This is a genomic window from Actinacidiphila sp. bgisy167, from assembly GCF_057707665.1.
The window spans coordinates 1-56,158 of record NZ_JBYIQP010000022.1; the positions used below are offsets into that span (position 1 = coordinate 1).

Below are 56,158 nucleotides of genomic sequence, written 5' to 3' on the forward strand. Positions count from 1 at the left end.
CGCCACCCTCTGGAGGGGGTTTCGCCTTCGGCGTTTCGGCCTCGGCGACATTCACTACGTTAGCGGATTCCTTCGCGTCCTGCGAATTCGTCCCCACTCGCCGTGCGATTCCACGCCAATGAATTCGAGGCACACAAGTGCGCCCGAAGCTCCGGGTGGTGTCGTTGTGGTGAGTGACCGCCGATCGAAGGACCCGGACGAACCGGGCGTTCCGTCTCAAGCGGCTTGGGCTACGTTACGCAAGTGCGGCGGCGGAGTCAAGCTCCGCCGCCGCTCAAACGTGGAGAACCGGTCGACGTCAGTCGCCGGCCACCTCGACCGCCGCCAAGCTCTTCTTGCCGCGCCGCAGTACGAGCCAGCGGCCGTGCAGGAGGTCGGCAGCCTCAGGGGTCGCGTCCTCGTCTTCGATCTTGACGTTGTTCACGTACGCGCCGCCCTCCTTGATGGTGCGGCGGGCCGCGGACTTGCTGGCCACGAGCCCCGCTTCGGCGAACAGGTCGGCGACGCCGGCCAGCTCGGCGACCCGTGCGTGCGGAAGCTCGCCAAGGGCCGCTTCGAGGGTCCGCTCGTCGAGTCCGGCGAGTTCGCCCTGGCCGAAAAGCGCCTTGGAAGCGGCAACGACCGCGGCACACTGCTCGGCGCCGTGGACGAGCGTGGTGAGCTCCTCGGCCAGGGCGCGCTGGGCCGCGCGTGCCTGCGGACGTTCCTCTGTGAGCCGCTCCAGTTCCTCGATCTCCTCCCGCGACCTGAAGCTGAAGATCCGCAGGAACTTCGACACGTCACGGTCGTCGGCGTTCAGCCAGAACTGGTAGAAGGCGTACGGCGTCGTCATCTCGGGGTCGAGCCAGACCGTGCCGGTCTCCGTCTTGCCGAACTTCGTGCCGTCCGCCTTGGTGATGAGCGGGGTGGCCAGGGCGTGCACGGAGGCGCCCTCGACGCGCCCGATCAGGTCGATGCCGGCGGTCAGGTTCCCCCACTGGTCGCTGCCGCCGGTCTGCATGGTGCAGCCGTAGCGGCGGTAGAGCTCCAGGAAGTCCATGCCCTGGAGGATCTGGTAGCTGAACTCGGTGTAGCTGATGCCGGCCTCGGAGTTGAGTCGACGGGCCACGGCCTCCTTGGCGATCATCTTGTTGACCCGGAAGTACTTGCCCACGTCGCGCAGGAACTCGATGGCCGACATGCCCGACGTCCAGTCGAGGTTGTTGACCATCACGGCGGCGTTCGGGCCCTCGAAGGAGAGGAAGGGCTCGATCTGGGCGCGGATCCGCTCGACCCAGCCGGCGACGACGTCGGCGTCGTTCAGTGTCCGCTCGGCGGTCGGCTTGGGGTCGCCGATCAGACCGGTGGCTCCGCCGACGAGGGCGAGCGGCCGGTTGCCGGCCAGTTGCAGCCGGCGGATGGTGAGGATCTGCACCAGGTTGCCGAGGTGGAGGCTGGGGGCGGTCGGGTCGAAGCCGCAATAAACCGTGACCGGGCCGTCCGCGAACGCCTTGCGCAGTGCGTCCTCGTCGGTGGAAACGGCGATCAGCCCTCGCCACCGCAGCTCGTCGACGATGTCCGTCACGGTTCTCGTGTCTCCTAGAGTCGGTCGGTGCCTCGTACCCGTTCGTACGGAGTCTTTCCGAGACTACGCGTTCCGATCGACTGCTTTTGCCCGGCCGGGGGGGGCGCGGCAGCGCGGTGCGGGGGCGCCGCGCGTGTCCTTGGGGGATCAGGCTCCGGCGGACGGCTCGGCTCTCGGACTCAGCCGGTACGCGGAGACGGTCGGGTCACCGGCGAGGTAGAAGCGGTGCTGCCAGTCGTGGGCTTTGCTCACGCCCACCCGAGGACCGATCCGGATGAGTGCGGCCGGCACCGGCTCGCCCTCGGACAGCGTGAGCGGGCCGCCTGCCAGCAGGTCGGTGCCGTTGTGCTCCGACGTGATGCCGAGCGCCTGGCAGAAGTTCCCCGGACCCCGCGCCAGACGCGGCCCCTCGACCTTCGCCCCCCGCCGCTCGCGCGCCACGTCCTCCCCTTCGGTGACCCTGCCGGCCCTGAGGAGGACGGCCGTGGCGACGCCGTCCGCCCCGGTGACGACGTTGGCGCACCAGTGCAGACCATGGGAGCGGTAGACGTACAGATGTCCCGCGGGCCCGAACATGACGGCGTTTCGTGGCGTCCTGCCCCGGTAGGCGTGGGAGGCGGGGTCGGCCGCACCCGCGTACGCCTCGGTCTCCGTGATGGTGACGTGCACGGTCCCCTCAGGGGCCTCGTGGGTGAGGACGGCGCCGAGCAGCATGGGGGCGACTTCTTCGGCGGGGCGCGCGAGATCAGCGATGTTCACGCCGACCGCCGTGGCGTGCCGTGGCAGGGGTGGCCTCGGCCCCGGTCGGCTGCGGCGCGACCGGGCGGTCCTGCGACCTGTGTACGAAGGTTCGCCCCAACGGGCAGGGGGCAGCCTCCGGCGCCTGCCGGTCGAAGGAGGACCTGCGGAGTGGGGTGCTTTCGGCAGGGGCGATCATGCGGTACGAGAGTAATGGAACCGTTCGGGGTGGGGCCGCGTTCGTAGTGACCGGGGCAACCGCCAGATGAGGGAGAGGGACATCGTGGGCTTCAAGAAGCTGCTTGCGAGCTTGGGCGCCGGTGGCGCGTCGGTCGAGACGGTGCTCAACGAGCCGAACGTGGTCCCTGGCGGCGTTGTCCAGGGCGAGGTGCGGATCCAGGGCGGGTCGGTGCCGCAGCAGATCGAGGGGCTCTCGGTGGGCCTGCAGGCCCGTGTCGAGGTCGAGGGCCAGGACACGGAGTACAAGCAGGACATCGAGTTCCACCGGCAGCAGCTGGGCGGGGCGTTCGAGGTGCAGGCGGGTGCGGTGCACGTGGTGCCGTTCGGGCTGGAGGTCCCCTGGGAGACCCCGGTCACGACGTTCCTGGGACGGCATCTGACCGGCATGAACGTCGGCGTCACCACGCAGCTGGCGATCGCCCGCGCGGTGGACTCCGGTGACCTGGACCCGATCAACGTGCACCCGGTGCCGGCGCAGCAGGCGATCCTCGACGCGTTCGGCCAGCTGGGCTTCGGCTTCAAGAACGCGGACCTGGAGCGCGGTCACATCCACGGCACCCGACAGCGGCTGCCCTTCTACCAGGAGATCGAGTTCTTCGCGCCGCAGCAGTACCGTGGGCTGCAGCAGGTGGAGCTGAGCTTCGTGTGCGACGGCCACGAGATGGACGTCGTCCTGGAGATGGACAAGAAGCCGGGGCTGTTCAGCGAGGGCAGCGACGCCTTCCGCTCGTTCACGGTGGACATGAACACCTTCCACACGACCGACTGGGCCGGATATCTCAACCAGTGGCTGGCCGAGGTCGGCGGTAAGCGGAACTGGTTCTAGGATCGGCGGGCGAAGCGCGTTACGCGATCAGCAGGAGGTACCAGAGGTGACCGAGCAGAAGCGGCGGCCGCTGCCCCACGATTTCCATCCGCCCGTGCCGTCGTTCACGCTGGTGAGCGACGACATCGAGCCGGGTGGCACGCTCAAGGACGCCCAGGTCTACGCCGAGGGCAATGTCTCGCCGCATCTGCGGTGGGAGGGTTTCCCCGAGGAGACCAGGAGCTTCGCCGTCACGTGTTACGACCCGGACGCGCCCACCGGCAGCGGTTTCTGGCACTGGGTGCTCATCGACATCCCCGCGACGGTGACGGAGCTGCCCGCGGGCGCCGGCAGTGACGGCTTCAAGGGCCTGCCCGAGGGTGCGGTGCACATCCGCAACGACTACGGCACCAGGGACTTCGGCGGTGCCGCGCCCCCGCCCGGGGACGGCCCGCATCGTTATGTGTTCACCGTGTACGCGGTGGACCAGGAGAAGCTCGGGCCTGACGCGGACGCGTCGCCCGCCGTCGTCGGCTTCAACCTGCGGTTCCACGCGACCGCACGGGCCAACCTGATCGGCGAGTACGAGAACCAGCAGTAGTTCCGGGGCCCCGGCCGAGCGGCCGGGGCCCCGAAATCCCGTTGCGCCCCGGCGCTCCCGCATCGCAGTGTGGTGTCTGCCTGGTGACCTGACCGTCACCGGGGGTCGGCACCGCAGTGGCGGGGGCGCCGGGGCGTTGCGCTGTGCGGTTCTCGCCGCGTGACCTGCCCGCCGTCCGCCGGAGCCCGGTCATGCGCCCGGGTGTCCACGCCGATCGCCGCCCTCCGGGCGCCCGGGACCCCTCGGGGCCGGGCGCCCGGAGCGGCCGGCGGCGAAGGACCCGTGCCGGGGCGCCACCTTTTTTGATCCCTTTTTCCTGCGTTCGCTGTCACGTGCGGAAATTGCGTTGTCCGCTTACCTATCGCCCGGTCAGAGTGGAGCCACCTCGCCACCGGGGCGGGGTGGACCCGAGGGGTGGGCGACGTGGGTGAGACGTTGGTGCTGAACGCGACCTTCGAGCCGCTGTCGACTGTGTCGCTGCGGCGCGCGGTGGTGCTGGTGATGCAGGACAAGGCTGTGGTCGAGCAGGCCCATCCCGGGCTGCGGATCCGCGCGGCGGCGGTGGAGGTGCCGGTGCCGCAGGTGATCCGGCTCTGCAGATACGTGAGGGTGCCCTTCCGACAACGGGCGGCGTGGTCGCGGCGGGGCGTGCTGGTGCGGGACCGGCACCGGTGCGCGTACTGCGGTCGGCGGGCGACGACCGTGGACCACGTGGTGCCGCGGTCGCGCGGTGGCGGGGACACGTGGCTGAACACGGTGGCGTCGTGCGCGGAGGACAACCACCGCAAGGCGGACCGTACGCCGGAGCAGGCGGGGATGCGGCTGCTGACCCAGCCGTTCGAGCCGACCCCGGCGGACGCCTTGCTGCTGGCCCTGAACCTGAAGGACCGTGAGGGCGTACCCGGCCGGCTCGGGCTGCCGGCGTGAGTGCCGGGCCCCGTGGCGGTCGTCCGGTCACCTCAACAGGAGCTGGGCGATCGCCGCGAGGCCCACGACGACGATGACGGCGCGCAGCGCGGCAGGCGGCAGGCGGCGGCCGATGCGGGCGCCGAGGACTCCGCCCAGGGCCGCCCCGGCGGCGATGAGGGCGACAGCGATCCAGTCGAAGTCCGCGACGAAGAGGAAGAAGACCGCGGCGACGCCGTTGACGATCAGCGCGAGGACGTTCTTCGCCGCATTGATCCGCTGCCAGGACTCCTCGAGGAGCACCGCCATGAGGGAGAGGTACATGACCCCCTGCGCGGCGCCGAAGTAGCCGCCGTACATGCCGGCGAGGAGGAGTCCGCCGAGCAGTACGGCGCCGCCGTGTTCGGGGACGTGGCCGCCGTTGCCGGACCGGCGCGCCTGCAGGGCCCGGGAGAGCCGGGGTTGGACGAGGACGAGGACGAGGGCGAGCCCGATGAGGACGGGCACGATCGTGTCGAAGGCCTGGGAGGGCAGCGTCAGCAGCAGGGCGGCTCCGGCGAGTCCGCCGGCGAGAGCGGACGCGCCCAGCCGCAGCAGGCGGGCGCCCTGTCCGGCGAGTTCGCGCCGGTAGCCGATGGCGCCGCTGACGGAGCCGGGGACGAGGCCGAGGGTGTTGGACACGTTGGCGGTGACCGGTGGCAGCCCGACAGCCAGCAGGACGGGGAAGGTGAGGAGGGTGCCGGAGCCGACGACGGTGTTGATGGTGCCGGCCCCGATTCCGGCCGCGAACACGGCCAGGGCTTCCCAGTAGGTCACAGGCGCCTCCATGGTCGGTGCGGCTCTCCTCCCCCCGAGGGGACCGGGGGGAGCCGGAGCGCACGGATCATGTCATACGCCAAGGCGGCGGCAGCCGCGCCGCTCAGTCCTTGTCGAGCCGGGGGGCTTCGCGGCGGGTGCCGCCGTCGACGTTGCCGGAGCCGCTGCCGGGGGCGCCGGGGAGGTTGACGATGCCGCCGAGGCCCTTGAGGGCGTCGTTGAGCTCGCTGGGGATGATCCAGAGCTTGTTGGAGTCGCCCTCGGCGATCTTCGGGAGCATCTGCAGGTACTGGTAGGCGAGCAGCTTCTGGTCGGGGTCGCCCGCGTGGATGGACTCGAAGACGGTGCGGATGGCCTGGGCCTCGCCCTCGGCCTTGAGGGCGGCGGCCTTGGCCTCGCCCTCGGCTCGCAGGATCGCGGACTGCTTCTCGCCCTCGGCGGTGAGGATCTGGGACTGGCGGATGCCCTCGGCTGTGAGGATGGCGGCGCGCTTGTCGCGGTCGGCGCGCATCTGCTTCTCCATCGAGTCCTGGATGGAGGTGGGCGGCTCGATGGCCTTGAGTTCCACACGGTTGACGCGGATGCCCCACTTGCCGGTGGCCTCGTCGAGTACACCGCGCAGCGCGTGGTTGATCTCCTCACGGGAGGTCAGGGTGCGCTCCAGGTCCATGCCGCCGATGATGTTGCGGAGCGTGGTGACCGTGAGCTGCTCGATCGCCTGGATGTAGCTGGCGACCTCGTAGGTGGCGGCCCGCGCGTCGGTGACCTGGTAGTAGATGACCGTGTCGATGTTGACGACCAGGTTGTCCTGGGTGATGACCGGCTGCGGAGGGAACGGCACGACCTGCTCGCGCAGGTCGATGCGGTTGCGGATGGTGTCGATGAACGGCACCACGATGTTGAGGCCCGCGCTCAGGGTCCTGGTGTAGCGGCCGAAGCGCTCGACGATCGCCGCGCTTGCCTGCGGGATGACCTGGACCGTCTTGATGAGCGCGATGAAGACGAGCACCACCAGGATGATCAGGACGATGATGATCGGCTGCACGTCCACTCCCCCGCCGATTGCTGTGGCTACCTGTACGAAGACATGATCAAGTCTGTCAGACCCCGCGGCGCGGCGGGCCGGGTTCGGTGAATTCCCGTGCCCTCCACGGCTGCGGGGGCGGCGTCACACCACGACGGCCGTCGCGCCCTCGATCTCGACGACGTCCACGCTCTCGCCGGGTTCGAAGGCCCGTCCCGCGTCGAGGGCGCGGGCCGACCAGATCTCGCCGTTGAGCTTGATCCGGCCGCCGTGCTCGTCGACCCGCTCCAGGACGACGGCCTGACGGCCCTTGAGCGCGTCGACGCCGCTGCGCAACTCCGGGCGCTGCGCACGGCTGCGGTTGGCCAGCGGGCGTACGACGGCGACACCCGCGACGGAGACGATGACGAAGGTCAGCACCTGTGCGGTGATGCCGAAGCCGACACCGGCCGCGATCGCGGCCGCGACGGCTCCGACCGCGAACATCCCGAACTCGGGCATCGCGGTCACGACAAGCGGAATACCCAGCCCCACGGCGGCGATCAGCCACCACAACCAGTCGTCCACAGGCCCATGGTAAGGGCCTGCAGTCGATCCGTGACAGGGTGCGACGATTCTGCCCGACGCTTTTGGTGCGGCTCCGTGTGCGCCGGGCGGCTCAGCAGGTCATCAGCAGGTCATCAGCAGGTCACTTCGGCCCGGTACTTCGGCAGGTCACTTCAGGGGCAGTCCGCTGGCCGTCCAGCGGTCGCCCCGGCGCTCGACGACGAGCGGGAGGCCGAAGCAGAGGGAAAGGTTGCGGGAGTTGAGCTCGGTCTCCATGGAACCGGCGGCGACCAGCTTGCCCTGGCGGATCATCAGGACGTGGGTGAAGCCGGGCGGGATCTCCTCGACATGGTGGGTGACCATGATCATCGAGGGGGCGATCGGGTCGCGGGCGAGCCGGCCGAGGCGGCGGACGAGGTCCTCGCGGCCGCCGAGGTCGAGTCCGGCGGCGGGCTCGTCCAGCAGGAGGAGTTCGGGGTCGCTCATCATGGCGCGCGCGATCAGGGTGCGCTTGCGCTCGCCCTCGGAGAGGGTGCCGAACTTGCGGTCGAGGAACTCGCTCATGCCCAGGCGGTCGAGGAAGGCGCGGGCGCGGTCCTCGTCGACCTGCTCGTAGCTCTCCTGCCAGTGGGCGGTCATGCCGTACGCGGCGGTGAGCACCGTCTCCAGGACGGTCTGGCTGCGCGGCAGCTTCTCGGCCAGGGCGACGCCCGCGATGCCGATGCGCGGGCGCAGTTCGAAGACGTCGACGCCGCCCATCTTCTCGCCCAGGATCTGGACGGTGCCGGAGGTCGGGAAGAGGTAGCTCGAGGCGACGTTCAGCAGGGTCGTCTTGCCGGCGCCGTTGGGACCGAGGATGACCCAGCGCTCGCCCTCGGCGACCGACCAGGAGACCTGGTCCACCAGAGCCCGGCCGTCTCGGACCACGGATACGTCCACCAGCTCCAGAACATCGCTCATGAGCGTGTTGTCTCCCACTTCCCGATCGCACGTCTGCCGTCGCGAGCACCTGTAGGCGCCGCCCCCAGGAAATCTACGCCACGCCCGGGCCGCCCCAGTCCTTAGGCTGGGGGGATGCTCGACGAACCACGCTCAGGACGGCTGGCCGCCTGGGGAAATGCCCTGATTGCCGGACTTGCCGCACCTGATGACGCCGCTCAGGAAGTGATCGCCGACGATGCGGTCCACCGCATCTGCGGACTGCCCGGGGAGGACGGCCCGGTGGGGCTGACGCTGGGGCTGGGCCGGCTGCGCGCGCTCGGCGTCTGCGGGCTGCGGATCGCACTCCCGGTGCCCGGGCACCCGCTGGGGCTCAGCGGGCCGCCCGAGTTCAACGCGCGGGCGCAGGCGGCGGGTGAGGCGGTCATCGCCGTGGGCGGACCGGCCATCGGCCTGGTGCCGGAGGTCACGGAGGCCGGGCCGCAGGGGGACGTGCACGTGTCGGTGGAGTGGCAGTGCCTTCAGGTGCGGGACGCGCCGCCGGCGGACGTGCCCTCGCTGGGTGAGGCCGAGCGGGAGCTCGCGGAGGCGTTGAGGGACGCCACGGAGGCTCTGGCGCGGCTGGACGTGGCCGGCGGGGGCCCGGCGGCGCAGGCGGCTCTGGAGGCGTACCGGGCGCGAGCGGCGCGCGGACGGGAGGTGCTGGCGCCGGGGTATCCGCCGCGGGCGGTCCGGGTGCTGGAGCTGGCGCAGCGGGTGGGCGCGCTGATCGCGATCGCGACCGGCACCCGGGCCGAGCACGGGGCCGCGGTCAGCGCCTCGGAGATCGCCTCCCGTGCGGAGCTTCTGCGGCCGGTGGAGCGGACGGCGCGGCGGGCGCAGGTGGCGGCGTACAACGCGTACGTGGAGGAGGCCGAGCGGCGCCGCGGGTAGAGCCCGCTGTCCGGGAGGTGTTCCTCCGTGATGACACGCGCCGCGCGCCGCGACGGGCGCTCGCCGTGGCGGCTGTACGCGCTGACCCCTGTGCCGGGGAACGGACCGGCCCCGGGGCGGCGGAGCGCTCCGGGGCCGGTTGCACGGTCGCACGGCGGGGGGCCGTCCAGGTCAGCCGTTGACGCAGGCGTTCCCGAAGGCCGGGTTGAGCAGGCCGATGACGCTGATGGTGTTGCCGCAGACGTTCACCGGCACGTGCACCGGCACCTGGATCACGTTGCCCGAGACCACACCGGGGCTGTTCTTCGCGCCACCGGTGGCCTGGGCACCCCCGGTGTGAGCGGAGGCGGCACCCGCGCCGACCATGGCGAGGCTCCCGGCGACCATGGCGACGGCGGCGGCCTTGTGCAGGTTCTTCACGTTCTTGACCCTCCTTGCTCGGGTACCGCGGCAGTCGCCGCAGCACGCCATGGAGAACGGCCCAGGGACGGCCAGGTTGCGCCATCCGAGCGACATACACCCGACGGTATGAATCTCACTCCGGACGGCCCCCCAGCCGCTCGCCCTACCGCTAGTGCCCCGGTTCTCGCAGCGCCGGCCGCTCCCGTCGGGCCGTCCGCCCGCAGCCTCGGGCCGGCACCGGCGGCCGTGCGGACGCGCCACTCAGCCGCCGATGCCGTGCCGCACCGCCCACAGGGCGGCCTGGGTGCGATCGGAGAGGTCCAGTTTCATCAGGATGTTCGACACATGGGTCTTCACGGTCTTCTCCGAGAGCACCAGGGCCCGGGCGATCTCCCGGTTGGAACGGCCCTCGGCGATCAGCGACAGCACCTCGCGCTCCCGGTCGGTGAGGGTCCCCCCGCGGCCCTGGCCGTGGGTGGCCTCCTCCTGGGAGAGCAGGGCCTCGGCGACCTCCGGCTGCAGGAGCACGTGCCCGGCGTGCACCGAGCGGATGGCGCCGGCCAGCGCGTCCGGGTCCACGTCCTTGTAGACGTAGCCGGCCGCGCCCGCGCGCAGCGCCGGGACGACGGTGCGCTGCTCGGTGAAGCTGGTGACGACGAGGACGCGGGCCTTGCTGCCGTTGTCACGCAACCGGCGCAGGGCCTCGATGCCGTCGACCCCGGGCATGCGGACGTCCATCAGGATCACGTCGGGAGCGAGTTCGCCGGCGCGCTCCACGCCCTGCTCCCCGTCCGCTGCCTCACCCACCACCTCGATGTCGGGCTGCACCTCCAGGAAGGTCCGCAGACCGCGCCGGACCACCTGGTGGTCGTCGACCACCAGGACGCGAATGGGGCCGTCAGCCACCGGGCACCTCCATCTCGATCACGGTGCCTTTTCCGGGCGCCGAGTCCACCGTCAGTCCGCCGCCCACCGCGTCGGCCCTGTCCCGCATGGAGACGAGCCCCAGGTGCCGCCCGGCACGGCGCACCGCGGACGGGTCGAAGCCCCGCCCGTCGTCGCGCACCGTGAGCACCGCTCCCCTGCCGCGGCCCTCCAGGCGCACGGTCACGGAAGCGGCGTCCGCGTGACGCAGCGCGTTGTGCAGGGCTTCCTGGGCAACCCTCAGCAACGCCTCCTCCTGTGCGGCAGGCAGGGCGCGGACATGGCAGTGGGTGAAGGAGACGCGCGCCGAGTGCACCCGGTCCAGGACGCCGATCTGGGTGCGCAGGGTGGCCAGCAGGCCGTCCTCGTCCAGCGCGGCGGGCCGCAGTTCCACCACGACCGCGCGCAGCTCGTCGGCGGCCTCGGCTGCGAGCGCGGCGACCTGCCGCAGCTCCTCGCGGGCGCGTTGCGGATCGCGGGCCACCAGGGCAGCGGCGGCCTGGGCGGTCAGCCGCAGGGAGAACAGCTTCTGCGAGACGGCGTCGTGCAGCTCGTGGGCGATGCGGGCGCGCTCCCCGGCCAGCGTCAGCTCGCGGCTGCGCTCGTACAGGCGGGCGTTGGTCAGGGCGATGGCGGCGTGCGCGGCCAGCGTCCGCAGCAGTTCCTCGTCCTCCTCGGTGAACCCCTTGCCGTCCTCCGGGGCGCCGGACTCGCGGCGCTTGTCGGCGAGGAAGAGGGCGCCCAGGATCTCGTCGCCGTCGACCACCGGCATGCCGAGGAAGTCGGTCATCTGGGGGTGGGCGGCCGGCCAGCCGCCGAACCGGGGGTCTTCCTTCACGTCGGGCAGACGCTGGGGGGTGGCCTCGTGCAGCATCGCGGCGAGGACGCCGTGCTGCCGGGGCAGCGGGCCGATGGCCTTCCACTGCTCGTCGCTGACGCCGTCGACGACGAACTGGGCGAAGCCGCCGTGGTCGTCCGGCACGCCCAGGGCGGCGTACTCGGCGTCGAGTAGTTCCCGGGCGGACGAGACGATCGTCTGCAGTACCTCGCGCACTTCGAGGTGCCGGCTCATCGCGAGGACGGCCGCGCTCACCGCCTCGATGCCGCGTCGGGGCGATCTGCTGGACATGAGCTCACCGTACCGGCGGGGTGGGGCCGACGGGATCGGCCAGCTGACCGAGCGGCCCCCGTCCGGCGACCTAGGACGAAGTTCCTGTCGCCTCACCCTGCGACGCGGCTTGAGAAGGTGGGCTCGCCCTGGGCGCCGCCGGGCTCCGGGCACCCTCGTCGGGACGACCCTGTTCCCGAACGCCGTGGACGGAAGCCACGCTGCGGCGCCAGGGGGCTCGGCAGGCGCGCGGCGCCGTGGAGCGGGGCGCCGCACTCGGCACGGGCACGCGGAAGGCGGCGGTCCCCTCCTCGGGGAGCCGCCGCCTCCTCGTCGCGTACAAGGGGCCCCTACTTGCGCATGACCTCCGGCTCATGGCGGCGCAGCAGCCTCAGCACGAGGATGCCGCACACGAGCGCGATGCCGAGCAGGACGGCCATGTCGAAGCCCCACTGGCCCGCCGAGGGCTCCCACAGCGGGTCCAGGTCGCCGGGCTCGGCCGGGTCCCACGGCGGCATGAGGCGGCCGAGGTCGAGGGTGGCGCCGGCGGCGCCGACGGCCCAGCGGGACGGCATCAGCCAGGCCACCTGCTCCAGGCCGACCGTGCCGAAGATCTGGAAGAGGACGCCGGTGAAGACGACCTGGACGATCGCGAACATCACCAGCAGGGGCATGGTCTTCTCGGCGGTCCTCACCAGCGAGGAGATGACCAGGCCGACCATCATCGAGGTGAAGCCGAGCGCGATGACCACCAGGGTGATCTCCGCGGCGGGGAAGCCCTCGATGATCAGGCCCTCCTCGGGGAGCCGGCGCACCGACAGGCCGATGGCGCAGATGATGACGCCTTGCAGGGCGCTGATCAGACCCAGCACGAACACTTTGGAGAACAGGTACGCGGAGCGGGACAGGCCGGTGGCGCGTTCCCGTTCGTAGATCACCCGTTCCTTGATCAGCTCGCGGACCGAGTTGGCGGCGCCCGAGAAGCAGGCGCCGACCGCGATGATCAGCATGATGGTGCCCGCGTCGGCGTTGAACTTGCCCGCCTCGTCGGGCGGCGCCAGCCCGGACTTCGCCGGGATGACCACGCTCACCAGGCCGAGGACGGCCGGGAGGACCACCATCAGGGCCATGAAGCCCTTGTCGGATGCGATCACCGCCAGGTAGCGGCGGACGAGGGTGACGAACTGCGCCGGCCAGCGCTGCGGCTTGGGCGGCCTGGCCCGCTGCGGGGCCGCGCCTGCGGACTGCGGCGCGACGGCGTCCAGGTCCGCGGCGTAGATCTGGTAGTGCTGGGAGCCGCGCCAGCGACCGGACCAGTCGTAGTCGCGGTAGGTCTCGAAGGCGGAGAAGACGTCGGCCCAGGTTTCGTAGCCGAAGAAGTTCAGCGCCTCCTCGGGCGGGCCGAAGTAGGCCACGGCTCCGCCCGGCGCCATCACGAGCAGCTTGTCGCACAGGGCGAGTTCGGCCACCGAGTGGGTCACGACGAGCACGGTGCGGCCGTCGTCGGCGAGGCCGCGCAGCAGCTTCATGACGTCGCGGTCCATACCGGGGTCGAGGCCGGAGGTGGGCTCGTCCAGGAAGATCAGCGAGGGCTTGGTCAGCAGCTCCAGGGCGACGGATACGCGCTTGCGCTGGCCGCCGGAGAGCGAGGTGACGCGCTTGTCGGCGTGGACGTCCAGCTTGAGTTCGCGCAGCACCTCGTCGATGCGGGCCTCACGCTCCGCGGCCTTGGTGTCGCCGGGGAAGCGGAGCTTGGCCGCGTAGCGCAGCGCTCTGCGGATCGTCAGCTCCTTGTGCAGGATGTCGTCCTGCGGGACGAGGCCGATGCGCTGCCGCAGTTCCGCGAACTGCTTGTAGAGGTTGCGGCCGTCGTAGAGCACCTCGCCCTCTTCGGCCGGGCGGTAGCCGGTCAGGGCACGCAGCAGCGTCGACTTGCCGGAACCGGAGGGGCCGATGACGGCGATCAGCGACTTCTCGGGGACGCCGAAGGAGACGTCTTCGAGAATGGTCTTGGTGGTGCTGCCCTGCGGCACGCGGACGGTGAGCCGCCGCGCCGAGAAGGAGACCTCACCGGTGTCGACGAACTCCTCGAGCTGGTCACCGACCAGCCGGAAGGTGGAGTGCCCGACGCCCACGATGTCGTGAGGGCCGAGCAGGTGGCGCTGTATCGGCTGTCCGTTGACATAGGTGCCGTTGTGGCTGCCCAGGTCGACGATCTCGTAGCGGCCGTCGGGATGCGCCCGGAACTCCGCGTGAAAGCGGGAGACCTGGAGGTCGGAGACGACCAGGTCGTTCTCCAGGGCGCGGCCGATCCTCATGACGCGGCCGAGCACCAGGTGGTGGAAGGTCGTCGGGCTGCGGTCGCCGTGGAGGGGCGGTGCGGCGCCGCCGCCCGCGGGCCGGTGCGGGGACGGGATGTGCGCCTGCGGACTCCACTGGTCCGGCCGCGGGGCCGGCGAGGGCTGCGGCACGTGCGCGACGGACGGGCCGCTGTCCCAGCCCCCCTGCCCGGGCGGGGCCGAGGACTTCGGCGCCGCCTGCGCGTCGGGCCCGGGCCTGCGGGCCCGCTGCGGTCTGGCCAGCGCGGTGTCGGCGCTGTGGACGTCACCGCCGGCCGGAGCGCCGCCACTGAAAGCAAGCCGCGGGCCGTCGGCGGCGTTTCCGAGGGTGACGGCGGCCCCGGCGGTGACGTCGTAGGCATGGACGCGCTGACCCTGGACATAGGTGCCGTTGGTGCTGCCGAGATCCTCGATGACCCAACCGCGCTCGCCGCGCCGAAGGGTGGCGTGCCGCCAGGAGACCCGCGCGTCGTCGAGGACGACGTCGGACTGCGGATCCCGGCCCAGGCTGTACGACCTGGACGGATCGAGCTCCCAGGTCCGACCGTTCAGTTCGAGTACGAGTTCAGGCACCCCAAACCCCACAAAGTCGTCCCCCGGGTTGTCCCCCCATGGGGGAAGTCTAGAGATTGGACACACCGCGAGGAACTGTTCCGGGCACGCCGGCCCGCGCCATGTGGCGCCGGGGAGTGACGCGCACCTTCTTCCGAGAGGCCGTTGACGGCGCCGGAACACCACCGGAGAGTGGTAGGCGCGCGGGCCCGTGCGGCTCATGACGGATCGGGGCACCACGCTGCGCAGGCGGCACGGACGCGACACCTCGGGGGCGGGCATGACGGCGTACACCTCCACACCTTCGAACACGCCCGCGCGCGCGGTCCCGTGGGGCGGCGCGCTGCTCTCCGCGGTGGTCGCGGTGAGTTGGGCGTACCTGGGGATGGCGGCGACCGCCGCGCTGGGTCTGCACCTGCTCGGCGCCGACACGGCGGGCTCGCTGGGGCCGATGACGGCGGCCGTCGTCGCCATGGCGGTGGGCGGCAAGGTCGTCCCCTCCGGTGGCGTCGCGGTGTTCGGGCTGGGCGGCTCAGCCGGCGAGGCCCGGCTGGACCTCATGCCGCTGGGTGTCGGTCTGGTGGGTGCCCTGCTGCTGAGCTGGGTGTTCCTGCGGTCGCTGCGGAGTGGGGCGGGGCTGACCGTCTCGGGCGGTGAACTCGCCGTCCGGGCGGGGGCGGTGGTGGTGCTCTTCGTGGGAGTGCTCGGCGCGCTGGCGTGGGCCGGGCAGGACACCGTCGCCCTCGACGGCGCACGGCTGGGCGGGGACGAGGGCGGCGGTCCGGCGGACGGGCTTCCGGGCTTCGGTGACATCGGCGGCGGGCTCGGGGACGGGCTGCGGCATCTGATCGCCGCCAAGGCGTCGGTGAGCTTCCACGTCGCCACCGGCCGCACCTTGGTGGGCGGTCTGCTGTGGGTGTCGGCCGTTCTGCTGCTGGCGCTGCTCACGTCACGTCGTACGCCGCTGCCGCCCGCTGTGGAGGGACTGCACCGGGTCGTCCGGCCGGCGGCGTCGGCGCTGCGCTGGGTGCTGCTGCTGGCCGTGGTGGCGGGGTGCGCCGCCGCCGCATATGCGGCGGTGACGGGCGGCCAATCGGGCCGGATCGCCGGGGCGGCCCTCTTGGGGGCGCCCAACGGGGTGTGGCTGGCCGTGCCGCTCGGGCTCTTCGTGTCCTGGCGGGGCATGGCCACCGGGGAGCCGGCGAAGGTGCTGCCGGATCCCCTGGACCGGCTGCTGTCCTCGAGCGTGGAGGAGCCGGTGACGCCCGTCCGCCTGGCGGAGTACGACCAGCGGGTGTGGCTGCTGACCGCCGCCGCGGCGCTGATGATGCTGGCCGCGGGTGCGCTGGCGGCGGCCCGCACCCCGCTGTGGGGGGCGACGCGCGCCCGGTACGCGGGGCTGTGCGCGGTGCGCCTCGGCTCGGTCACGGCGGTCGCCTTCCCGCTGCTGGTGTGGGTGACCGGTGTCTCGGTGAACGCGGGCGTCTCGGTCTTCGGGGTGGACGCGGTGGGCGCCGGCGTGGACCTGCGAGGCAGCCTCCCCATGGCGTTCCTTGCGGGGGCCCTCTGGGGGGCCCTGGCGGGCGGCGCGGGGGCGCTGCTAACCCTGCTGACGGGGACGGCCGGGCGCCGGGTGTCCCCGTACGCGTTGCGCAGGGCGGCCGAGGCGGCGTCCGGGGAGAGCAGCGCACGCACCTACCCGGGCGTCGCCTACCGGCCCGGCCCGTACGTCCCGAGCCCCGGCTACGGCCCGCCGGACGCCGGGCCGAACCCCTACCGGCAGCCGCCGCGGCCCGCGGGGTCCGTCACCAGGGCACCTCTGCCGCCACCGTCACCGCCTCCACCGCCGCCACCGCCTCCCCCGGGGCCGCCGCGCGGCCCGTCGCGGGAAGGCCCGCCACCACCCGGTCCGCCCGGGGGACGCCGCTGAGCACGGACGACGTCCGCCAGGCGGGACACATGTCCGTCCCCAGCACGGTGCCCGATACGGTGGAGGCACCATGAACGACGCATCGCAGGCGACCGCTGCCACCGCCGCCAATGTGCCGACACTGCTGGTCAAGATCTTCGGTAAGGACCGGCCGGGGATCACCGCCGGGCTCTTCGAGACGCTGGCCCGCTTCCAGGTGAGCGTCATCGACATCGAGCAGGTCGTCACCCGGGGACGCATCGTGCTCTGCGCCCTGGTGCCCGCCCCCGAGGGGCGTTCGGTGGAGGGCGAGCTGCGGGCGACGGTGCACGCGTGGGCGGAGTCGATGCGCCTGCAGGCCGAGATCATCTCCGGCATCGGCGACAACCGGCCGCGCGGCGAGGGCCGCTCCCATGTGACGGTGCTCGGGCACCCGATGACGGCCGAGTCCACGGCGGCCATAGCGGCCACGATCACCGGCGTCGGCGGCAACATCGACCGCATCTTCCGGCTCGCGAAGTACCCGGTGACGGCGGTGGAGTTCGCCGTGTCCGGCGTCGCCACCGACACGCTGCGCCCGGCACTGGCCATGGAGGCCCACGAGCGCGGGGTCGACGTGGCCGTGGTGTCGGCGGGCCTGCACCGCAGGGCGCAGCGCCTCGTGGTCATGGACGTGGACTCCACCGTCATCCAGGACGAGGTGATCGAGCTCTTCGCGGCGCACGCGGGCTGCGAGGAGCAGGTCGCCGAGGTGACGGCCGCGGCGATGCGCGGCGAGCTGGATTTCGAGCAGTCCCTGCACGCGCGGGTCGCCCTGCTCAAGGGGCTCGACGAGTCCGTGGTGGACAAGGTCCGCCAGGAGGTGCGGCTGACGGCCGGGGCGCGCACGCTGATCCGCACGCTCAAGCGGCTGGGGTACCAGGTGGGCGTGGTCTCCGGGGGCTTCACCCAGGTCACCGACGACCTCAAGGAGCGGCTGTCGCTCGACTTCGCCGCGGCCAACACCCTGGAGATCGTGGACGGCAAGCTCACCGGCCGGGTCACCGGCGAGATCGTGGACCGGGCGGGCAAGGCCCGGCTGCTGCGGCGCTTCGCCGCCGAGGCAGGGGTGCCCCTGAGCCAGACCGTCGCCATCGGCGACGGCGCCAACGACCTGGACATGCTCAACGCGGCGGGTCTCGGCGTCGCTTTCAACGCCAAGCCGGTGGTGCGGCGGGCGGCGGACGCCGCGGTCAATGTGCCGTTCCTGGACACCGTGCTCTACCTGCTGGGCATCACGCGCGAGGAGGTCGAGGCGGCCGACGCCGGGGACGGCGCGGCCGGCGCCTGACCGGCGCGGCCCCTGGCACGGCATGGCCGTGGAGCGGGTGCTCCAAGCCTTTCCCGACGAGGTCCCCGCCCACAGGGGGCGGGGCGGCCCGGGGACCCGCACGGTCGGGAGACGCCTCAGTCGTGGGGCGACCAGAAGTCGACGAGGCGCCCGACGCCGTGCTCGACCGTCTTCCACGGTCCGGAGAAGGTGATCACCGCAATGGCCGCCGTCGGGAAGCCGGTGCGGTTCATCCGGGCGCGGGAGTCATTGTCGCTCTCCCCGGCGAGGGCGTCCGCAAGCGCGTGGACGGCCGGGTTGTGGCCCACCAGCAGCAGGTTTTCGACGTCCTCGGGAGTCTCGTCGAGCAGGGCGAGCAGGTCACCGAGGGTGGCGTCGTAGAGACGCTCCTCGTAGACGGTGCGGGGGCGGTGCGGGAGTTCGTGGGCGGCGAGCTTCCACGTCTCACGGGTGCGGGCGGCCGAGGAGCAGAGGGTGAGGTCGAACGGGATCCCCAGTTCGGCGAGCCTGCGACCGGCGACGGGTGCCTCCTTCCGTCCCCTTTCCGCCAGCGGTCGCTCGTGGTCGGGGACGTCGGGCCAGTCGGCTTTGGCGTGCCGGAGCAAGACGATCCGGCGGGGCGATGCAACTGCGCTCATGCTCCTCAGCTTTCCAGAAATCCGGCCGCCAGGCGCGGGCTGCGGAACGGATCGCGGATTCGCCGCGGGAGAGTCACAGCAGGTGCTGCACGAGCCGCGGAAGCCCTTCGCCGACGGCCTGCAGAAGCCGGCCGGCGGGCTCCGTGGCCGAGGCCTCGGCGGCCCCCGGGGCCGCGACCAGGGCCAGCAGCGCCGCGAAGGCGAGCGTGGGCAGGGCGAGCGCCCACCACGGCAGGCGCGTCTTCGTGCCGCCCCCGGCCGCCGGGCGGGCGGCGCGGTTTCGCGGGGTACGCGAGGGAACAGCCTGCGTGGACACGGGACGCCTCCATGGGTCAGCCGGGGTGCCGGAGCGCTGTCCGGCCGTGCACCACGACGCTACGGAAAGACGGCGCGCGGCCCCATCGGGTGGCCCACCCACGTGACCCTGACCCTGGCCCCCTAGGGAAGGTGGGGTTGTCCCCACCGTCGACCCCGGGGGCGGGGCATCAGCCCAGCTTGGCGCCGATGATCGCGATCACCGCGACCAGGGCGGGCACGGCCATCATGAGGCCGAAGATGATGAGGAGCTTCTTCTGCGGCTGCGGGGGGTTCGGCTCGAGCACGGGCATGCCGCCCAGTCTCCCATCCCACGGTGGCCCCCGCGTACGCGGGTGGTCAGAGTTCGTCCTCCACGGCGCGGTCGCGGCCGGCGGCCACGCCCGCGGCGATCTGCGGAACCATCAGCGCGAGCATGAGGGCCACGGGCAGGTCCCAGCCGCCGGTGTGCTGGTAGAGGGCCCCGACGAGGATCGGACCGGGGATGGAGAAGAGATAGCCGGTGCACTGCGCGAAGGCGGACAGCCGCACCACCCCGCCGCCCGTGCGCGAACGCATCCCGATCATGGTGAGGGCGAGGGGGAACGAGCAGTTGGAGATGCCCAGCAGCAGGGACCACACCCAGGGCGCGGCGGCCGGGGCGGCCCACAGGCCGCCGTAGCCGGCGATTCCGAAGAGGCCGAGGCCGACGGCGAGCCCGCCCTGGTGCCGCATCCGGCCGGCGAGCGCGGGCAGCACGAAGGAGAGCGGTACGCCCATCACCATGGTGACGGCGAGCAGCACTCCCGCGGTGGAGGCGGAGACCTCGGCGTCCCGGAAGATCTGCGGGAGCCACCCCATGGTGATGTACGCGCCCGTGGCCTGGAGACCGAAGTAGACGGCGAGCGCCCAGGCGGTACGGCTGCGGGCGATGCTGCCGGTCCCGGTCCCCTCCGCGGTGGGGGCCGCCGGGGCAACGGCGGGGGCGTGCTCCCGGTCCCGGACGAGAGCCAGCCAGGGCAGCACCGCGACGGCCGCGAGCGCCCCCCACGCCGCGAGGCCGAGCCGCCAGTCCCCGCCGAGGGCACGGGTGGCCGGGACGGTCGCCGCGGCGGCGAGGGCGGTGCCCAGTGACAGGGCCATCGAGTAGAGCCCGGTCATGGTGCCCACGCGGTCGGGGAACCAGCGTTTGACGACGACGGGCATCAGGACGTTGCCGACGGCTATGCCGCCCAGCGCGAGGGCGCTGGCGGCGAGGAAGAGCACCGTGCCGCCGGTGAAGGGACGCAGCAGGACACCCAGGGTGATCGCGGCCAGGCCCGCGCAGACCACGGCGCCGGGGCCGCGGCGTCGGGCGAGCCGGGGCGCGGCCACTCCGAACACGGCGAAACACAGCGCGGGGACGGAGGTGAGCAGGCCCGCGACGGTGCCGCTCATGCCGAGGCCGTCACGGACCTCCTCCAGGAGCGCGCCGAGGCTGGTGATGGCGGGCCGCAGATTGAGCGCGGCGAGCACCAGCGCGACCGCCACCAGGGTCCGGGTGCGCCGTGTGCCGCGCGCGCCGGTGGGGAGGTGTGCGGGTAGTGCGGGTATGACGGCACTTTCCGCGGCAGGGTCGAGCGTCGCTTCGTCGTCACGCATGCCGACCATCATAGGATGATGGGATGAATGAGAGCCCATGCCCCTGACCTCGCCTCGGCGCTCCGCCCTGGCCGACCAGGTGATCGCGCAGCTGCGCGCCCAGATCACCTCCGGTGAATGGCCGGTGGGGTTCCGGATCCCCACCGAGAACCAGCTGGTCGAGCAGCTCGGAGTGGCCCGCAACACCGTCCGCGAGGCGGTCCGGGCGCTGGCCCACAACGGACTGCTCGATATCCGGCAGGGGTCCGGCACGTATGTGCTGGCGACCAGCGAGCTGGCCGGGGTGATGCACCGCCGCTTCGCCGACTCCGATCCGCAGCACGTGGCCGAGCTGCGCAGCGCCCTGGAGGCGGCCGCGGCCGCGCTCGCCGCGCGGCGGCGCACGGACCGCGACCTGAAGCAGCTGGACGCGGCCCTGACCCGGAGGGAACGGGCCTGGGAGTCCGGCAGCGCCGACGCCTTCGTCGACGCCGACGCGGCACTGCACCTGTCCGTCGTGGCGGCCTCGCACAACGACGTGGTCGTCGAGCTCTACGCCGACCTCGGAGAGGTGCTGCGCGCCTTCCTGCGCGCGGACGTCGGCGAGGAGCTGCGCCCCGAGCAGCACGTGGACCATGCGCGGCTGGTCGAGGCGATCCGGGCCGGCGATCCGGAGGCCGCCTCCGGCGAGGCCTCGGCGCACGCGTTCAGCTGCCGCTTCAGCCCAGCTTCCCGCTGACCCAGATCTCCTGGATCTCCTTCCAGCACCGGTCGCTGAGGGTGACGGTCTGGGCAGGTCCGACCGGGACCGAAGCGCCGTCCACGTCGGGGTCCCACCATCGGAGGCACTCGATGTGCAGCTGGACGCGGTCCAGGTCAGGGTCGGGGTTGAAGCACACGGCGACGCCCTCGCCGCCCCGTACCGAGGTCCGGCACTCCGCGACGCCCGGCAGCCGTGCCGCGGCTCCGGCCGCCGCCGCGGCAGCCGGGCCCGCACCCGCGACCAGCACCGCGACCGCCGCCGCGGCGCACACACAGGCGGCCGCGCGCGGACGCACGTAGGCACGCACGATGCACGCCCTCCCTCCACTCACCCCCGGCTCCCCCGCACAGCCATCCTCGCGGCCAGGATGTGCGGCCACCCGGTCTGGTGGGCCGAATGAGGGACACGGCCCCGAACGCGCGTACGGCCCCGGCGTCACCCGAAGGCGGTGCCAGGGCCGTACGCGAAGGGGCCGTCGGCGGCCCGTGCGAGCGGGCGCCGAGCGGGTCGCGGACCACCGGTCGGCGCGGCTCCCCCGCACCTCGTTCGGTCCCGCCTCCCGCCTTCGCCGGCGGTGCGAGCGCTACGCGCCGATGGCGTGCAGACCGCCGTCGACGTGGACGATCTCGCCCGTGGTCTTGGGGAACCAGTCGCTCAGCAGCGCGACGACCCCACGGCCGGCCGGCTCGGGGTCGGAGAGGTCCCACTCGAGCGGGGAACGGTGGTTCCAGACGTCGGCGAGATCCCCGAAGCCCGGGATGGACTTGGCGGCCATGGAGCCGAGCGGACCGGCCGAGATCAGGTTGCAGCGGATGTTCTGCTTGCCGAGGTCCCGGGCGATGTAGCGGGAGGTCGCCTCCAGCGCCGCCTTGGCCGGGCCCATCCAGTCGTACTGCGGCCAGGCGAACTGCGCGTCGAAGGTGAGGCCGACGACCGAGCCGCCGTCCTGCATCAGCGGCAGGCAGGCCATGGTGAGCGCCTTCAGCGAGTAAGCGGAGACGTGCATCGCCGTGGCGACGGACTCGAACGGCGTGTTGAGGAAGTTGCCGCCGAGGGCGTCCTGCGGCGCGAAGCCGATGGAGTGGACGACGCCGTCGAGGCCGCCGAGCTCCTCGCGGACGACGTCGGCGAGCGAGGCGAGGTGCTCCTCGTTGGTGACGTCGAGCTCGATGACCTTGACCGGCTTGGGCAGCTTCTTGGCGATGCGCTCGGTCAGCGTGGGCCGCGGGAACGCCGTCAGGATGATCTCCGCGCCCTGCTCCTGGGCGAGCTTCGCCGTGTGGAAGGCGATGGAGGACTCCGTCAGCACGCCGGTGATGAGGATGCGCTTTCCAGCGAGAATTCCACTCATGATGCTCAGTGACCCATGCCCAATCCGCCGTCGACGGGAATGACGGCTCCGGTGATGTAAGCGGCTTCCTCGGAGGCGAGGAAGCGGACCGAGGCGGCGATCTCCTCGGGCTGCGCGTAACGGGCCAGCGGAACCTGGCCGACGATGTTCGCCCGCTGCTCGTCGGTGAGCACGCGAGTCATGTCGGTGTCGACGAAGCCGGGGGCGACCACGTTGACGGTGATGTTGCGGGAGCCGAGCTCGCGGGCCAGCGAGCGCGCGAAGCCGACGAGGCCGGCCTTGGACGCGGCGTAGTTGGCCTGACCGGCCGAGCCGAGCAGTCCCACGACGGAGGAGATCAGCACGATGCGGCCCTTGCGGGCGCGCAGCATCTTCCGTGCCGCGGCCTTGACCACGCGGAAGGTGCCGGTCAGGTTCGTGTCCAGGACGGACGTGAAGTCGTCGTCGGACATCCGCAGCAGCAGCTGGTCGCGCGTGACGCCGGCGTTGGCCACCAGCACCTCGACCGCACCCTGCTGTGCCTCGATCTCCCTGAACGCCTGCTCGACCTGCTCACCGTCGGTGATGTCGCACTTGACGGCGAAGAAGCCCTCCGGGGGCTCACCCGAGCGGTAGGTGACGGCCACCTTGTCGCCCGCGTCGGCGAACGCTCGGGCGATGGCGAGGCCGATGCCACGGTTTCCTCCGGTGACGAGAACCGAGCGGCTCAACGGATCACCCTTTCCCTAGAGGTGCTGGTACTCCAGAAAACTATCTGCCTACGTCGCGGTACGGGGAATCGACCCCCGACAGGGGCGTACGCGAGTCGCTGTCGAGTCTCTACAGAAAACCGCAGGCGGGCGGATTGTCAGAGCGGCATGATTCACTGCGGGAGACTTGGAGGACGTTGACGACTGGACAGAAGGGGAGGCCGTCGTGCCCCACGAGGTCGATCAGTCATTCCTGGCGCTGCCGCTCCGGGCGCTCGCCGACGCGGCGCTGGCACGCGCCCGCGCTCTGGGCGCCGAGCACGCCGACTTCCGCTTCGAGCGGGTGCGCAGCGCTTCCTGGCGGCTGCGGGACGGCAAAGCCTCCGGCTCGTCGGACAGCACGGACGTCGGCTATGCGGTGCGCGTGGTGCACGGCGGGGCGTGGGGCTTCGCCTCCGGCGTCGACCTGACGATGGACGCCGCGGCCCGGGTGGCCGGGCAGGCGGTGGCGATGGCGAAGCTGTCGGCCAAGGTGATCGCGGCGGCGGGCTCCGACGAACGCGTGGAGCTGGCGGCCGAGCCGGTCCACGCGGACCGGGTGTGGGTCTCCTCGTACGACATCGACCCCTTCGGGGTGCCCGATGCCGACAAGACGGGTCTGCTGTCCGAGTGGAGCGGGCGCCTGCTGGCCGCCGACGGCGTGTCGCACGTCGACGCCTCCTTGATGGCCGTCCATGAGAACAAGTTCTACGCGGACACCTCGGGGACGACCACGACCCAGCAGCGTGTGCGGATCCACCCCGAGCTGACCGCCGTCGCGGTGGATCCGCGGTCCGGGGACTTCGACTCGATGCGCACCCTCGCGCCGCCGGCCGGACGCGGCTGGGAGTACCTGACCGGCACCGGCTGGGACTGGGACGCGGAGCTCGCGGAGATCCCCGGGCTGCTCGCGGAGAAGATGGCGGCGCCGTCGGTGGAGGCGGGCTCGTACGACCTCGTGGTCGACCCCTCGAACCTCTGGCTGACCATCCACGAGTCCATCGGCCACGCCACCGAGCTCGACCGCGCGCTGGGCTACGAGGCGGCTTACGCGGGCACCTCCTTCGCCACCTTCGACCAGCTGGGCACGCTGCGGTACGGCTCCCGGCACATGAACGTCACCGGCGACCGCACCGCCGAGCACGGCCTGGCCACCATCGGCTACGACGACGAGGGGGTCGCCGGGCAGTCCTGGGACCTGGTGAAGGACGGCGTCCTGGTCGGCTACCAGCTCGACCGCAGGACCGCCCGGCTCACCGGCTTCGAGCGCTCCAACGGCTGCGCCTACGCGGACTCCCCCGGTCATGTCCCCGTGCAGCGGATGGCGAATGTGTCGCTGCAGCCCGCACCGGACGGGCCGTCGACCGAGGAACTGATCGGCGGCGTCGAGCGCGGCATCTACGTCGTGGGCGACCGCTCGTGGTCCATTGACATGCAGCGCTACAACTTTCAGTTCACCGGCCAGCGCTTCTTCAGGATCGAGAACGGCCGGCTGGCCGGGCAGCTGCGCGACGTCGCCTACCAGGCCACCACCACCGACTTCTGGGGCTCCATGGAGGCCGCCGGCGGGCCGCAGACCTACGTCCTGGGCGGCGCCTTCAACTGCGGCAAGGCCCAGCCCGGCCAGGTCGCCGCGGTCTCGCACGGCTGCCCCTCCGCGCTCTTCCGCGGCGTCAACATCCTCAACACCACGCAGGAGGCCGGTCGATGAGCTCCGTTTCCAAGCCCCACGAGATCGTCGAGCGCGCCCTGGAACTGTCCCGGGCGGACGGCTGCGTCGTCATCGCCGACGAGAGTTCCTCGGCCAATCTGCGCTGGGCGGGCAACGCCCTGACGACCAACGGTGTGACCCGCAGCCGCGCCCTGACCGTGATCGCCACGGTGAACGGCTCCCAGGGCACCGCCTCGGGCGTGGTGTCCCGCGCCGCGGTCACCGCGGACGAACTGGAGCCGCTGGTGCGGGCCGCCGAGGCGGCCGCGCGTGCCGCCGGGCCCGCCGAGGACGCCCAGCCGCTGGTCGAGGGGGTGCCGGCGAGCACCAGGTTCACGGAGGCGCCGGCCGAGACCTCCTCGGAGGTGTTCGCCGACTTCGCACCCGCCCTGGGCGAGGCCTTCGGCACGGCCCGGGCCGGCGGCCGGCGGCTGTACGGCTTCGCGTACCACTCCGTCACCTCCACCTACTTGGGCACCTCCTCGGGGCTGCGACTCCGTCACGACCAGCCGAGCGGCACCCTGGAACTCAACGCCAAGTCCGGGGACATGTCCCGCTCGGCGTGGGCCGGCGCCGCCACCCGCGACTTCACCGACGTCGACCCGGAGGCCCTCGACGCCGACCTCGCGCAGCGCCTGGCCTGGGCCGAGCGGCGGATCGACCTGCCGGCCGGACGGTACGAGACGCTGCTGCCCCCGTCTGCCGTGGCGGATCTGATGATCTACCAGCAGTGGAGCGCGGCCGCCCGGGACGCGGTGGAGGGCCGTACGGTCTTCAGCCGTCCCGGCGGAGGCACCCGGCTCGGCGAGAAGCTCTCGGAACTGCCGCTGACGCTACGCAGCGACCCGGCCGAACCTGGGCTGGAGTCGGCGCCGTTCGTGATCGCGCACGCCTCGAGTGACGCCGCGTCGGTCTTCGACAACGGCCTGCCGGTCGAGGCCACCGACTGGGTCAGCGAGGGCGTCCTCAGCCGGTTGTCCACCACCCGGCACAGCGCAGGTCTGACCGGACTGCCCTTCGCGCCTTCCGCGGGCAACCTGATCCTCGACGGCGGCGGCAAGCGGTCGCTGGAGGAGATGGTGGCGGACACCGAGCGCGGTCTGCTGCTGACGTGCTTGTGGTACATCCGCGAGGTGGATCCGGCCACCCTGCTGCTGACGGGGCTGACCCGGGACGGGGTCTACCTGGTGGAGGGCGGCGAGGTGACCGGTGTGGTGAACAACTTCCGGTTCAACGAGTCGCCGGTCGACCTGTTGGGCCGTGCTACCGAGGTGGGCCGCACCGAGCGGACGCTGCCGCGCGAGTGGAGCGACTGGTTCACCCGGGCCGCGTTCCCGGCGATGCGGGTCCCGGACTTCAACATGAGCTCGGTCAGTCAGGGCGTCTGACCGGGACGACGGGGGGCAGAGCAATGGACGAGAAGCGGACGGTCAAGGTCTCGAAGTTCTTGGCGCGGGTGCTGCGGCACGACCCGGCGTCGATCGGGATCACCCTCGACGCGGCCGGCTGGGTGGATGTGCACGAGCTGATCGCCGCGTCCCGCCGGGCGAGCCTCCCCCCGGCTTCGCCGGGAGGCGCCCCCGGTTTCTCGCGCGCCGACCTCGACCACGTCGTGGCCACCAACAACAAGAAGCGGTTCGCCTTCTCGGAGGACGGGCGGCGGATCCGGGCCAGTCAGGGGCACTCGGTCGAGGTCGACCTCGGACTGGCGCCGGCGGAGCCGCCGGCCGTCCTCTTCCACGGCACAGCGAGCGCCACCCTGCCGATCGTGCTGCGCGAGGGGCTCAAGCCGATGTCCCGGCAGGACGTCCACCTCTCCGCGGACGTGGAGACGGCCGTGCGCGTCGGTGCGCGGCACGGCCGTCCCGTGGTGCTGGCGGTGGACGCGGCGGGGCTGGCCGCCACGGGTCATGTCTTCCGGGTCAGCGCCAACGACGTCTGGCTCACCGACCTGGTGCCGCCGACGCATCTGCGGCCGCACGCCCACTGAGCGGCGCGCCCTTCCAGGGCGCGCCGCCGGTCAGGTCGCCGTCCGCCGCCTGCCGCGGATCGAGGCCCACAGCGGGGTGATCACGGCGACCACGAGGATCGCGCCGAGGATCTGCAGCACATGGCGGATCCAGTCGACGCCGCTGGTGTGCCGTACGCCGATCCATCCTGCGACAGCATTGCCCAGGAAGGCGCCGAGGATGCCGCAGATGATGGTCAGCCACCACGGGATGTCCTGCTTCCCCGGCAGGAGCAGCTTCGCCAGGAAGCCGAGCACGATGCCGACGATGATCGCCCAGATCCAGTTCATGCGGCCAGTCTCGGCGCGGTCCGGGTACGCCGCATGCCGAAGGCGGCCATACGCCGTAAGGCGGGTGCTGTCACACGGCGGCGGCCTCCCCGGTCTCCACTGCGACGGACTCGCGGCGTAACGTGGATCGTGCCGGATGCGGGTGGCTTCCGGCGCTTCGAGCAGGTGGTGGAACGTGATGCGGAAGCGGAGCGGTACTGAGGTTTTCCGGATCACCGGGACCGCGGCAGGGCTCACCGAGGACGTCCGCCGAAGGCAGCGGCGCTACATCATCTCGATGTCGATCCGCACCCTGTCGTTCATCCTGGCGGTCCTCCTGTGGCAGGTGTCGACCCCTCTGGCCTGGATCGCGCTCGTGCTCGGCCTGGTGCTGCCGTACGTCGCGGTCGTCATCGCCAACGCCGGGCGGGAGAACGCGCCGGGGCTGCCCCCGGCACGGATCGCGCCGCCGGCGCCGCCGGCACTCGGCCCCGGTGAAGCAGGGGCGCCGGCCGCATGGCATCCGGAGGATGGCGGACGCGCCCGCTCCGGTCGAAGCTGACGCGTTCGCCCTGCCCCTCCGCTGTCTCACCTCGTCCCGAAGCTCAAGAAAAGCTCAGATCAATCACGAGGATCCACTGCACTGCGGGCCTTTCCGCGTGACATACTTCGTACGCGCTCCGCATCCCCCGTCGGAGCGACGGACCGACGCCGGGCGGCTCCCCCCGTGGCTGCCCGGCGTCGCCATGTTTGGATGGGGCTCGTGAACGACGAATCGCCGATCTGCTCCGCCAAGGGTTGCCGCGCTCCCGCCGTGTGGGTGCTGGCCTGGAACAACCCGAAGATCCACACTCCCGAGCGCCGCAAGACCTGGCTGGCGTGCGGGGAGCACCGCGAGTCCCTGTCATCGTTCCTCGGTGTGCGCGGCTTCCTCAAGGACGTCGTGCCCCTCGAGGACTGGGAAGCGAACTCAGCCACCGATCGCTGACATAGGCCGCTCAGGCTGCAAAAACGCCGGATCATCCAACCCGGAACCCGCCTTCTTGCCCCACATCGCGGTACGCCACAACTCGGCGATCTCCTCGTCCGAACCGCCCGAGCGGAGCGCCGCGCGCAGATCGGTCTCCTCGCGCGCGAACAGGCAGTTGCGCACCTGGCCGTCGGCGGTGAGCCGGGTGCGGTCGCAGGCCCTGCAGAAGGGCCGTGTGACGGAGGCGATCACGCCGACCCTGGCTGGGCCGCCGTCCACCAGCCAGCGTTCGGCCGGGGCGTGACCGCGGGCCTCGTCGGGCTCGGCGGTCAGCGTGAAGCGGGTCCGCAGGCTCTCCAGGATCTCCTGTGCGGTGACCATGTCGCTGCGCTGCCAGCCGTGCTGGGCGTCGAGCGGCATCTGCTCGATGAAGCGCAGTTCGTAGCCCCCCTCCAGGGCCCAGGCCAGCAAGTCGGGAGCCTCGTCGTCATTGACGCCGCGCATCAGCACGGTGTTGACCTTGACCGGGGTCAGGCCGGCGGCCTGCGCCGCCTCCAGGCCGCGGATGACGTCGTCGTGCCGCTTGCGGCGGGTGAGGGTCTGGAAGACATCGGGGCGCAGGGTGTCCAGGGAGACGTTCACCCGGTCCAGCCCGGCCCCGCGCAGCGCGGGGGCGGTCCGGGCGAGGCCTATGCCGTTGGTGGTGAGTGAGAGCTTCGGACGAGGCTCCAGCTCCGCGCAGCGCTCGACGATGCCGACCAGGCCGGGGCGGAGCAGGGGCTCGCCGCCGGTGAAGCGGACGTCCTTGACGCCGAGCAGGGTGACGGCGATCCGCACCAGCCGGACGATCTCGTCGTCGGTGAGCAGCTCGGGCTTGCCGAGCCACTGCAGCCCTTCCTCGGGCATGCAGTAGGTGCAGCGCAGATTGCACCGGTCGGTCAGCGAGACCCGCAGGTCGGTCGCGACCCTGCCGTACGTGTCGATCAGCACGGCGCGCCTCCCCTTTGGGCCTGGTCGATGAGACGGCGGTGCCGTCCCGCTACTTCGCAGCCTACGGGACGGCACCGACGTTCAACAGGTTGTTCAATGTGCTCCCGCTCCGGTGAGGGACCGGACCTCCAGCTCCGCGTACTTGCGGTCCGCGTCCTCCTCCGGCTTGGACAGGAGCGTGCCCACCACGCCGAGAAGGAAACCGACGGGGATGGAGACGATCCCGGGGTTCTCCAGCGGGAACCAGTGGAAGTCCACGCCCGGGAACATCGCGGTCTCCTTGCCCGACACCACGGGCGAGAAGACGACCAGGAACACCGAGGTGACCAGACCGCCGTAGATGCTCCACAGCGCCCCGGTGGTGTTGAAGCGCTTCCAGAACAGGCTGTAGAGAAGCGTCGGCAGGTTGGCGGATGCCGCGACCGCGAATGCCAGGGCGACGAGGAAGGCGATGTTGAGCTTCCCCGCGAAGATGCCGAGCAGGATCGACACGGCCCCGATGGCGATCGCGGCGATCTTCGCCGCCGCGACCTCCTCCTTCTCGCTCGCCGTGCCCTTGCGGATGACGTTGGCGTACAAGTCGTGCGCGAAGGAGGACGAGGAGGCGAGGGTGAGCCCCGCGACCACGGCGAGGATGGTGGCGAAGGCCACCGCGGAGATCACCGCGAGCAGGATCGCGCCGCCCGTGGAGCCCGCGCCGCCGCCGATCTCCTGGGCGAGCAGCGGGGCCGCGGTGTTGCCGGCGGCGTTGGAGGTTGTGATCGTCTCCGGGGTGAGCAGGGCGGCGGCCCCGAAGCCCAGCGCGATCGTCATCAGGTAGAAGCAGCCGATGATGCCGATCGCCCAGTTCACCGAGGTGCGGGCGGCCCGGGCGGTGGGCACGGTGTAGAAGCGGATCAGGATGTGCGGCAGGCCGGCCGTGCCGAGGACGAGCGCCAGGCCCAGAGAGATGAAGTCGATCTTCGAGGTCGAGGTGACGCCGTACTTGAGGCCCGGCTCCAGGAAGGCCGCTCCCTTGCCGCTCTTCTCCGCGGCGGCGCCGAGCAGCGAGGACAGGTTCCAGTTGAACTTGGCGAAGACCAGGAAGGTGATCAGCAGGGTCCCGCCGATCAGCAGCACCGCCTTGACCATCTGCACCCAGGTGGTGCCCTTCATGCCGCCGATGGTCACGTACAGCACCATGACGACGCCGACCAGGATGACGATCAGACGGCGCGGACCCTCGCCGGTGATGCCGAGCAGCAGGGCCACCAGAGCACCCGCCCCCACCATCTGGGCCAGCAGGTAGAAGATGCTGACGACGATGGTCGAGATGCCCGCGGCCGTGCGCACCGGGCGCTGCCGCAGCCGGAAGGCGAGGGCGTCGGCCATGGTGAACCGGCCGGAGTTGCGCAGCGGTTCGGCGACGAGCAGCAGCGCCACCAGCCAGGCGACGAGGAAGCCGATGGAGTAGAGGAAGCCGTCGTAGCCGACGAGGGCGATGGACCCGGCGATGCCGAGGAAGGACGCGGCCGACATGTAGTCGCCGGAGATGGCGAGGCCGTTCTGGAAGCCGCTGAAGGAGCGGCCGCCGGCGTAGAAGTCGGTGGCGTCCTTGGTCTGGCGGCCCGCCCAGACGGTGATGGCGAGCGTCGCGACGACGAAGACCGAGAACAGGGTGATGATCAGCGGCCGGTGTTCGCTCGCCCCCACCGCGACCACCTGGACTCCCGTGGTGTGCAGCGCGGTCATGCGGTGGCCTCCGTGCTCTCGGTGTCGTCGGTGCCCCGGGCGCCGGGGCCTTCCAGGCGCGCCTTGATGGCGTCCGCGCGGGAGTCGAGCTTGGCGTTAGCGTGCCGCGAGTACCAGACGGCGATGCCGAAGGTGGTGGCGAACTGCGCGAGACCGAAGATGAGGGCGACATTGATGTGGCCCACCACCTTGGTGTCCATGAAGCCGCCGGCGTAGTTCGACAGCAGGACGTACAGCAGGTACCAGGTGATGAACGCGACCGTGAGCGGGAACGCGAACGAGCGGTACGAGCGGCGCAGTTGGGCGAACTCCGCGCTCGCCTGCACCTCGGCGTACGAGTCGGCAGACGGCGGACCGGAGCTTGCCGACGGTCGTGCGGGGTCCACGATGCCTCCTGTGGGGCGGAGTCTGAGGGGCGCGAGCACATGACGCGCCTCCGCCGGCGCACGGCGGCGCCGACGTGAGCTACGTCACGCAATGATCGGACCCGCGCATGGTAAATGCGCGACCACGGCCTTCGACAGAGGGCGGGAGTTGAGAACTGACTGTTCTTCGGCGACAGGATCGTGAGCTTTTTGCACCAATCCGTTGATAGCGCGCCGACGACGGCGAGAGCTTCTCTCGTCATGCACCCGTCCAGGGAACCCAGGCGCCTGGACAGGTCCTTGGACGATGGGTGATCCCATGGCTCCATTGCCGGGAGGGCGCGGCGCCCTCGCGAGACCCGTCGGTTCCACGGCCTCCTGCCCGGACGGCGGTTTCTGGGGCCAGGTCGGCTCCGACGGCGGCCAGGGCGAATCCGCCCCGTGGCGGGGCGGGCGTCCCACTCGACCCGCTCCTTTCTCCACCCCGCCTATCCGCGCGACCTCATACAGCCCCTTCGGGCGTCCGGGGGCGTCGGCCTGCGCCTTGGGCATCCACTGGCGACTGCTCCAGCCAGGCATGCGGATGCCGGCTCTTGACGAACGCGGCCGAGACCGCGGGCCGGCAGGATGACGAGGGCACTCGCCACGGTCGTCAGGCCCTCCGCGCAGTAGTCGCACGCGCCGTCGGACCACACGAAGGGCGCGACGACCAGGTCGCCGGGCTTCAGCCCGGGCACACGGGCACAGAAGGCGTCCGCGCGCACCCGCCCCGGCACCCGGCGGTGTGCCGGGGCGGGTGGCGGCAGGCGCTGTCGGCAACCGCCCGTATTGTGTTCCTCCATGCACGCGCCTCAGCTCCCGCAACCGTCGTGGCCCCAGGCCTACCCCGACGGATACGCCGTCGTGGACGTCGAGACGACAGGCCTCGGCCGCGATGACCGGATAGTGTCCGCGGCCGTCTACCGGCTGGACGCGCGCGGTGAGGTGCAGGACCACTGGTACACCCCCGTCAACCCGCAGCGGGACCCGGGTCCGGTGTGGATCCACGGCCTCACGTCGGAGACGCTGGCCGACGCCCCCCTCTTCGGCGAGGTCGCCGCCGAGCTGGCGGAACGGCTGTCGGGCCGGGTGTTCGTCGCCCACAACGCGGTCTTCGACTGGTCCATGCTCGCCCGGGAGTTCGCGCGGGCGGGCACCGTGGCGCGCGTACAGCACCGGCTGTGCACCATCGTGCTCTCCAAGGCCCTGGCGCTGCCGCTGCCCAACCACAAGCTGGAGTCCCTGGCGGCGCACTTCGGCGTCGTCCAGCAGCGCGCCCACCATGCGCTGGACGACGCGCGCGTGCTGGCGGAGGTGTTCCGCCCCAGCCTGCGCCAGGCGGCGGCGGACGGGCTCCCGTTGCCGCTGCACGCCTGCCGCCCCTTGACGGAGTGGGTCGACGCGGCCGTCCCCCGGCAGTCGGCTTCCGCGGGCTACGGCAGCACCTACCGGCCGATGAGCTGGCGGCCCTCACGGAAGCGGCCGGCCTGCCCCTATCCCAACCCAGGGCGGCTGGAGGCCGGGGGACGCCTCGTCCAGGGGATGCGGGTCGCCTTTTCGGGCGACACGAGCATCGAGCGCGAGTTGCTGGAGGACCGCGCCACCGAGGCGGGTCTGCATGTGTCCTCCTCGGTGAGCCGGCTGACCAGCCTCCTGGTGACCAACGACCCGGGCGCGCTCACCACGAAGGCCGTGCGGGCCCGGCAGCTCGGTACCCCGGTCGTCGACGAGCGCCGCTTCGCCGAACTGCTGGGGGACGTCGCCCCCGCTCCGGACGTCCACGGCTGACGCCGCCGTTCGAGTGGTGCGGAGGCGACGCACCCGGTCACCGATTGCCGGTCCTCGGCACGGCCCTCACCCTGGGCCCCATGGCCCGATGCGAGGTATGCGGAAACGACTACGCGATGAGCTTTGAGGTGCACGCCCAGGGAGCCGTGCACGTCTTCGACAGCTTCGAGTGCGCCATCCACCGGATGGCGCCCATCTGCGAGCACTGCCGCGTGCGGATCGTCGGCCACGGGGTCGAGGTCGACGGCCACTGGTACTGCGGGGGGCACTGCTCCAAGGCGGAGGGCCGCAGCGGCATCGTCGACCGGGTCGGCTCGCTGCCGGGTGGCGCCGGCTGATCCCGGTGGCCGCCGACCCCTGATCCGGGCGGACGCGCCGCATCGCGGGCGACCCCTGCGGAGAGCGTCCCGCGACCGAGTTGTACGGTCATGGGGTGTACCGCTTCCTGTTGTCCCGGCAGTGGGTGATCCTCACCCTCATCGCACTGCTGCTGATGCCCGTCATGGTCAAGCTGGGCTTCTGGCAGTTGCACCGCCACGAGCGCCGGGTGGCCAGCAACCACCTGATCGCGGACAACCTCGCGGCGAAGCCCGTGCCGGTGGAGTCGCTGACCGCCCCCGGCGCGGACGTGCCGAAGCGCGAGGTCTACCGCACGGTCACCGCGACCGGGCGCTACGACACCGCGCACGAGGTGGTCGCCCGCCAGCGCACCGCCGCGGACGGGGACAGCATCGGCTACCACGTGATCACCCCGCTGGTCCTGGCCGACGGCCGGTCGGTGCTGGTCAACCGGGGCTGGATCCCGGCCGGCTCCGACCTGAGGACGTTTCCGAGGGTTCCCGCAGCGCCGTCCGGCGAGGTCACCGTCACCGGGCGGCTGCGCCCGGACGAGACCACCGCGACGACCGGCATCCGGAACAAGGGCGGACTGCCCGACCGGATGATCATGCTGATCAACAGCGAGCTGGTGGCCCAGGACCTGCCGACCGCCGAGCGGCCGGTGGGCGGCTACCTCGAGTTGGCCTCGACGTCCCCCAGGCCCACCGGGCGGCAGCCCGAGCTGATCCCGGACCCCGACCACAGCAGCATCGGCATGCACATGGGCTACGCGATCCAGTGGTGGCTGTTCACCGCCATGGTGCCGGTCGGCTGGGCCGTCCTCGTCCGCCGGGAGCGCCGGGAGCGGCTCGCCGCCCGCGACACGGCGGCGCAGGCGGGCGGTACGGCCGAGCCCGCCGCCGCCGCTGCGGTCGCGTCGTCCTAGCCTCCGGGGCACCCTCGTAGGGCGGGATCCTCGCGGGACCGCGCGGGCAGCCGGCGGGGCCTCGCGGGATCCGCACGAGGGCGTACGGGGGAGAGACGGAGGCCGGCCGTGGCGGCACCGATCGAGGACTACGGGATCATCGGCGACCTGCAGACCGTCGGGCTGGTCTCCAGGAGCGGCTCCATCGACTGGCTGTGCCTGCCGCGCTTCGACTCCGGAGCGTGCTTTGCCGCGCTGCTGGGCGACGAGGAGAACGGCAACTGGCGGATCGCCCCGGCCTCGGCCCGGCGCGAGGAACCGTGCACGCGCCGCTCGTACCGCGAGGGCACCTTGGTGCTGGAAAGTGTGTGGGAGACGCACGAAGGCACCGCCAAGGTGATCGACTTCATGCCGCAGCGCGATCGCGCGCCGGATGTCATGCGCATCGTCGAAGGCGTGCGCGGGCGTGTGGCGATGACCATCGAGCTGCGGCTGCGCTTCGACTACGGGCGGGTCGTCCCCTGGATGCGCCGCACCGACGGCCACCGTGTGGCGATCGCCGGCCCGGACTCGGTGTGGCTGCGCGCCGAGCCCCAGGTGCCCGCGTACGGCAAGGACTTCGCGACCCACGCCGACTTCGCCGTCGCCGAGGGCGAGCGGGTGGCCTTCGTCCTGACCTGGCACCCCTCCCACGAGCGCCGGCCTCGCCTTGTCGACCCCTTCCGGGCACTGGAGCAGAGCTGCGCGGACTGGCGGGCCTGGTCGGCCAGGTGCCGTTACGACGGTCCCTGGCGGGACGCGGTGCTGCGTTCGCTGATCACCCTCAAGGCACTCACGTACGCGCCCAGCGGCGGCATCGTCGCGGCGGCGACCACCTCGCTGCCCGAGGAGATCCGCGGGGTGCGGAACTGGGACTACCGCTACTGCTGGCTGCGCGATGCGACGCTCACCCTGAACGTGCTGGTGGAGACCGGCTACCTCCAGGAGGCCTACCAGTGGCGCGACTGGCTGCTGCGCGCCGTCGCCGGCGACCCCGCAGACCTGCAGATCATGTACGGGCTTGCGGGCGAGCGCCGGCTGCCCGAGCAGGAGCTGGACTGGCTGGCGGGCTACGAGGCCTCACTGCCGGTCCGGATCGGCAACGCCGCTGCCCGGCAGCTCCAGCTGGACGTCTACGGCGAGGTCCTCGACTCGTTCTTCCTCGCCCGCAGCTTCGGGCTTCGCGACGGACCGCACGCCTGGGCGGTGCAGCGCGCGCTGATGGACTTCCTAAAGAGCAAGTGGCGCGATCCCGACGAGGGCCTGTGGGAGGTGCGCGGCGAACGACGGCACTTCGTGCACTCCAAGGTGATGGCCTGGGCGGCCGCCGACCGGGCGGTGCGCACGCTGGAGGCGCGGCCCCACCTCTTCGGCGACGTGGACTTCTGGCGGGCGATGCGCGGCGAGGTCCACCGAGAGGTCTGCCGCAGGGGTTTCGACCCCGAACGCAACACCTTCACGCAGTACTACGGCTCCAAGGAGCTCGACGCGGCGACCCTGCTCATCCCTCAGGTGGGCTTCCTGCCCGTCAGCGACAGCCGGGTGGTCGGGACGGTGGAGGCGGTACGCCGCGAGCTGGACCACGGCGGCTTCGTCCGCCGCTACACCCTGGAGGACAGCAGCGTGGACGGGCTGCCCGGCGGGGAAGGCGCTTTCCTGGCCTGCTCGTTCTGGCTCGCCGACGCCTTGCACCGCATCGGCCGCGCCGACGAGGCCCGACTGCTGTTCGAACGGCTGCTGGGCCTGTGCAACGACGTGGGTCTGCTGGCCGAGGAGTGGGATCCGGACGCGAAGCGCCAGCTCGGCAACTTCCCCCAGGCATTCAGCCACATCGGCCTGGTCAACACCGCGCTCACGCTGTCCGGCCGCGGAGGGGCACGATGACTCCGCGGACGCCGTGCTGACGGGCGGGCATGCCGTCCGCCGACCCGTTCAGCTGACGCGGGCAGCGCGGTGGGTGACGGCGCGCAGCCGCACCTCGGCGGGGAGCGGGGGAAGTCCGGCGCCGGCCCGGGCCCGCTCCAGGACGGCGGCGTCGAGTCCGGTGAGGACGTCGACGGGGACGGCGTTCGGGGACAGGGCGAGTTCCAGCCGCACACGGGGCGCGGTGGGCGTACCCGTCACCAAGGTGGTGGCGCAGTCGACGCCCGGAAGCTGCTCGGCATCGGCGGCGACGACCTCCTCCAGGGCGCGGCCGCGCAGCAGGGCCACGCCGTCGTCGTCGGCGTCCACCGCCACCCGGCGCAGTGTGCGGTCGCGCACCTGGGCGAGCAGCCACCACAGGGCGCACAGCACCGAAAGCGCCAGAACGGCGAGGACCACGGGCCACCACCATGAGGCGTCCGCGTAACGGGTCCGGTCGTCCTTGCTGAGCAGCACGTCGTCCGGTCCGCTGTACGGGCGTCGCAGCAGTCCTGTCGCGCAGCTCAGCACGACGGCGCCGACCAGCAGCAGGGCCAGCCCGGCGAGGGCGAGGACGACACGGTTGACCGCGGCGCGCACCGAGCCTCACCCCTGGCCCATGCGGCGGACGTGCAGCGTGAGGCGGAGCGGCCGGACGAGGCCCAGCTCACGCACGGCCTCGGCCAGGACAGCCGCCAGGTCGGCGCGGACCGCCTCTGTCGCGCGAAAGGCGATCACGGCGCGCACCGTGGCGGTGCGGCGGGTGACCGTCACCTGTGCCGAGCGCACGCCGGAGACCTCCACCGCGCGGTCGCGCAGGGAGAGTTCGGCGGCGCGGCGGTCGAGCCCGGCCCGTACGGGCCCTGTTGCGGTGCGCATGGTGAGCAGGTCGCGGAGCCCGGGGGTGGCGGCCAGCACGAGCAGCCACAGCCCGAGCACGACCGCGGCGCACGCCCCGGCGAGGATCCACGGGTCGTCCAGCGGACGGGTGGCCAGTGCGTCAGCGGTGTTGCGGCGCCAGGCCGCCGCGGGCCGCCCGGCGCGTACGGCGGCGATGTCGTAGAGCAGCAGCCCGGCGGCGACGGCCAGGAGGGCGGCGGCGATCGCGGCCGGGAGCCGGCGCGGGGACCAGAAGCGCCGCCGGTGGGCCGGGGGCGGCGACAGCGGCGCGGACGGCGCCGGCGCCGGCGCCGGGCGGAGCTCGCTCACCGGACTTTCGCCTCCCGCGCGAGGTGGACGGCCCGTGAGTGCAGCCGCTCGACCTCGACGGTCACCCCGAGGACCGCCGTGCCGGTCAGCTCCTGGACGCGGGCGATCACATGACGGCGGACCGATCGGCACACCGAGGCGATGTCCACCGGGTAGCCGAGTTCGACGCTAAGGCGCACGAACACCTGCTCGCGGTGGACGGAGACACCGGCCTGCTGCCGCGCGCCGCGCGGCACGTACTCCCCGCCCGGCGCGTCGGCGAGGGCCTCGCGGGCGGCCTGGGCGGCGATCTTCGCCAGCACGCGGTCGGCGAGGCGCAGCGAGCCGCGCTCCGCTGGGGCGAGCGGCGGCGCGGGAGGCGTCGGGGACGTCGGCACGGCTGCCGTCATCTGCGGGGCTCACCGCCTCCGGTCGCGCACGCGGAAGAACTCCCCGGGCTCCAGGTCGCCGTCGAGGAACCGCCCGGCGCAGAAGCCGACGGCGCCGAGGGCCGCCACCAGCAGGAAGGCCGCGAACCGCCGAAGTACCCGGCGAATCCGAGCGCCATCCCGACGATCAAGCCGAGCACGGCCATGCTCATCGTCCGCTCACGGCTCCCCTCCTGGAGACTTGTCACTGGACCCGCTGCTCCTGGTCGGTGTCGTCCGTGTCCTCGGGAAGCTTCACGTCGCCCACCGCGATGTTGACCTCGATGACCTCCAGGCTGGTCATCTGTTCCACGGCCGCGATGACGTTCTCCCGGACCGCGTGCGCCACCGCCACGATGGAGACCCCGTAGTCGACGACGATGTCCAGGTCGAGGGCGGCCTGCACCTCGCCGACCTCGGCCCGCACCCCCCGCGTCACGGACCTGCCGCCGGCACGCGGTCGCGGACCGCGCCGAAGCCGCGGGAGACGCCGGAGCCGAGGGCGTGCACGCCCTCCACGTCGCGCGCCGCGAGCCCGGCGATCTTCTCGACGACACCGTCCGCGATGGTGGTCCGGCCGCGCGTCGCGGGATCGCCCAGGGGCGCCCGCCGCCCCGGCGTGCCGTCGCCGGCCGGGCTGGTGCCCTTCTCCAGGGTCCGGCCCCCTTCCGCCTGCTGAGCGGTCTCGGTCATCGCACCTCTTCTCTTCGGATCTGCGGCGCAGGAGCGGTACGGGCCGCTCCGCGCCCCACACTAAGTGGGCACGCCCTTTCACGCCGCGAGGATGCGGCAATCAGGGACCTCGGGCGGCGGCCCGGCGCGGACAGCACGGTGGGCGAAGGAGGCGGCCGTCGACCGAGGACCGGTCGGCTGGTGCGCAGCCGAAATCCGGGCCGGTCGGCGGGCGGGAAGAACCGCCCGCACACCGGCCGCAGCCACCTGCACACCGCCGCTGACGACCGCTTCCACCGGACGCGCGCTTCCCTTCGGGCGGCGGCCGCGGACCGCCCTCACGCGGTCACGGCCCAGCCGGCCGCGGACCGGACGTCGCGGGCGGCTCACCGGCGCCGGCACGACTACTCGCCCACGCCCGCCAGGTCCCGCAGGCGGCGCCCCTGCGCAGCGCGCTCGGCGGCGCGCTGCTCCTCGTACGTCCGGCCGCAGGCCTCACGGAGCAGGGCCTTGGTCTCGATCAGCGCGTCGCGCGGCGCGGCCAGCAGGGCGCCCACCAGGTCCTTGACGGTGGCGTCCAGCTCGGCCGCCGGGACAAGAACGTTGGCCAGGCCGATGGCCGTGGCTTCCGAGGCGTCGACGAAGCGCCCCGTGGCGCAGATCTCCAGCGCCCGGGCGTAGCCGACCAGCTCGGTCAGCGGCTTGGTGCCGGCGAGATCGGGTACCAGGCCCAGGCTGGTCTCGCGCATCGCGAACTGCGCGTCGTCGGCGACGACGCGCAGGTCGCAGGCGAGGGCCAGTTGGAAACCGGCCCCGATGGCATGCCCTTGCACAGCGGCGATGGTAAGGATGTCGTTCCGCCGCCACCAGGTGAAGGCCGACTGGTACTCGGCGATCGTCGCGTCGAGCTCGCCCTCCGAAGCGCGGGCGAGGTCGAGGAACGACGGCTCGCCGTCGAAGCCCTCCGGCGTGAAGGCCTGCCGGTCCAGCCCCGCGGAGAACGACAGCCCCTCCGCACGCAGCACGACGACCCGTACGCTGCCCGGAAGCAGCCGGCCGGCCTCGACCAGGGCCCGCCACATGGCAGGGGACTGGGCGTTGCGCTTGACCGCGTTGCACAGGGTGACGGTGGCGACATGACCCTCCGCCACGAGTCGTACGCCGTCGCGTTCCAGCAGCACAGTGGGGTCGGACATCGGGCACCTCCGGGCGATCCGCAGTCTGGATTACCGAAGAGTAACCACCCGGTCGACGCTTTCCCACGACCGGGTGGCCCTGCCACGACTGAGCACCGCTGCGCCAGGCGCACCGCTGCTGTCAGGCCGTGGAAACCTTCTTGCCCCGTGTCGCTCCGCCGCGCCCGCGCAGGGTCACGCCGGACTCACTGAGCATCCGGTGGACGAAGCCGTACGAACGGCCGGTCTCCTCGGCCAGCGCCCGGATGCTTGCTCCACCGTCGTACTTCTTCTTGAGGTCTGCCGCGAGCTTTTCGCGCGCGGCGCCGGTCACCCGGCTGCCCTTCTTCAGAGTCTCGGCCACCCGTGCCTCCTCTAGGGAAGTGCGCTCTGTGACTCTCATGATCACCCCTAGGAGACTTCCTGGCCACCCATTCGGCAAGGTCCGTGTGACAACATCCGGCGCAGCATTGACGCGGGCATGCGGCGACACAGGGGTGGAATCCGACATTCCGCCCGGCGCGTGCGGGATCTTTTCGAGGCGCGGCGGAAAAAGGGCAGGTCATCAGGGCGGGCGCGGAGCGGCCCCCTGCGAGGCGGCTGATCGATCCGTACGTCCGGTTTTTCGCACGATTCCCACGCCGCAGTACGAGTCCGTATCACACAGATGAAGGATCACCCGTCGGCCGAATGATCCCGTGGAGTGATCCACACGGATGATCCGCCACGGGTGCCGGTGGGTCAGGCGAGCGCGACGAGGTCGGCGTAGTCCTGGCCCCACAGGTCCTCGACGCCGTCGGGCAGGAGGATGATGCGCTCGGGTTGCAGCGCCTCCACCGCGCCCTCGTCGTGGGTGACGAGAACGACCGCGCCCGTGAAGGTGCGCAGCGCGCCGAGGATCTCCTCGCGGCTGGCCGGGTCGAGGTTGTTGGTGGGCTCGTCGAGCAGCAGCACATTGGCGCTGGAGACGACGAGGGTGGCCAGCGCGAGCCGGGTCTTCTCGCCGCCGGACAGCACGCCGGCGGGCTTGTCCACGTCGTCGCCGGAGAAGAGGAAGGAGCCGAGGATCTTGCGGACGGCCACCAGGTCCATGTCGGGCGCCGCGGAGCGCATGTTCTCCAGCACGGTCCGGTCGGGGTCCAGGGTCTCGTGCTCCTGGGCGTAGTAGCCGAGCTTGAGGCCGTGGCCGGGGACGACCTTGCCGGTGTCGGGCTGCTCCACACCCGCCAGCAGCCGCAGCAACGTCGTCTTGCCGGCTCCGTTGAGACCGAGGATGACGACCCGGGAGCCCTTGTCGATGGCCAGGTCGACGTCGGTGAAGATCTCCAGCGAGCCGTACGACTTGGACAGGCCCTCGGCCGTCAGCGGGGTCTTGCCGCACGGCGCGGGGTCGGGGAAGCGCAGTTTGGCGACCTTGTCGGACTGCCGCACCTCCTCGAGACCCGAGAGCAGTTTGTCGGCGCGGCGTGCCATGTTCTGCGCGGCCACGGTCTTCGTGGCCTTGGCGCGCATCTTGTCGGCCTGGGCGTTGAGCGCCGCCGCCTTCTTCTCGGCGTTGGCGCGCTCGCGCTTGCGGCGCTTCTCGTCGGCCTCGCGCTGGGTGAGGTACTGCTTCCAGCCCATGTTGTAGACGTCGATCTGGGACCGGTTGGCGTCGAGGTAGAAGACCTTGTTGACGACCGTCTCGACCAGGTTGATGTCGTGGGAGATGACGATGAAGCCGCCGCGGTAGGTCTTGAGGAAGTCCCGCAGCCACAGGATGGAGTCGGCGTCGAGGTGGTTGGTCGGCTCGTCGAGCAGCAGGGTGTCGGCGTCCGAGAACAGGATGCGGGCCAGCTCGACCCGGCGGCGCTGACCGCCGGACAGGGTGTGCAGCGGCTGGGCGAGCACACGGTCCGGCAGGCCCAGGGCGGCGGCGATGGTGGCGGCCTCGGCCTCGGCGGCGTAGCCGCCCTTGGTGAGGAACTCGGTCTCCAGGCGGGCGTACTTCTTCATCGCGTTGTCGCGGGTGGCGCCCTTGCCGTTGGCCATCCGGTCCTCGTTCTCGCGCATCTTGCGCAGGACGGTGTCCAGGCCGCGGGCGGAAAGGATGCGGTCCCGGGCCAGGACGTCGAGGTCGCCGGTGCGCGGGTCCTGGGGCAGATAACCGACCTCGCCGGACCGCGTGACGGTGCCGGCGGCGGGCAGGCCCTCGCCCGCGAGCACCTTGGTGAGGGTGGTCTTGCCGGCGCCGTTTCGGCCGACCAGGCCGACACGGTCGCCGCGGGCGATCCGGAAGGAGGCGGACTCGATGAGGACGCGGGCTCCGGCGCGCAGCTCGATGCCGGTGGCAGTAATCACGGGAAGAAGCTCCTGGGCGTGCGGACGGCAGTCGGACGTGTGGTCGCGGTGGTCGCGGGTCGGACGCCGTCTAATGCGTGCGGATCACTGCCATGGCCTCAGTCTACCGGGGGCGGCACGGGTGCCCGGCAAGTGACTTTCGAGCCAGGGGCCGGGCGGGGGCCGGGCGGGGGCCGCACGGCGCCGCAAGGGAACCAAGACTCCGCAGGGGCCTCAAGAGGGTCGGAGAGGAAGAACCGTCGATAATCGGAGGTATGCAGTTCGACGACGACGCATCGCTCGACACGTCCCAGGTGGAGGATCGGCGAAGCGGCGGACGGTTCGGTGGCGGCCGGTTGGTGGGGGGCGGCCTCGCCGGACTGATCGTCCTGGTGATCGGGCTGATCTTCGGTATCGGTCCCGACCAGCTGGGACTGACCTCCGACCCTCCGGGCCAGGCCCCGGGGCACCGCCTCGGGCTCGGACCTCGCCGCGGGCTGCCGCACCGGCGCGGACGCCGACTCGCGCCAGGACTGCCGCATGGTCGGGGTGGTCAACAACGTGCAGGCGTACTGGGCGTCGGAGTTCCGCGAGCGCGGCATGAGCTACGAACCCGCGCCGACCGTCTTCTTCGACCAGCCGATCCGCACCGGGTGCGGGGTCGCCGACCCGGCGTCGGGGCCGTTCTACTGCCCGGTGGACCGCAAGGTCTACCTGGACCTGGACTTCTTCTCGACCCTGACCAGCCGCTTCGGCGCTCAGGGCGGGCCGTTCGCCGAGAGCTACGTCGTCGCCCACGAGTACGGTCACCACGTGCAGAACCTGCTGGGGACCCTGGGCCAAGCGCAGGACCGGCTCACCGGGCCGGGCAGCAACGCGGTGCGCGTGGAGCTGCAGGCCGACTGCTACGCGGGCGTATGGGCGCACAACGCCACACGGACTCCGGACGAGGACACGGGCGGCCCGATGATCAGCGCCCTCGACGAGGAGGACATCCGCAGGGGGCTGGACGCGGCCGCGGCAGTCGGCGACGACGCGATCCAGTCCCGGGTGCAGGGTCGGGTGGCCCCGGAGTCCTGGACCCACGGCTCGTCCGCCCAGCGGCAGCAGTGGTTCGCCACCGGGCTGAACGCCGGCGACCCCGTCGACTGCGACACATTCGGGCACTGACCGGCCGGAATGTCCGCGGGCGGGGGCATTGTCATACCCCCCTGCCAGACTGAGATCCATGTCACACAGGCCGTCAGTCCCGGAAGGGGAGAGTGATCACCATGGCTCGCGAGGCGACCGCGCCCACCGTCTGCCCGACGCTGCGCTACAAGGACGCGAAGGCCGCCGTCGCCTTCCTCGAGGAGGCGTTCGGATTCACCGAAGTCGCGGTCCACGCAGGCGCGGACGGCACGGTGCAGCACGCGGAGCTGGCGTACGGAAACGGCGTGGTGATGCTCGGCAGCGAGCGGTCGGGCACGGCGTTCAGTCAGGTAGCCGCGGAGCTGGGCCCCTCGTCGGTCTACGTGGTCGTAGCGGACGCCGACGCCCATCATGAGCGCGCCGTCGCCGCCGGAGCCGAGATCGTGCTCCCGCTCACCGACCACGACTACGGGTCGCGGGATTACACGGCCCGCGACCCGGAGGGCAATCTCTGGTCCTTCGGCACCTACGCGCCGCGGCTGCCGACGTAGCCCCTGTCACACACCGGTGTGCACCTGGAAGGCGGCCCTGCGGATCATCTTGGCCAGGGCAGGGTCGGGGTGCGCGGCGGCGAGCGCGACCAGCACCTGGACGGTGCGGGGGTGGCCCGCGTGGCGCAGCTCCTCCAGCAGGCGGGTGACCGAGCCCTGGACGGCCGTCTCGAGGTGGCTCACCAGCAGGTGGCTCTCGCCGTGGTCGACGACGGCCGCGGCGGTGTCCACCCACAGCCAGGTGGACTCCTCGCGAGTGAGCAGCGCGGCGACGTCCTCCGGGTCCGCGCCTTCGTGCTCGGCGAGCCACAGCAGCGCATAGGGGCGCAGACCGGCCTCGTCGGCCACGGCGCGGACGGAGGGCTCCGCGGGGCCGCCGACGACCCGCAGCGCCTCGAAGGCCAGGGCGCGCAGCAGGGCGTCGTCGCCCCGCGCCACGTCCAGGAACTCGCCCACGGCCTGGGCCACCGGACGGGCGGCCAGCCACGCCTTGTACTCGTCGCGGGCGGCGCCGGGCGGCATTCCGATGCATGCCTTGAGCATGTCTTCCGCGGAATGCTCGAAGTGCCCGGCGGGGCCCTGCGCGGCCACGCAGATCTGCTCCAGCTTCACCCACACCGCCCAGCTGCCGAGGGCGGTGATGGTGACCTCGCCGGGGTGGGCCGGGTCACGGGGCCGAAGGGCGCCGACGCGTGCGAGCGCGTCCAGCGTCCAGTCCAGCAGCGCGGGCAGTTCGTCGCGGCCGCCGCCGGCCGGGGGCTCCTGGCGCTCCGTGCGCAGCTCGGCCACGCGCTGCCGCAAGAGGTCCAGCAGGACGGCCACGGCGACGGGACCGGAGGAGAGGTGGAGCAGGGAGAGCAGCTGCGGGGCGGCCTCGACGACCTCGGCGACGAGGGAGGGGTCGACGTCGGCGCACTCCGGCTCGAGCGCGGCCGGGTGCGCGAGCGACCACGCGTCGAAGAGCGCGACCCAGCCGCGCAGCACGGCGGTGTCGTCGCGGTCCCAGGCGCGCAACCGCCAGCCGGGCCGGGCCGTTCCCCCTTTGTGCAGCTCGATCAGGCCCGTCAGCCGGGCCCGGTCCCAGGCCGTGCGCACCTGCCGCTCGGTCATGCCCAGGGCGGCGACGGCCCGCCGCACGTCGGGGTCCCGCAGTATCCCGGCGCTACCGGGGGCGGCGGCGGTCTGCGCGTCGGCCCAGCGGGCCAGCCTCACGGCGTCCGAGAGTTCGGTGCGCGCACGGCGGGCGAGCTCGGGCAGCGCCGGGATTCCCTCCGGCGGCCGCGGCGGGCGGCTTCGCCGCACTGTGGCGGCGCGGCGCGCGGTGGCGAGTGGCCTGCGCGGGACAAGACGCAGCGGAGTGTCTCGCGGGATACGGGACGTCACGGGAGCAGTCTTGCGGGTGAGCACCCGGAAACCCAAACGAGCATCCCCGAAGCGCGACAGATCGTGCCGGACTTTGTGGGATAGATGTGCCTTTTCTCAGACATAAGGATTGCGTGAGCGAGGCGTCAGAGGAGGGGGGTGAGGAAGCGCCGGAGGGCCTCCTCGTAGGTTGCCGGGTTGGCGTTCCACATGGCCGCGTGCGAGGCGCCGCTGACGGCGTGCAGGGTCACCAGGTCCGGGCGGTACCGTGCGAGTCGGCGGGACGGCCCCCACGGGGCGAGCGAGTCGTCGGGGCCGTGGAAGACGAGTGCCGGGACGTCCAGCCGCGAGGGGTGGGCGGCCTCGGCGATGCGCTCCGCGTGCAGGCCGGTACGGCCCTCGGCGGCACGGACGCCCAGCGGCAGCAACGCGCGGGGCGCGCCTCGCGCGGCGGCGACGGCACGGATCGTGGTCTGCCAGTCGAGCACCGGGGAGTCCAGGACCAGTCCCGACACCAGCGCGCGCAGTTGGGAGTGGCAGGCCGCCCGGAGCGCCATCGTCGCGCCTGTGGACCAGCCGAGCAGCACCAGCCGACGGGCGCCGTGCCGGACGGCGTAGCGCATGGCCGCGTCGAGGTCGCGCCACTCGGAGTCGCCGAGGTGGCCGATACGGTCCCATGAGCGCGGCGCTCCGTCGTCGTTGCGGTAGGAGAAGGCCAGCACGGGCAGCCGCAGGTCGGACAGGAACGTCATGAGGTTCATGCCGAGCTCGCGGGACGTGCCGAGGCCATGTGCGAGGACGACCCACGTGTCGCGGTCCCCGGGCACCAACCACGCCGGCAGCAAGCCGAGTTCGGCGGGGATCGCGGCGTCCTGGAACTGCAGGCCGAGGGCCGACCCGGGGGTGCCGATGTGCACCTGCGGGGTCAGCCGCAACTGGTCGCCCGCCGCTACGCCGCCGCGGTTGATGTGCAGCAGACGGCGGGTCACCGAGTCCGGGGCCGTCGAGAGCACCTCGCCGACGGTGGCGTGCGCCCCCGCGCCGATGAGGCCGTGCACACCGCGCCGGGCGGTGCCCAGCGTCCGGCTGAGAGTGATGTTCTCCGCGGTCACGGCGTGGACGGTGAGCGGGTCCGGGTCCACGCCATGGGCGGTCGGCCTCAGGGCAAGCTCGGAGACATGCCGCCCGGCCGCCACGGCGGCCGCCCCGGCACCGAACGCTGTCGTGGCGGCGAGTGCCGCCGCGGTGGTGAGGCGCATCGCTTCCAGTTTCCGCGCGCTCACCCCTGGCGGCCAGTGGGCGGGGCCGTCCGAGTCCGTTCAGGTCCGTCCCTGTTCCGCAGCCGTCCCGGCTCAGTCCCGCTCGTCCTCGTGGGCCTCGCGGGGCCTGGGGATGTCGGGGAGGGCCGTCCGGTGCTCGCTGTAGCCGTGAGGGCCGGACCCCGCGTGGCCGTCGCGCTCTTCCCCGCGGAGCTCGCGGGCCTCGTCGGCGCCCTGCTCCGAGTGCCCTTCGTCCTGCGGGAGCTCTCCCACCGCCTCGTTCGCGGACCGCCCGTACTGGCGCAGCTTCTCGGCGACCCTGGCGAGTTCGCGTTTGGACAGCAGCGAGGGCGAGAACCCGGCGACCGAGCGGGCGGCGAGCCAGACCTGGCACATCCACTCCAACTGGGCCGTACGGTCGTAGGCCTGCGCGAGATCATCGCCGTAGACGATGGTGCCGTGGTTGCGCAGCAGGCAGCCGGTGCGGTCGCGCAGCGCGCGCAGCACGTTGGCGGCCAGTTCCTCGCTGCCGTAGGTCGCGTAGTCGGCGACGCGTATCCGGCCGCCCAGCGCCGCGGCCATGTAGTGGATGGCGGGCAGTTCGTACAGGAGCGTGGAGACGGCGGTGGCGTGCACGGCGTGCGTGTGCACGACGGCGCCCGCGTCGGTGTGCCGGTAGATCGCCAGGTGCATCGCCAGCTCGCTCGTCGGGCGCAGCGTGCCGAGCACCTGCTCGCCGTCCAGGCCGACCCCGACCGTGTCGTCCGGGCCGAGGCGGTGGTAGGGCACCCCGCTGGGGGTGACGAGCACGAGGTCGTCGCCCAGCCGCACCGAGACATTGCCGGACGTACCGACCACGAGGCCGTCGTCCACGGAGCGGCGGGCCGTGTCCAGCAGTTCCGCCCAGGCCCGCGCCACCGTGTTCCGCACCGACATCCGTGCCACCTCCGAGCGTTGATCCTGACAGGTTGGCCGTTGCAGCCCGCTCTCGGGGCACAGTAACGTCCCGGCACACCTTCCGGACCGACCACGCACGGGAATTGCAGGAGCACCATGACCACCGTCAACGGCGGCATCTCCTTCTGGTACGCGACGTCAGGGATCCCCGTGCCGCGCGAGCCCCTGCCCGGCGACACCGCCGCCGACGTGTGCATCGTCGGTGGCGGTTACACCGGACTGTGGACCGCCTACTACCTGAAGAAGGCCGTGCCCTTCCTGCGGGTCGTCGTCCTGGAGCAGCGCTTCTGCGGCTACGGCGCCTCCGGCCGCAACGGCGGCTGGCTCTACAACGGCTTCGCCGGCCGCGACCGCTACGCCGCGCTGCACGGACGTGAGGCAGCCGTCGCCCTGCAGCGCGCGATGAACGCGACGGTGGACGAGGTGATCCGGGTCGCCGCCGAGGAGGGCATCGACGCGGACATCCACAAGGGCGGGGTGCTGGAGGTCGCGTACTCCCCCGCACAGTTGGCGCGGCTCAAGGCGTTCCACGAGACCGAGGTCGCCTTCGGCGAGAAGGACCGCCTGCTGCTGGGCGCGGCCGAGTCCGCCGCACGCGTCCGGGTCGCCGGGACGGCCGGCGGCACGTGGACGCCGCACGGAGCGCGCATCCACCCGGTGAAGCTGGTCCAGGGGCTGGCCCGGGCGGTGGAGGCGCTCGGCGTCGTCGTCCACGAGTCGACCCCGGTGACCGAGATCCGGCCGAAGCACGCGGTCACGCCGTTCGGGACGGTGCGCGCCCCCTACGTCCTGCGCTGCACGGAGGGCTTCACCGCCTCGCTCAAGGGCCAGAAGCGGTCGTGGCTGCCGATGAACTCCTCGATGATCGTGACGGAGCCGCTGCCCCGGGAGGTCTGGGACACCATCGGCTGGGAGGGCCGGGAGGCGCTCGGGGACATGGCGCACGCGTACATGTACGCGCAGCGCACCGCCGACGACCGGATCGCCGTCGGCGGCCGCGGGGTGCCGTACCGCTTCGGCTCGCGCACGGACAACGACGGCCGCACGCAGGCCGAGACGGTGGAGGCGCTGCGCGAGATCCTTGTGCGCTTCTTCCCCGCGACGGGGCGGGTGGCGATCGACCACGCCTGGTCCGGGGTGCTGGGAGTGCCGCGCGACTGGTGCGCGACCGTCGAGCTGGACCGTTCCACCGGCCTCGGCTGGGCCGGTGGCTACGTCGGCAGCGGCGTCGCGACGGCGAACCTCGCGGCGCGGACGCTGCGCGACCTCGTCCAGCTGGATTCCGGCCAGGCGCACGGAACGGAGCTGACGGCCCTGCCCTGGGTGCACCACCGCGTACGCCGCTGGGAGCCCGAGCCTTTCCGCTGGATCGGGGTGCACGGACTGTACGCGGCCTACCGCGCCGCCGACCGGCGGGAACAGGCAGGGCGCAGCGCACAGACCGACCCCGTCGCCCGCATCGCGGACCGCGTCTCGGGCCGCCACTGACAGGAGTACCGGGGCGGTTGGCCGGCGCCGACGCACCAGGCGCCGACGTGCCCGGTACCGGCGGGCGCGCGCCGTGCCGCACGTGCCGGTGCCCGGGACGCGGACGCACGGGGGCGAGGTGGCGGGGCCTGGGCCGGTTCGCGGTGGGCGGGCGGGTGCGTGGCGGGCGTCCAGGCTCCGGAAGGGGCCCGGTCGGCCGCGGGTCTCCGTCTCGTCGCCGTGGTGGAGTCAGCCACCACCCCTCCGCCGGGCGGTGAGCTCGCCTGCCCTGACCGGCGTCCGCGGTACGGCGGAAGAGGGCCCGATCCTGCGTGTCGTCGCATCCGGAAGGTGCGCCGACGGACCCCCGGGGGACCCGCCGTTCCCGCGCTGTGCCGCCCGTCGTGCGGCGGTGCGCCGGACCGGGTTCCCACGGGTGACCCGGGTCTCCTCCGGAGCGCCCTGAAGGGCCGACCGAAGCACATGAAAAGGAGCGAAAACCGGGCGAAGTACAGCGCGGGCCACGCCCTCCGCACACCCCGGCACCGCCGCGCCGCCCCTCGTTCACCTTCCGTTCATCCGAACTCCGTACGGTCGCCACGCCACTGTCCGATCGAACGAATGCCTGGGTCAATGGAACACATCACGCTCCTGATCGGAATCGTGATCATTACCGCACTCGTGTTCGACTTCACGAACGGTTTCCACGACACCGCCAATGCGATGGCGACCACCATCTCCACTGGCGCCCTGAAGCCCAAGACGGCGGTGGCCATGTCCGCCGTACTCAACCTCGTCGGTGCCTTTCTCTCCGTCGAGGTGGCCAAGACGATCTCCGGCGGCATCCTCGACGAGAGCACGGGCATCAAGCCCGAAGTGATCTTCGCAGGGCTCGTCGGCGCGATCGTCTGGAACCTGCTGACCTGGCTGGCGGGCCTCCCCTCCAGCTCCTCCCACGCTCTCTTCGGCGGCCTCATCGGCGCCTCCATCGCCTCGGCCGGATTCGACTCGGTCAACGGCGACGCGGTCGTCATGAAGGTCCTGATCCCGGCCGTCTGCGCCCCGGTGGTCGCCGGTGTCGCCTCGATGCTGGCGACCCGCCTGACCTACCGCCTCGGCCGCAACGCCGACCCGGCCGCCACGGCCAAGGGCTACCGGGCCGGACAGATCGCCTCGGCCGGCCTCGTCTCGCTCGCCCACGGCACCAACGACGCTCAGAAGACCATGGGTGTCATCACCCTCGCCCTGATCGCCGGCAACGTCGTCGCCCCCGACTCCGACCCGCCGCTGTGGGTCATCGTCTCGGCCGGCACGGCGATAGCACTCGGCACCTTCATCGGTGGCTGGCGGATCATCCGCACCATGGGCAAGGGCATCACCGACATCCAGCCGCCGCAGGGCTTCGCCGCCCAGACCGGTGCCGCGACCGTCATCCTGGCCTCCTCGCACCTCGGCTTCTCCCTCTCCACCACCCAGGTCTGCTCCGGCTCCGTCATGGGCGCGGGCCTCGGCCGCAAGGGCGGTGTCGTCCGCTGGAGCACGGCGGGCCGCATGTTCGCCGCGTGGGGGCTCACCCTGCCGGCCGCCGCTCTGGTCGGCGCGGGTGCCGCGCGCCTGGCCGATCAGGGCGACTGGGGCGTCACGATCGTCGCCGTCCTGGCGCTGGCCGCGTGCACCGCGATCTGGCTCGCCTCCCGCCGCAAGCCCGTCGACCACACCAACGTCAACGACGCCCACGACGAGGTCGAGGAGCCGGGCGTCATCACCACGGCGATCACCGCCGTGATCCCGCCGCCCGCGGGCCTGACCGCGACCGGCGCCGACACCGACCCCGCCCCGGCCTCCGCCTGACGGCGGCGCCGCACCGGCCCCGGAAGGAAGCACCATGCACATCGACTGGGCTGCCCTCGGCTCCGTCTTCGGCGTCAGCCTCGCCGTGACCGTCGGACTCGTCGGCCTGTTCACCCTCGGCATCCTCGGCCTGTCCAAGCAGGGCGGCGCCGGCAGCGGCGAGGCCGGAGCCCCTGCCGCGGGCGGCGGCACCGCTCTGGCCCGCGCCGGCGCCTACCTGTCCTTCGCGCTCTGCGCGGCGGCGGTGGCGTACGGGATCTATCTGATCGTCGCCTGAGGTCCCGGGGACCCCGTCGCCGGTGACGTCACCCCAGCTCCCGGCCTTCTGGCCATGAGCTGGGGTTTCCTCTTCTCCACAGGCTGTCGCGGTGAGTTGACGGGCCGAAGCGAGGCGTGGTGGTATCGGAGGCGCCAAACGGCGGCAGGAGAGGAAGTCCGGTGCGAATCCGGCGCGGTCCCGCCACTGTCACCGGGGAGCGGACCCCCGCCCATGGCCACGGCCCCGACAAGGGCTGGAAGGCCGGGGGTGCCGCCGATCCGGGAGCCAGGAGACTCTCGTCGCCGGTCACGTCGAACCAGGGCGCGGACCCTGAGTGAGGACTCCTGCGATGCGCGGCTCCGGCCGTTCACCTGACAGCGGCGCCGTGGCGCCGTGCGCCTTCGCCGCGGGCGCCGCCCTGGGCTGGCTCGCCGACCTCGCCCTCGCCGACCCGCGCCGCGGCCACCCCGTGGCGGTGTTCGGCAGCGCCGCCGCCGGGCTGGAGCGCATGCTGTGGCGCGACCACCGCGGCCGGGGCGCCCTGCACACCGCGCTGTGCGCCGGCGGCGCGGTGGCGGCGGCGGCAGCGCTGCAGCGCGCGGTACGCCGTTCCGGCGCCGCCTCCGTCGCCCTGACGACGGCGGCGACCTGGGCGGTGCTCGGCGGGACCTCCCTCGTCCGGGAGGCCCGCGCCATCGGTGCCGCCCTGTCCGCCGGCGACACGAAGGCGGCGCGCGAGCGGCTGCCCCGTCTGTGCGGCCGCGACCCGCTGGCGCTGGACGAGGCGCAGTTGGCGCGGGCGGTCGTGGAGTCCGTCGCGGAGAACACCTCGGACGCCGTCGTGGGCGCCCTGGTGTGGGGCGCGCTGGGCGGCGTCCCGGGGCTGGTGGGCTTCCGGGCGGTCAACACCCTCGACGCGATGGTGGGCCACAAGTCGCCGCGGCACCGGCGCTTCGGCTGGGCCGCGGCCCGGCTGGACGACGCGGCCGGCTACCCCGGGGCCCGGCTGACCGCCGCCCTCGCGGTACTCGCCGGGCCCGACCCCCGCGGGGCGTGGCGGACCTGGCGCAGGGACGGCGGCCGGCATCCCAGCCCCAACGCGGGGCCGGTCGAGGCCTCGTTCGCGGGGGCGTTGGGCGTACGCCTCGGGGGCACGCTCGCCTACGGCGGGCGGGTGGAGCACCGGCCCGTGCTCGGGGCGGGGAACCGCCCGGTCCAGGTTCGGGACATCGAACGGGCGGCCCGCCTGTCGCGGCGGGTCGGCGCGCTGGCGCTGGCCGTCACGGTGGGCGGCCGTCTGGCGTGGGGCGCGGTCGCCCGGAGTCGGAGGGGGCAGGTATGAGGGGCGGGGGCCTGCTGGTCGCCGGGACGACGTCGGACGCCGGCAAGAGCGTCGTCACTGCGGGGATCTGCCGGTGGCTGGTGCGGCAGGGCGTGTCCGTGGCGCCGTTCAAGGCGCAGAACATGTCGCTCAACTCGTACGTGACCCGCGAGGGCGCCGAGATCGGCCGGGCCCAGGCGATGCAGGCCCAGGCGGCGCGCGTGGAGCCCTCGGCCCTGATGAACCCGGTGCTGCTCAAGCCCGGCGGGGACCGGACGAGCCAGGTCGTCCTGCTGGGCCGCCCCGTGGGCGAGATGAGCGCGCGCGGCTACCACAACGGGAGCCGCGCGGAACTGCTGCGCACCGTCACGGACTGCCTGGAGGAGCTGCGCGGCCGGCACGACGCGGTGATCTGCGAGGGCGCCGGCAGTCCGGCCGAGATCAACCTGCGGCAGGGCGACATCGTCAACATGGGCCTGGCGCGGGCCGCCCGGCTCCCGGTGGTCGTGGTCGGCGACATCGACCGGGGCGGGGTCTTCGCCTCCTTCTTCGGGACGACGGCGCTGCTCGCGCCCGAGGACCAGGAGCTGGTCTGCGGCTACCTGGTCAACAAGTTCCGCGGCGACGTGTCCCTGCTGGAGCCGGGGCTCGAGATGCTGCGCGCGCTGACCGGGCGGCGCTTCTACGGGGTGCTGCCGTTCCGGCACGGCCTGGGCATCGACGAGGAGGACGGGCTGCGCATCTCGCTGCGCGGCGCCGTGCGCGAGTCGGACACGGCGCCGCCGCACGGCGAGGACGTCCTGCGGGTCGCCGTGGCGGCCGTCCCGCTGATGTCGAACTTCACCGACGTGGACGCGCTCGCCGCCGAGCCCGGTGTCCTCGTCCGCTTCGCCGACCGGCCGGAGGAGCTCGCCGACGCCGACCTCGTGGTGCTGCCCGGCACCCGGGGCACGGTCCGCGCATTGGAGTGGCTGCGGCAGCGCGGCCTGGCCGACGCGATCCTCCGCCGGGCCGCCAAGGGCCGCCCGGTGCTGGGCGTGTGCGGGGGCTTCCAAATGCTGGCCGAGACGATCGAGGACGACGTCGAGTCGCGGGCGGGCACGGTCCCCGGGCTCGGGCTGCTGCCGGTGCGGGTCCGCTTCGCCGCGGAGAAGACCCTGGCCCGACCTTCCGGAAAGGCGTACGGCGAACCCGTCGAGGGGTACGAGATCCACCACGGCGTCGCCGATGTGCGGGGCGGCGACGAGCCCTTCCTGGACGGCTGCCGCACCGGCGCGGTCTGGGGCACCCACTGGCACGGTTCCCTGGAGAGCGACGGCTTCCGCCGTGCCTTCCTGCGCCGGGTCGCGCAGGCCGCGGGACGGCGCTTCGTCCCCGCGCCCGACACCTCCTTCGGCGCGCTCCGCGAGGAGCAGCTGGACAGGCTGGGCGATCTGATCGAGGAGCACGCCGACACCGGCGCCCTGCTCCGCCTGATCGAGCAGGGCCCCCCTGCCGGGCTGCCCTTCGTCCCCCCGGGGGCACCGTGAGCACCCCACCGCCGCCCCGGAGCCGGGCCGTCCGTGAGCACCGCCGCAATGTCCGTTCGACCCAGGAGGCCGCGTGAGCACCCCTTACCCCTTCACCGCGATCGTCGGGATGGCGGACCTGCGGCTGGCGCTGCTGCTGAACGCGGTCAGCCCCGCGGTGGGCGGTGTGCTGGTGCGGGGTGAGAAGGGCACCGCCAAGTCCACCGCCGTGCGGGCGCTGTCGGCGCTGCTGCCGGCCGTCGAGGTCGTCCCCGGCTGCCGCTTCGGCTGCGACCCGGCGGCAGCGGACCCGGCGTGCCCGGACGGGCCGCACGGCCCTGACGCGGGCTCCGAGAGCCGGCCGGCGCGCATGGTGGAGTTGCCGGTCGGCGCGTCCGAGGACCGTCTCGTCGGCGCCTTGGACATCGAACGGGCCCTGGCGGAGGGCGTGAAGGCCTTCGAGCCGGGACTGCTGGCCGACGCGCACCGCGGTGTGCTCTACGTGGACGAGGTCAACCTCCTCCATGACCACCTGGTGGACCTGCTGCTGGACGCGGCGGCCATGGGCGCCTCCTACGTGGAGCGGGAGGGCGTGTCGGTGCGTCACGCCGCGCGCTTCCTGCTCGTCGGCACCATGAACCCCGAGGAGGGCGAGCTGCGGCCGCAGTTGCTGGACCGCTTCGGCCTCACGGTGGAGGTCGCGGCGTCGCGGGAGACCGACGAGCGGGTGGAGGTCGTCCGGCGGCGCCTCGCCTACGACGCGGACCCGGCCGGCTTCGCCGCCGCCTGGCAGGCGGAGGAGCGGGAGCTGCGGCAGCGCATCGCGACGGCGCGCGCGCTGCTCCCGTCGGTCTCGCTGGGCGACGGCGCGCTCCGCCAGATCGCGGCGACGTGCGCGGCCTTCGAGGTGGACGGGATGCGCGCGGACATCGTCATGGCGCGCACGGCGACCGCGCTCGCTGCCTGGGGCGGGAGGTCCGCGGTGACCGACGCGGACGTGCGCCGGGCGGCGCTGCTCGCGCTGCCGCACCGGCGCCGCCGCAATCCCTTCGACGCCCCGGGACTGGACGAGGACAAGCTCGACGAGACCCTGGAGCGCAACCGCGGCCGGGACGACGACCCGGACCCGGGCCCGGACGGCGGCGGGCCTGACGGCGGTGGTCCTGGCGGCGGTGGTCCTGACGGGGGCGGTGGCGGCGGCGCCCCGGACGCCTCCCCCGACACCTCACCGGACATCGCACGGCCCCGGGAGCCCGCGGATCCCGGACCCCAGGCGGAGGGCGCGGACGCCGCACCCGGCGCAGGGGACCGGGCCGCGGCGCCCGCGGCCGAGCCGTTCACGGCCCGCGCCCTGACCGTGCCCGGCCTCGGGGAGGGCGCGGCCGGCCGCCGCTCCCGGGCCCGCACCGCGCACGGCAGGACGACCGGCGCCCGGCGCCCCCGAGGCGCCCTGTCCAAGCTCCATCTGGCGGCCACCGTGCACGCCGCGGCCCCGCACCAGCGGGCGCGGGGGCGCGGCGGCCCGGGCCTGGTGATCCGCCGGGACGACCTGCGCGAGGCGGTCCGCGAGGGCCGCGAGGGCAACCTCGTGCTCTTCGTCGTCGACGCCTCGGGATCGATGGCCGCCCGGCAGCGAATGAGCGCGGTCAAGGGCGCGGTGCTGTCGCTGCTGCTCGACGCCTACCAGCGGCGCGACAAGGTCGGCCTGATCACCTTCCGCGGCGCGACGGCGGAGCTGGCCCTGCCGCCGACCTCGTCGGTCGACGCGGGCGCGGCGCGCCTGGAGAAGCTGCCGACCGGCGGCCGCACCCCGCTGGCCGCCGGGCTGCTGAAGGCGCACGAGGTGCTGCGCGTGGAGCGGCTGCGGGACGCCTCGCGCCGCCCGCTGCTGGTCGTGGTCACCGACGGACGGGCGACCGGCGGCCCCGAGCCGGTCCGCACGGCCGGGCGCGCGGCGCGGCTGCTGGCGGCCGAGGGCACCGCCGCGGTGGTCGTCGACTGCGAGTCGGGGCCGGTGCGGCTGGGGCTCGCGGGCGAGCTGGCGCGCGAACTGCACGGTGCCGCCGTGACATTGGAGGAGCTGCGCGCGGACAGCGTCGCGGCACTGGTACGGGATGTACGGAGGGCCGCGTAATGCCACAGGGACAGCCGAGCGTCGTGCCGCAGGACGGCCTCACCACCCGTCAGCGCCGCAACCGGCCGCTGGTGATGGTGCACACCGGCACCGGCAAGGGGAAGTCCACCGCCGCCTTCGGTCTGGCGCTGCGGGCCTGGAACCAGGGCTGGCCTGTCGGGGTGTTCCAGTTCGTCAAGTCCGCCAAGTGGAAGGTCGGGGAGGAACGGGCGCTGCGCGTGCTCGGTGACTCCGGCGAGGGCGGCACCGTCGCCTGGCACAAGATGGGCGAGGGCTGGTCCTGGGTGCAGCGGGACATCTCCGAGAGCGAGGAGGCCGCGCGCGAGGGCTGGGAGCAGGTCAAGCGGGACCTTGCCGCCGAGACCTACCGGCTGTACGTGTTGGACGAGTTCGCCTACCCGCTGCACTGGGGGTGGATCGACACCGGCGAGGTGGTCTCGGTGCTCCGCG

General features: G+C 72.6%; 53 protein-coding genes, 4 pseudogenes and 1 riboswitch (1 of these 58 cut by a window edge). Of the genes and pseudogenes, 25 read left to right on the forward strand and 32 right to left on the reverse strand.

All coding sequences use genetic code 11. From position 1 onward, the window contains the following. Positions 1-298: 298 nt before the first annotated feature. Positions 299-1,564 (reverse strand): tyrosine--tRNA ligase, encoded by a 1,266-nt coding sequence (gene tyrS, locus AC3ET4_RS11390; RefSeq protein WP_431948577.1) that lies wholly within the window; start codon positions 1,562-1,564, stop codon positions 299-301. A gap of 147 nt (positions 1,565-1,711) precedes the next feature. Then, positions 1,712-2,323: a DNA-3-methyladenine glycosylase gene (locus AC3ET4_RS11395; protein ID WP_431948578.1), complete on the reverse strand. Its 612-nt coding sequence runs from the start codon at positions 2,321-2,323 to the stop codon at positions 1,712-1,714. A 262-nt stretch (positions 2,324-2,585) separates the two neighbouring features. Between AC3ET4_RS11395 and AC3ET4_RS11400 the strand changes: the two genes are divergently transcribed. The 3 genes from AC3ET4_RS11400 to AC3ET4_RS11410 all read left to right on the forward strand — a co-directional run bounded on the left by AC3ET4_RS11400 (position 2,586) and on the right by AC3ET4_RS11410 (position 4,875). Next, on the forward strand, positions 2,586-3,368 hold the full coding sequence (locus AC3ET4_RS11400; RefSeq protein ID WP_431948654.1) for a sporulation protein: 783 nt from the start codon (positions 2,586-2,588) through the stop codon (positions 3,366-3,368). A 46-nt stretch (positions 3,369-3,414) separates the two neighbouring features. Beyond that, positions 3,415-3,948: a YbhB/YbcL family Raf kinase inhibitor-like protein gene (locus AC3ET4_RS11405; protein ID WP_431948579.1), complete on the forward strand. Its 534-nt coding sequence runs from the start codon at positions 3,415-3,417 to the stop codon at positions 3,946-3,948. 423 nt (positions 3,949-4,371) lie between these two features. Further along, complete coding sequence (locus AC3ET4_RS11410; protein WP_431948580.1) at positions 4,372-4,875, forward strand: HNH endonuclease; 504 nt, start codon at positions 4,372-4,374, stop codon at positions 4,873-4,875. 27 nt (positions 4,876-4,902) lie between these two features. Here the strand turns inward: AC3ET4_RS11410 and AC3ET4_RS11415 are convergent, their stop codons facing one another. From AC3ET4_RS11415 to AC3ET4_RS11430, 4 genes are all read right to left on the reverse strand, one after another. After that, complete coding sequence (locus AC3ET4_RS11415) at positions 4,903-5,670, reverse strand: sulfite exporter TauE/SafE family protein (protein ID WP_431948581.1); 768 nt, start codon at positions 5,668-5,670, stop codon at positions 4,903-4,905. A 103-nt stretch (positions 5,671-5,773) separates the two neighbouring features. Next, entirely contained in the window at positions 5,774-6,715 is a 942-nt protein-coding gene (locus AC3ET4_RS11420; protein WP_431948582.1) for an SPFH domain-containing protein, read from the reverse strand. 123 nt (positions 6,716-6,838) lie between these two features. Then, a complete protein-coding gene (locus AC3ET4_RS11425) occupies positions 6,839-7,261 on the reverse strand; it encodes an NfeD family protein (RefSeq protein ID WP_431948583.1) in 423 nt (140 codons plus the stop codon). Between the two features lie 147 nt (positions 7,262-7,408). Continuing rightward, positions 7,409-8,200 carry an ABC transporter ATP-binding protein gene (locus tag AC3ET4_RS11430; RefSeq protein ID WP_431948584.1) on the reverse strand — a complete coding sequence of 264 codons (792 nt, stop codon included), beginning with the start codon at positions 8,198-8,200 and terminating at the stop codon, positions 7,409-7,411. Between the two features lie 114 nt (positions 8,201-8,314). Here AC3ET4_RS11430 and AC3ET4_RS11435 point away from each other — a divergent pair, with 114 nt between their 5' ends. Further along, complete coding sequence (locus AC3ET4_RS11435) at positions 8,315-9,112, forward strand: hypothetical protein (RefSeq protein ID WP_431948585.1); 798 nt, start codon at positions 8,315-8,317, stop codon at positions 9,110-9,112. Positions 9,113-9,283: 171 nt separating this feature from the next. On the opposite strand, the gene AC3ET4_RS11440 is transcribed toward AC3ET4_RS11435, so the two are convergent. The 4 genes from AC3ET4_RS11440 to AC3ET4_RS11455 all read right to left on the reverse strand — a co-directional run bounded on the left by AC3ET4_RS11440 (position 9,284) and on the right by AC3ET4_RS11455 (position 14,458). Continuing rightward, entirely contained in the window at positions 9,284-9,532 is a 249-nt protein-coding gene (locus AC3ET4_RS11440) for a chaplin (protein ID WP_431948655.1), read from the reverse strand. A gap of 243 nt (positions 9,533-9,775) precedes the next feature. Beyond that, positions 9,776-10,420 (reverse strand): response regulator, encoded by a 645-nt coding sequence (locus tag AC3ET4_RS11445; RefSeq protein WP_431948586.1) that lies wholly within the window; start codon positions 10,418-10,420, stop codon positions 9,776-9,778. Beyond that, complete coding sequence (locus AC3ET4_RS11450) at positions 10,413-11,567, reverse strand: GAF domain-containing sensor histidine kinase (RefSeq protein WP_431948587.1); 1,155 nt, start codon at positions 11,565-11,567, stop codon at positions 10,413-10,415. Before AC3ET4_RS11450 ends, AC3ET4_RS11445 begins: the two co-directional genes overlap by 8 nt. Before the next feature lie 329 nt (positions 11,568-11,896). After that, positions 11,897-14,458 (reverse strand): FHA domain-containing protein, encoded by a 2,562-nt coding sequence (locus AC3ET4_RS11455; RefSeq protein ID WP_431948588.1) that lies wholly within the window; start codon positions 14,456-14,458, stop codon positions 11,897-11,899. A gap of 199 nt (positions 14,459-14,657) precedes the next feature. Between AC3ET4_RS11455 and AC3ET4_RS11460 the strand changes: the two genes are divergently transcribed. Further along, positions 14,658-16,367: a streptophobe family protein gene (locus AC3ET4_RS11460; RefSeq protein ID WP_431948589.1), complete on the forward strand. Its 1,710-nt coding sequence runs from the start codon at positions 14,658-14,660 to the stop codon at positions 16,365-16,367. 70 nt (positions 16,368-16,437) lie between these two features. After that, positions 16,438-17,676: a phosphoserine phosphatase SerB gene (serB, locus tag AC3ET4_RS11465; RefSeq protein WP_431948590.1), complete on the forward strand. Its 1,239-nt coding sequence runs from the start codon at positions 16,438-16,440 to the stop codon at positions 17,674-17,676. A gap of 116 nt (positions 17,677-17,792) precedes the next feature. On the opposite strand, the gene AC3ET4_RS11470 is transcribed toward serB, so the two are convergent. The 4 genes from AC3ET4_RS11470 to AC3ET4_RS11485 form a co-directional block, all read right to left on the reverse strand. After that, entirely contained in the window at positions 17,793-18,314 is a 522-nt protein-coding gene (locus AC3ET4_RS11470) for a SixA phosphatase family protein (RefSeq protein ID WP_431948591.1), read from the reverse strand. A gap of 73 nt (positions 18,315-18,387) precedes the next feature. Beyond that, entirely contained in the window at positions 18,388-18,630 is a 243-nt protein-coding gene (locus tag AC3ET4_RS11475) for a hypothetical protein (protein WP_431948592.1), read from the reverse strand. A 169-nt stretch (positions 18,631-18,799) separates the two neighbouring features. Continuing rightward, a complete protein-coding gene (locus AC3ET4_RS11480) occupies positions 18,800-18,922 on the reverse strand; it encodes an SGM_5486 family transporter-associated protein (RefSeq protein ID WP_431948593.1) in 123 nt (40 codons plus the stop codon). Positions 18,923-18,968: 46 nt separating this feature from the next. Continuing rightward, positions 18,969-20,249 (reverse strand): CynX/NimT family MFS transporter, encoded by a 1,281-nt coding sequence (locus AC3ET4_RS11485; RefSeq protein WP_431948594.1) that lies wholly within the window; start codon positions 20,247-20,249, stop codon positions 18,969-18,971. Positions 20,250-20,286: 37 nt separating this feature from the next. Here AC3ET4_RS11485 and AC3ET4_RS11490 point away from each other — a divergent pair, with 37 nt between their 5' ends. Next, positions 20,287-20,967, forward strand: a complete 681-nt coding sequence (locus tag AC3ET4_RS11490) for a FadR/GntR family transcriptional regulator (protein ID WP_431948595.1) — start codon at positions 20,287-20,289, stop codon at positions 20,965-20,967. Here the strand turns inward: AC3ET4_RS11490 and AC3ET4_RS11495 are convergent. The 3 genes from AC3ET4_RS11495 to fabG all read right to left on the reverse strand — a co-directional run bounded on the left by AC3ET4_RS11495 (position 20,948) and on the right by fabG (position 23,052). Next, positions 20,948-21,298, reverse strand: coding sequence for a hypothetical protein (locus tag AC3ET4_RS11495; protein ID WP_431948596.1), 351 nt, complete (start codon positions 21,296-21,298; stop codon positions 20,948-20,950). The two genes, AC3ET4_RS11490 and AC3ET4_RS11495, sit on opposite strands and share 20 nt — an antisense overlap. 276 nt (positions 21,299-21,574) lie before the next feature. Continuing rightward, entirely contained in the window at positions 21,575-22,342 is a 768-nt protein-coding gene (gene fabI, locus AC3ET4_RS11500; protein WP_431948597.1) for an enoyl-ACP reductase FabI, read from the reverse strand. A 5-nt stretch (positions 22,343-22,347) separates the two neighbouring features. Beyond that, complete coding sequence (fabG, locus tag AC3ET4_RS11505; protein ID WP_431948598.1) at positions 22,348-23,052, reverse strand: 3-oxoacyl-[acyl-carrier-protein] reductase; 705 nt, start codon at positions 23,050-23,052, stop codon at positions 22,348-22,350. A 205-nt stretch (positions 23,053-23,257) separates the two neighbouring features. Between fabG and AC3ET4_RS11510 the strand changes: the two genes are divergently transcribed. The 3 genes from AC3ET4_RS11510 to AC3ET4_RS11520 are packed head-to-tail and all read left to right on the forward strand — an operon-like array spanning position 23,258 to position 26,771. After that, entirely contained in the window at positions 23,258-24,781 is a 1,524-nt protein-coding gene (locus tag AC3ET4_RS11510) for a TldD/PmbA family protein (RefSeq protein ID WP_431948599.1), read from the forward strand. Then, entirely contained in the window at positions 24,778-26,169 is a 1,392-nt protein-coding gene (locus AC3ET4_RS11515) for a metallopeptidase TldD-related protein (protein WP_431948600.1), read from the forward strand. The genes AC3ET4_RS11510 and AC3ET4_RS11515 overlap by 4 nt, the downstream gene beginning before the upstream one ends. Before the next feature lie 23 nt (positions 26,170-26,192). Next, on the forward strand, positions 26,193-26,771 hold the full coding sequence (locus AC3ET4_RS11520; RefSeq protein ID WP_431948601.1) for an RNA 2'-phosphotransferase: 579 nt from the start codon (positions 26,193-26,195) through the stop codon (positions 26,769-26,771). 30 nt (positions 26,772-26,801) lie between these two features. Here AC3ET4_RS11520 and AC3ET4_RS11525 read toward each other — a convergent pair whose 3' ends face one another. Beyond that, positions 26,802-27,080, reverse strand: coding sequence for a GlsB/YeaQ/YmgE family stress response membrane protein (locus AC3ET4_RS11525; protein ID WP_431948602.1), 279 nt, complete (start codon positions 27,078-27,080; stop codon positions 26,802-26,804). 178 nt (positions 27,081-27,258) lie between these two features. On the opposite strand from AC3ET4_RS11525, the gene AC3ET4_RS11530 reads away from it, so the two are divergent. Next, complete coding sequence (locus AC3ET4_RS11530) at positions 27,259-27,621, forward strand: DUF3099 domain-containing protein (RefSeq protein ID WP_431948656.1); 363 nt, start codon at positions 27,259-27,261, stop codon at positions 27,619-27,621. Between the two features lie 192 nt (positions 27,622-27,813). Next, positions 27,814-28,047 carry a hypothetical protein gene (locus AC3ET4_RS11535; protein WP_431948603.1) on the forward strand — a complete coding sequence of 78 codons (234 nt, stop codon included), beginning with the start codon at positions 27,814-27,816 and terminating at the stop codon, positions 28,045-28,047. On the opposite strand, the gene moaA is transcribed toward AC3ET4_RS11535, so the two are convergent. The 3 genes from moaA to AC3ET4_RS11550 form a co-directional block, all read right to left on the reverse strand. Next, positions 28,030-29,019 carry a GTP 3',8-cyclase MoaA gene (moaA, locus tag AC3ET4_RS11540; protein WP_431948604.1) on the reverse strand — a complete coding sequence of 330 codons (990 nt, stop codon included), beginning with the start codon at positions 29,017-29,019 and terminating at the stop codon, positions 28,030-28,032. The genes AC3ET4_RS11535 and moaA overlap by 18 nt on opposite strands. A 93-nt stretch (positions 29,020-29,112) precedes the next feature. Next, positions 29,113-30,750, reverse strand: coding sequence for a solute symporter family protein (locus tag AC3ET4_RS11545; protein WP_431948605.1), 1,638 nt, complete (start codon positions 30,748-30,750; stop codon positions 29,113-29,115). Further along, on the reverse strand, positions 30,747-31,136 hold the full coding sequence (locus tag AC3ET4_RS11550) for a DUF485 domain-containing protein (protein ID WP_431948606.1): 390 nt from the start codon (positions 31,134-31,136) through the stop codon (positions 30,747-30,749). Before AC3ET4_RS11550 ends, AC3ET4_RS11545 begins: the two co-directional genes overlap by 4 nt. A gap of 819 nt (positions 31,137-31,955) precedes the next feature. Here AC3ET4_RS11550 and AC3ET4_RS11555 point away from each other — a divergent pair. The 4 genes from AC3ET4_RS11555 to AC3ET4_RS11570 all read left to right on the forward strand — a co-directional run bounded on the left by AC3ET4_RS11555 (position 31,956) and on the right by AC3ET4_RS11570 (position 36,108). Next, positions 31,956-32,942, forward strand: coding sequence for a DEDDh family exonuclease (locus AC3ET4_RS11555; RefSeq protein WP_431948607.1), 987 nt, complete (start codon positions 31,956-31,958; stop codon positions 32,940-32,942). An 80-nt stretch (positions 32,943-33,022) separates the two neighbouring features. Further along, entirely contained in the window at positions 33,023-33,280 is a 258-nt protein-coding gene (locus AC3ET4_RS11560) for a hypothetical protein (protein WP_431948608.1), read from the forward strand. Positions 33,281-33,375: 95 nt separating this feature from the next. After that, the gene (locus tag AC3ET4_RS11565) at positions 33,376-34,206 is read left to right on the forward strand and encodes an SURF1 family cytochrome oxidase biogenesis protein (RefSeq protein ID WP_431948609.1); all 831 of its coding nucleotides are present in this window, start codon (positions 33,376-33,378) and stop codon (positions 34,204-34,206) included. Positions 34,207-34,314: 108 nt separating this feature from the next. Beyond that, complete coding sequence (locus AC3ET4_RS11570) at positions 34,315-36,108, forward strand: glycoside hydrolase family 15 protein (RefSeq protein ID WP_431948610.1); 1,794 nt, start codon at positions 34,315-34,317, stop codon at positions 36,106-36,108. A gap of 48 nt (positions 36,109-36,156) precedes the next feature. Here the strand turns inward: AC3ET4_RS11570 and amaP are convergent, their stop codons facing one another. From amaP to AC3ET4_RS11610, 8 genes and pseudogenes are all read right to left on the reverse strand, one after another. Further along, the gene (amaP, locus tag AC3ET4_RS11575) at positions 36,157-36,726 is read right to left on the reverse strand and encodes an alkaline shock response membrane anchor protein AmaP (protein ID WP_431948611.1); all 570 of its coding nucleotides are present in this window, start codon (positions 36,724-36,726) and stop codon (positions 36,157-36,159) included. 6 nt (positions 36,727-36,732) lie between these two features. Then, positions 36,733-37,335 (reverse strand): DUF6286 domain-containing protein, encoded by a 603-nt coding sequence (locus AC3ET4_RS11580; RefSeq protein ID WP_431948612.1) that lies wholly within the window; start codon positions 37,333-37,335, stop codon positions 36,733-36,735. After that, positions 37,332-37,724 (reverse strand): Asp23/Gls24 family envelope stress response protein, encoded by a 393-nt coding sequence (locus tag AC3ET4_RS11585; protein WP_431948613.1) that lies wholly within the window; start codon positions 37,722-37,724, stop codon positions 37,332-37,334. Before AC3ET4_RS11585 ends, AC3ET4_RS11580 begins: the two co-directional genes overlap by 4 nt. 9 nt (positions 37,725-37,733) lie before the next feature. Then, positions 37,734-37,915: pseudogene (locus AC3ET4_RS11590) on the reverse strand (hypothetical protein). 32 nt (positions 37,916-37,947) lie between these two features. Beyond that, a pseudogene (locus AC3ET4_RS11595) lies at positions 37,948-38,435 on the reverse strand (Asp23/Gls24 family envelope stress response protein). A gap of 383 nt (positions 38,436-38,818) precedes the next feature. Further along, complete coding sequence (locus AC3ET4_RS11600) at positions 38,819-39,610, reverse strand: enoyl-CoA hydratase/isomerase family protein (RefSeq protein ID WP_431948614.1); 792 nt, start codon at positions 39,608-39,610, stop codon at positions 38,819-38,821. A gap of 121 nt (positions 39,611-39,731) precedes the next feature. Next, on the reverse strand, positions 39,732-39,953 hold the full coding sequence (locus AC3ET4_RS11605) for a helix-turn-helix domain-containing protein (protein WP_018560612.1): 222 nt from the start codon (positions 39,951-39,953) through the stop codon (positions 39,732-39,734). A gap of 377 nt (positions 39,954-40,330) precedes the next feature. Beyond that, positions 40,331-41,929: an ABC-F family ATP-binding cassette domain-containing protein gene (locus AC3ET4_RS11610; protein WP_431948615.1), complete on the reverse strand. Its 1,599-nt coding sequence runs from the start codon at positions 41,927-41,929 to the stop codon at positions 40,331-40,333. 254 nt (positions 41,930-42,183) lie between these two features. Between AC3ET4_RS11610 and ypfJ the strand changes: the two are divergent. Next, positions 42,184-43,078 (forward strand): annotated as a pseudogene (gene ypfJ, locus AC3ET4_RS11615) (KPN_02809 family neutral zinc metallopeptidase). A 101-nt stretch (positions 43,079-43,179) separates the two neighbouring features. Then, positions 43,180-43,590 (forward strand): VOC family protein, encoded by a 411-nt coding sequence (locus AC3ET4_RS11620; protein ID WP_431948616.1) that lies wholly within the window; start codon positions 43,180-43,182, stop codon positions 43,588-43,590. A 6-nt stretch (positions 43,591-43,596) separates the two neighbouring features. Here the strand turns inward: AC3ET4_RS11620 and AC3ET4_RS11625 are convergent, their stop codons facing one another. From AC3ET4_RS11625 to AC3ET4_RS11635, 3 genes and pseudogenes are all read right to left on the reverse strand, one after another. Beyond that, positions 43,597-44,973: a hypothetical protein gene (locus tag AC3ET4_RS11625; RefSeq protein WP_431948617.1), complete on the reverse strand. Its 1,377-nt coding sequence runs from the start codon at positions 44,971-44,973 to the stop codon at positions 43,597-43,599. Between the two features lie 125 nt (positions 44,974-45,098). Further along, complete coding sequence (locus AC3ET4_RS11630) at positions 45,099-46,211, reverse strand: alpha/beta hydrolase (RefSeq protein WP_431948618.1); 1,113 nt, start codon at positions 46,209-46,211, stop codon at positions 45,099-45,101. 288 nt (positions 46,212-46,499) lie between these two features. Further along, positions 46,500-47,147, reverse strand: a pseudogene (locus AC3ET4_RS11635) (class II aldolase/adducin family protein); the annotation flags it as partial. 117 nt (positions 47,148-47,264) lie between these two features. Between AC3ET4_RS11635 and AC3ET4_RS11640 the strand changes: the two are divergent. The 7 genes from AC3ET4_RS11640 to cobO form a co-directional block, all read left to right on the forward strand. Beyond that, positions 47,265-48,656 carry an NAD(P)/FAD-dependent oxidoreductase gene (locus AC3ET4_RS11640; RefSeq protein WP_431948619.1) on the forward strand — a complete coding sequence of 464 codons (1,392 nt, stop codon included), beginning with the start codon at positions 47,265-47,267 and terminating at the stop codon, positions 48,654-48,656. A 612-nt stretch (positions 48,657-49,268) separates the two neighbouring features. Then, complete coding sequence (locus AC3ET4_RS11645; protein WP_431948620.1) at positions 49,269-50,486, forward strand: inorganic phosphate transporter; 1,218 nt, start codon at positions 49,269-49,271, stop codon at positions 50,484-50,486. Between the two features lie 34 nt (positions 50,487-50,520). Further along, complete coding sequence (locus AC3ET4_RS11650; RefSeq protein WP_431948621.1) at positions 50,521-50,763, forward strand: hypothetical protein; 243 nt, start codon at positions 50,521-50,523, stop codon at positions 50,761-50,763. A 151-nt stretch (positions 50,764-50,914) separates the two neighbouring features. Next, positions 50,915-51,040, forward strand: a riboswitch (cobalamin riboswitch). Positions 51,041-51,094: 54 nt separating this feature from the next. Beyond that, positions 51,095-52,087 carry a cobalamin biosynthesis protein gene (locus tag AC3ET4_RS11655; RefSeq protein WP_431948622.1) on the forward strand — a complete coding sequence of 331 codons (993 nt, stop codon included), beginning with the start codon at positions 51,095-51,097 and terminating at the stop codon, positions 52,085-52,087. Next, positions 52,084-53,595, forward strand: coding sequence for a cobyric acid synthase (locus tag AC3ET4_RS11660; protein ID WP_431948623.1), 1,512 nt, complete (start codon positions 52,084-52,086; stop codon positions 53,593-53,595). The genes AC3ET4_RS11655 and AC3ET4_RS11660 overlap by 4 nt, the downstream gene beginning before the upstream one ends. A 73-nt stretch (positions 53,596-53,668) precedes the next feature. Continuing rightward, the gene (locus tag AC3ET4_RS11665) at positions 53,669-55,708 is read left to right on the forward strand and encodes a putative cobaltochelatase (protein WP_431948624.1); all 2,040 of its coding nucleotides are present in this window, start codon (positions 53,669-53,671) and stop codon (positions 55,706-55,708) included. Beyond that, positions 55,708-56,158 carry the 5' portion of a cob(I)yrinic acid a,c-diamide adenosyltransferase gene (gene cobO, locus AC3ET4_RS11670; protein WP_431948625.1) on the forward strand. 146 nt of this gene lie beyond the right edge of the window, so 451 of the gene's 597 nt are visible here — the first part of the coding sequence; the start codon lies at positions 55,708-55,710; its stop codon lies off the right edge, out of view. The genes AC3ET4_RS11665 and cobO overlap by 1 nt, the downstream gene beginning before the upstream one ends.

Excerpts from the sequence above, each read along its gene's own strand:
- AC3ET4_RS11430 (WP_431948584.1), bottom strand. The coding sequence starts at position 8,200 with ATGAGCGATGTTCTGGAGCTGGTGGACGTATCCGTGGTCCGAGACGGC.
- AC3ET4_RS11435 (WP_431948585.1), top strand. The coding sequence starts at position 8,315 with ATGCTCGACGAACCACGCTCAGGACGGCTGGCCGCCTGGGGAAATGCC.
- AC3ET4_RS11450 (WP_431948587.1), bottom strand. The coding sequence starts at position 11,567 with ATGTCCAGCAGATCGCCCCGACGCGGCATCGAGGCGGTGAGCGCGGCC.
- AC3ET4_RS11460 (WP_431948589.1), top strand. The coding sequence starts at position 14,658 with ATGACGGATCGGGGCACCACGCTGCGCAGGCGGCACGGACGCGACACC.
- serB (WP_431948590.1), top strand. The coding sequence starts at position 16,438 with ATGAACGACGCATCGCAGGCGACCGCTGCCACCGCCGCCAATGTGCCG.
- AC3ET4_RS11470 (WP_431948591.1), bottom strand. The coding sequence starts at position 18,314 with ATGAGCGCAGTTGCATCGCCCCGCCGGATCGTCTTGCTCCGGCACGCC.
- AC3ET4_RS11480 (WP_431948593.1), bottom strand. The coding sequence starts at position 18,922 with ATGCCCGTGCTCGAGCCGAACCCCCCGCAGCCGCAGAAGAAGCTCCTC.
- AC3ET4_RS11485 (WP_431948594.1), bottom strand. The coding sequence starts at position 20,249 with ATGCGTGACGACGAAGCGACGCTCGACCCTGCCGCGGAAAGTGCCGTC.
- AC3ET4_RS11490 (WP_431948595.1), top strand. The coding sequence starts at position 20,287 with ATGCCCCTGACCTCGCCTCGGCGCTCCGCCCTGGCCGACCAGGTGATC.
- fabI (WP_431948597.1), bottom strand. The coding sequence starts at position 22,342 with ATGAGTGGAATTCTCGCTGGAAAGCGCATCCTCATCACCGGCGTGCTG.
- AC3ET4_RS11515 (WP_431948600.1), top strand. The coding sequence starts at position 24,778 with ATGAGCTCCGTTTCCAAGCCCCACGAGATCGTCGAGCGCGCCCTGGAA.
- AC3ET4_RS11520 (WP_431948601.1), top strand. The coding sequence starts at position 26,193 with ATGGACGAGAAGCGGACGGTCAAGGTCTCGAAGTTCTTGGCGCGGGTG.
- AC3ET4_RS11525 (WP_431948602.1), bottom strand. The coding sequence starts at position 27,080 with ATGAACTGGATCTGGGCGATCATCGTCGGCATCGTGCTCGGCTTCCTG.
- AC3ET4_RS11530 (WP_431948656.1), top strand. The coding sequence starts at position 27,259 with ATGCGGAAGCGGAGCGGTACTGAGGTTTTCCGGATCACCGGGACCGCG.
- AC3ET4_RS11535 (WP_431948603.1), top strand. The coding sequence starts at position 27,814 with ATGGGGCTCGTGAACGACGAATCGCCGATCTGCTCCGCCAAGGGTTGC.
- AC3ET4_RS11545 (WP_431948605.1), bottom strand. The coding sequence starts at position 30,750 with ATGACCGCGCTGCACACCACGGGAGTCCAGGTGGTCGCGGTGGGGGCG.
- AC3ET4_RS11555 (WP_431948607.1), top strand. The coding sequence starts at position 31,956 with ATGCACGCGCCTCAGCTCCCGCAACCGTCGTGGCCCCAGGCCTACCCC.
- AC3ET4_RS11560 (WP_431948608.1), top strand. The coding sequence starts at position 33,023 with ATGGCCCGATGCGAGGTATGCGGAAACGACTACGCGATGAGCTTTGAG.
- AC3ET4_RS11585 (WP_431948613.1), bottom strand. The coding sequence starts at position 37,724 with ATGACGGCAGCCGTGCCGACGTCCCCGACGCCTCCCGCGCCGCCGCTC.
- AC3ET4_RS11600 (WP_431948614.1), bottom strand. The coding sequence starts at position 39,610 with ATGTCCGACCCCACTGTGCTGCTGGAACGCGACGGCGTACGACTCGTG.
- AC3ET4_RS11620 (WP_431948616.1), top strand. The coding sequence starts at position 43,180 with ATGGCTCGCGAGGCGACCGCGCCCACCGTCTGCCCGACGCTGCGCTAC.
- AC3ET4_RS11630 (WP_431948618.1), bottom strand. The coding sequence starts at position 46,211 with ATGCGCCTCACCACCGCGGCGGCACTCGCCGCCACGACAGCGTTCGGT.
- AC3ET4_RS11640 (WP_431948619.1), top strand. The coding sequence starts at position 47,265 with ATGACCACCGTCAACGGCGGCATCTCCTTCTGGTACGCGACGTCAGGG.
- AC3ET4_RS11645 (WP_431948620.1), top strand. The coding sequence starts at position 49,269 with ATGGAACACATCACGCTCCTGATCGGAATCGTGATCATTACCGCACTC.
- AC3ET4_RS11650 (WP_431948621.1), top strand. The coding sequence starts at position 50,521 with ATGCACATCGACTGGGCTGCCCTCGGCTCCGTCTTCGGCGTCAGCCTC.
- AC3ET4_RS11655 (WP_431948622.1), top strand. The coding sequence starts at position 51,095 with ATGCGCGGCTCCGGCCGTTCACCTGACAGCGGCGCCGTGGCGCCGTGC.
- AC3ET4_RS11660 (WP_431948623.1), top strand. The coding sequence starts at position 52,084 with ATGAGGGGCGGGGGCCTGCTGGTCGCCGGGACGACGTCGGACGCCGGC.